The organism is Marinobacter excellens LAMA 842, from assembly GCF_001574445.1.
GTDB classification, from domain to species: Bacteria; Pseudomonadota; Gammaproteobacteria; order Pseudomonadales; family Oleiphilaceae; genus Marinobacter; species Marinobacter shengliensis.
Window position 1 is genome coordinate 145,274 of the sequence record NZ_LOCO01000006.1, and the last position, 56,324, is coordinate 201,597.

58 protein-coding genes, 4 tRNA genes and 4 pseudogenes (1 of these 66 cut by a window edge) are annotated in these 56,324 nt (G+C 53.5%); 41 read left to right on the forward strand and 25 right to left on the reverse strand.

Annotated elements, in window-relative coordinates; all coding sequences use genetic code 11:
• Positions 1-83 precede the first annotated feature (83 nt).
• The 3 genes from J122_RS07700 (at position 84) to J122_RS07710 (ending at position 372) form a co-directional block, all read left to right on the forward strand.
• Positions 84-159: transfer RNA gene (locus J122_RS07700), tRNA-Val, on the forward strand.
• 50 nt (positions 160-209) lie between these two features.
• Positions 210-286: transfer RNA gene (locus J122_RS07705), tRNA-Asp, on the forward strand.
• A 10-nt stretch (positions 287-296) separates the two neighbouring features.
• Positions 297-372: transfer RNA gene (locus tag J122_RS07710), tRNA-Val, on the forward strand.
• A gap of 136 nt (positions 373-508) precedes the next feature.
• Here J122_RS07710 and J122_RS07715 read toward each other — a convergent pair.
• Positions 509-1,915 (reverse strand): 3-oxoacyl-ACP reductase, encoded by a 1,407-nt coding sequence (locus J122_RS07715; RefSeq protein ID WP_061331735.1) that lies wholly within the window; start codon positions 1,913-1,915, stop codon positions 509-511.
• Positions 1,916-2,167: 252 nt separating this feature from the next.
• Between J122_RS07715 and J122_RS07720 the strand changes: the two genes are divergently transcribed.
• Entirely contained in the window at positions 2,168-3,442 is a 1,275-nt protein-coding gene (locus J122_RS07720) for an acetyl-CoA C-acetyltransferase (RefSeq protein WP_061331776.1), read from the forward strand.
• Between the two features lie 97 nt (positions 3,443-3,539).
• Positions 3,540-3,616, forward strand: a tRNA-Met gene (locus J122_RS07725).
• A gap of 247 nt (positions 3,617-3,863) precedes the next feature.
• On the opposite strand, the gene J122_RS07730 is transcribed toward J122_RS07725, so the two are convergent.
• Positions 3,864-4,070, reverse strand: coding sequence for a helix-turn-helix domain-containing protein (locus J122_RS07730; protein WP_058091801.1), 207 nt, complete (start codon positions 4,068-4,070; stop codon positions 3,864-3,866).
• A gap of 153 nt (positions 4,071-4,223) precedes the next feature.
• Here J122_RS07730 and J122_RS07735 point away from each other — a divergent pair, with 153 nt between their 5' ends.
• The 4 genes from J122_RS07735 to J122_RS07750 all read left to right on the forward strand — a co-directional run bounded on the left by J122_RS07735 (position 4,224) and on the right by J122_RS07750 (position 7,323).
• A complete protein-coding gene (locus J122_RS07735; RefSeq protein ID WP_058091800.1) occupies positions 4,224-4,469 on the forward strand; it encodes a hypothetical protein in 246 nt (81 codons plus the stop codon).
• Positions 4,462-5,685, forward strand: a complete 1,224-nt coding sequence (locus J122_RS07740) for a tyrosine-type recombinase/integrase (protein ID WP_058091799.1) — start codon at positions 4,462-4,464, stop codon at positions 5,683-5,685. Before J122_RS07735 ends, J122_RS07740 begins: the two co-directional genes overlap by 8 nt.
• Entirely contained in the window at positions 5,672-6,625 is a 954-nt protein-coding gene (locus tag J122_RS07745) for a TraI domain-containing protein (protein WP_058091798.1), read from the forward strand. Before J122_RS07740 ends, J122_RS07745 begins: the two co-directional genes overlap by 14 nt.
• 155 nt (positions 6,626-6,780) lie before the next feature.
• Entirely contained in the window at positions 6,781-7,323 is a 543-nt protein-coding gene (locus tag J122_RS07750; protein ID WP_058091797.1) for a YqiA/YcfP family alpha/beta fold hydrolase, read from the forward strand.
• Between the two features lie 17 nt (positions 7,324-7,340).
• Here J122_RS07750 and J122_RS22460 read toward each other — a convergent pair whose 3' ends face one another.
• Positions 7,341-7,499: a hypothetical protein gene (locus J122_RS22460; protein WP_156471732.1), complete on the reverse strand. Its 159-nt coding sequence runs from the start codon at positions 7,497-7,499 to the stop codon at positions 7,341-7,343.
• Positions 7,500-7,627: 128 nt separating this feature from the next.
• Here J122_RS22460 and umuD point away from each other — a divergent pair, with 128 nt between their 5' ends.
• Together umuD and J122_RS07760 are read left to right on the forward strand one after the other, a co-directional pair.
• Entirely contained in the window at positions 7,628-8,071 is a 444-nt protein-coding gene (gene umuD, locus J122_RS07755) for a translesion error-prone DNA polymerase V autoproteolytic subunit (protein ID WP_058091796.1), read from the forward strand.
• Complete coding sequence (locus J122_RS07760; RefSeq protein WP_058091795.1) at positions 8,068-8,817, forward strand: CLCA_X family protein; 750 nt, start codon at positions 8,068-8,070, stop codon at positions 8,815-8,817. Before umuD ends, J122_RS07760 begins: the two co-directional genes overlap by 4 nt.
• Before the next feature lie 357 nt (positions 8,818-9,174).
• Here the strand turns inward: J122_RS07760 and J122_RS21115 are convergent.
• From J122_RS21115 to J122_RS07805, 10 genes and pseudogenes are all read right to left on the reverse strand, one after another.
• Positions 9,175-9,270, reverse strand: a pseudogene (locus tag J122_RS21115) (transposase domain-containing protein); the annotation flags it as partial.
• Positions 9,271-10,281, reverse strand: coding sequence for a zinc-dependent alcohol dehydrogenase family protein (locus J122_RS07765; RefSeq protein WP_058091794.1), 1,011 nt, complete (start codon positions 10,279-10,281; stop codon positions 9,271-9,273).
• Positions 10,282-10,336: 55 nt separating this feature from the next.
• Positions 10,337-10,633: an ArsR/SmtB family transcription factor gene (locus J122_RS07770; protein WP_058091793.1), complete on the reverse strand. Its 297-nt coding sequence runs from the start codon at positions 10,631-10,633 to the stop codon at positions 10,337-10,339.
• A 330-nt stretch (positions 10,634-10,963) separates the two neighbouring features.
• Positions 10,964-11,371: a TetR family transcriptional regulator gene (locus J122_RS07775; protein ID WP_058091792.1), complete on the reverse strand. Its 408-nt coding sequence runs from the start codon at positions 11,369-11,371 to the stop codon at positions 10,964-10,966.
• A gap of 205 nt (positions 11,372-11,576) precedes the next feature.
• A pseudogene (locus tag J122_RS07780) lies at positions 11,577-12,182 on the reverse strand (cytochrome c oxidase assembly protein); the annotation flags it as partial.
• A 22-nt stretch (positions 12,183-12,204) separates the two neighbouring features.
• The gene (locus J122_RS07785) at positions 12,205-12,843 is read right to left on the reverse strand and encodes a DsbA family protein (protein ID WP_058091791.1); all 639 of its coding nucleotides are present in this window, start codon (positions 12,841-12,843) and stop codon (positions 12,205-12,207) included.
• 44 nt (positions 12,844-12,887) lie between these two features.
• Entirely contained in the window at positions 12,888-13,889 is a 1,002-nt protein-coding gene (locus tag J122_RS07790; protein ID WP_206769037.1) for an arsenic resistance protein, read from the reverse strand.
• A gap of 33 nt (positions 13,890-13,922) precedes the next feature.
• Entirely contained in the window at positions 13,923-14,831 is a 909-nt protein-coding gene (locus tag J122_RS07795; protein WP_008169406.1) for a cation diffusion facilitator family transporter, read from the reverse strand.
• 97 nt (positions 14,832-14,928) lie between these two features.
• Positions 14,929-15,444, reverse strand: coding sequence for a signal peptidase II (lspA, locus tag J122_RS07800; RefSeq protein WP_011786687.1), 516 nt, complete (start codon positions 15,442-15,444; stop codon positions 14,929-14,931).
• 4 nt (positions 15,445-15,448) lie between these two features.
• Complete coding sequence (locus tag J122_RS07805; protein ID WP_058091790.1) at positions 15,449-16,345, reverse strand: cation transporter; 897 nt, start codon at positions 16,343-16,345, stop codon at positions 15,449-15,451.
• A gap of 184 nt (positions 16,346-16,529) precedes the next feature.
• On the opposite strand from J122_RS07805, the gene J122_RS07810 reads away from it, so the two are divergent.
• Entirely contained in the window at positions 16,530-16,814 is a 285-nt protein-coding gene (locus J122_RS07810) for a KR domain-containing protein (RefSeq protein ID WP_058091789.1), read from the forward strand.
• A 30-nt stretch (positions 16,815-16,844) separates the two neighbouring features.
• Here J122_RS07810 and J122_RS07815 read toward each other — a convergent pair.
• Positions 16,845-18,007 (reverse strand): IS3 family transposase gene (locus J122_RS07815; protein ID WP_156471733.1). Its coding sequence is split into 2 segments (ribosomal slippage): positions 16,845-17,752 and positions 17,752-18,007, totalling 1,164 coding nucleotides; the frame shifts between segments, so codons are not numbered across the junction.
• A gap of 91 nt (positions 18,008-18,098) precedes the next feature.
• Here J122_RS07815 and J122_RS07825 point away from each other — a divergent pair.
• The 5 genes and pseudogenes from J122_RS07825 to J122_RS24785 form a co-directional block, all read left to right on the forward strand.
• A pseudogene (locus J122_RS07825) lies at positions 18,099-18,431 on the forward strand (porin); the annotation flags it as partial.
• Positions 18,432-18,679: 248 nt separating this feature from the next.
• The gene (locus tag J122_RS24770; protein ID WP_227510122.1) at positions 18,680-19,348 is read left to right on the forward strand and encodes a hypothetical protein; all 669 of its coding nucleotides are present in this window, start codon (positions 18,680-18,682) and stop codon (positions 19,346-19,348) included.
• Between the two features lie 270 nt (positions 19,349-19,618).
• The gene (locus J122_RS24775) at positions 19,619-20,077 is read left to right on the forward strand and encodes a hypothetical protein (protein ID WP_227510123.1); all 459 of its coding nucleotides are present in this window, start codon (positions 19,619-19,621) and stop codon (positions 20,075-20,077) included.
• Between the two features lie 73 nt (positions 20,078-20,150).
• The gene (locus J122_RS24780) at positions 20,151-20,858 is read left to right on the forward strand and encodes a hypothetical protein (RefSeq protein WP_227510124.1); all 708 of its coding nucleotides are present in this window, start codon (positions 20,151-20,153) and stop codon (positions 20,856-20,858) included.
• 38 nt (positions 20,859-20,896) lie between these two features.
• On the forward strand, positions 20,897-21,562 hold the full coding sequence (locus J122_RS24785; RefSeq protein ID WP_227510125.1) for a hypothetical protein: 666 nt from the start codon (positions 20,897-20,899) through the stop codon (positions 21,560-21,562).
• A 159-nt stretch (positions 21,563-21,721) separates the two neighbouring features.
• Here the strand turns inward: J122_RS24785 and J122_RS07840 are convergent, their stop codons facing one another.
• The gene (locus J122_RS07840) at positions 21,722-23,035 is read right to left on the reverse strand and encodes a sensor histidine kinase (protein ID WP_061331736.1); all 1,314 of its coding nucleotides are present in this window, start codon (positions 23,033-23,035) and stop codon (positions 21,722-21,724) included.
• A gap of 144 nt (positions 23,036-23,179) precedes the next feature.
• On the opposite strand from J122_RS07840, the pseudogene J122_RS21125 reads away from it, so the two are divergent.
• The 4 genes and pseudogenes from J122_RS21125 (at position 23,180) to J122_RS07865 (ending at position 30,517) form a co-directional block, all read left to right on the forward strand.
• Positions 23,180-24,479, forward strand: a pseudogene (locus J122_RS21125) (IS1380-like element ISMaq4 family transposase).
• Between the two features lie 333 nt (positions 24,480-24,812).
• A complete protein-coding gene (locus J122_RS07855; protein WP_061331738.1) occupies positions 24,813-26,030 on the forward strand; it encodes a TolC family protein in 1,218 nt (405 codons plus the stop codon).
• A 24-nt stretch (positions 26,031-26,054) separates the two neighbouring features.
• The gene (locus J122_RS07860) at positions 26,055-27,305 is read left to right on the forward strand and encodes an efflux RND transporter periplasmic adaptor subunit (protein WP_061331739.1); all 1,251 of its coding nucleotides are present in this window, start codon (positions 26,055-26,057) and stop codon (positions 27,303-27,305) included.
• 14 nt (positions 27,306-27,319) lie between these two features.
• Positions 27,320-30,517: an efflux RND transporter permease subunit gene (locus J122_RS07865; protein WP_061331740.1), complete on the forward strand. Its 3,198-nt coding sequence runs from the start codon at positions 27,320-27,322 to the stop codon at positions 30,515-30,517.
• Positions 30,518-30,605: 88 nt separating this feature from the next.
• Here the strand turns inward: J122_RS07865 and J122_RS07870 are convergent, their stop codons facing one another.
• Positions 30,606-31,973, reverse strand: coding sequence for a sensor histidine kinase (locus J122_RS07870; protein WP_227510126.1), 1,368 nt, complete (start codon positions 31,971-31,973; stop codon positions 30,606-30,608).
• A gap of 304 nt (positions 31,974-32,277) precedes the next feature.
• Here J122_RS07870 and J122_RS07875 point away from each other — a divergent pair, with 304 nt between their 5' ends.
• Together J122_RS07875 and J122_RS07880 are read left to right on the forward strand one after the other, a co-directional pair.
• Entirely contained in the window at positions 32,278-32,508 is a 231-nt protein-coding gene (locus tag J122_RS07875; protein WP_061331741.1) for a hypothetical protein, read from the forward strand.
• Positions 32,509-33,055: 547 nt separating this feature from the next.
• The gene (locus J122_RS07880; RefSeq protein ID WP_061331742.1) at positions 33,056-33,784 is read left to right on the forward strand and encodes a TorF family putative porin; all 729 of its coding nucleotides are present in this window, start codon (positions 33,056-33,058) and stop codon (positions 33,782-33,784) included.
• Between the two features lie 124 nt (positions 33,785-33,908).
• Here the strand turns inward: J122_RS07880 and J122_RS07885 are convergent, their stop codons facing one another.
• From J122_RS07885 to J122_RS07900, 4 genes are all read right to left on the reverse strand, one after another.
• Entirely contained in the window at positions 33,909-34,595 is a 687-nt protein-coding gene (locus J122_RS07885; RefSeq protein WP_061331743.1) for a response regulator transcription factor, read from the reverse strand.
• A gap of 276 nt (positions 34,596-34,871) precedes the next feature.
• Positions 34,872-35,552, reverse strand: coding sequence for a hypothetical protein (locus tag J122_RS07890; protein ID WP_061331744.1), 681 nt, complete (start codon positions 35,550-35,552; stop codon positions 34,872-34,874).
• Positions 35,553-35,567: 15 nt separating this feature from the next.
• Positions 35,568-36,233: a HupE/UreJ family protein gene (locus J122_RS07895; protein ID WP_227510136.1), complete on the reverse strand. Its 666-nt coding sequence runs from the start codon at positions 36,231-36,233 to the stop codon at positions 35,568-35,570.
• 115 nt (positions 36,234-36,348) lie between these two features.
• Positions 36,349-36,675, reverse strand: a complete 327-nt coding sequence (locus J122_RS07900) for a hypothetical protein (protein WP_227510127.1) — start codon at positions 36,673-36,675, stop codon at positions 36,349-36,351.
• A 116-nt stretch (positions 36,676-36,791) separates the two neighbouring features.
• Between J122_RS07900 and J122_RS07905 the strand changes: the two genes are divergently transcribed.
• Entirely contained in the window at positions 36,792-37,070 is a 279-nt protein-coding gene (locus J122_RS07905) for a metal-sensing transcriptional repressor (protein WP_061331746.1), read from the forward strand.
• A gap of 13 nt (positions 37,071-37,083) precedes the next feature.
• On the forward strand, positions 37,084-38,391 hold the full coding sequence (locus J122_RS07910; protein WP_061331747.1) for an MFS transporter: 1,308 nt from the start codon (positions 37,084-37,086) through the stop codon (positions 38,389-38,391).
• On the opposite strand, the gene J122_RS07915 is transcribed toward J122_RS07910, so the two are convergent.
• Complete coding sequence (locus J122_RS07915) at positions 38,385-39,740, reverse strand: ATP-binding protein (protein WP_061331748.1); 1,356 nt, start codon at positions 39,738-39,740, stop codon at positions 38,385-38,387. The two genes, J122_RS07910 and J122_RS07915, sit on opposite strands and share 7 nt — an antisense overlap.
• Complete coding sequence (locus J122_RS07920) at positions 39,727-40,392, reverse strand: response regulator transcription factor (protein WP_061331749.1); 666 nt, start codon at positions 40,390-40,392, stop codon at positions 39,727-39,729. Before J122_RS07920 ends, J122_RS07915 begins: the two co-directional genes overlap by 14 nt.
• A gap of 201 nt (positions 40,393-40,593) precedes the next feature.
• Here J122_RS07920 and J122_RS07925 point away from each other — a divergent pair, with 201 nt between their 5' ends.
• From J122_RS07925 to J122_RS07965, 9 genes are all read left to right on the forward strand, one after another.
• Positions 40,594-41,121, forward strand: coding sequence for a cupredoxin domain-containing protein (locus J122_RS07925; protein ID WP_061331750.1), 528 nt, complete (start codon positions 40,594-40,596; stop codon positions 41,119-41,121).
• Between the two features lie 87 nt (positions 41,122-41,208).
• Positions 41,209-42,966, forward strand: a complete 1,758-nt coding sequence (locus tag J122_RS07930) for a copper resistance system multicopper oxidase (RefSeq protein WP_061331780.1) — start codon at positions 41,209-41,211, stop codon at positions 42,964-42,966.
• Complete coding sequence (locus J122_RS07935) at positions 42,963-43,712, forward strand: copper resistance protein B (RefSeq protein ID WP_061331751.1); 750 nt, start codon at positions 42,963-42,965, stop codon at positions 43,710-43,712. The genes J122_RS07930 and J122_RS07935 overlap by 4 nt, the downstream gene beginning before the upstream one ends.
• Positions 43,713-43,864: 152 nt before the next feature.
• A complete protein-coding gene (locus J122_RS07940; RefSeq protein WP_061331752.1) occupies positions 43,865-44,218 on the forward strand; it encodes a hypothetical protein in 354 nt (117 codons plus the stop codon).
• A gap of 11 nt (positions 44,219-44,229) precedes the next feature.
• Positions 44,230-45,585, forward strand: a complete 1,356-nt coding sequence (locus J122_RS07945) for an APC family permease (RefSeq protein ID WP_082780531.1) — start codon at positions 44,230-44,232, stop codon at positions 45,583-45,585.
• Positions 45,586-45,612: 27 nt separating this feature from the next.
• A complete protein-coding gene (locus J122_RS07950) occupies positions 45,613-45,840 on the forward strand; it encodes a hypothetical protein (RefSeq protein ID WP_022990675.1) in 228 nt (75 codons plus the stop codon).
• Positions 45,833-48,199 (forward strand): heavy metal translocating P-type ATPase, encoded by a 2,367-nt coding sequence (locus J122_RS07955; RefSeq protein WP_061331753.1) that lies wholly within the window; start codon positions 45,833-45,835, stop codon positions 48,197-48,199. The genes J122_RS07950 and J122_RS07955 overlap by 8 nt, the downstream gene beginning before the upstream one ends.
• A 31-nt stretch (positions 48,200-48,230) precedes the next feature.
• Positions 48,231-48,617 (forward strand): DUF302 domain-containing protein, encoded by a 387-nt coding sequence (locus J122_RS07960; protein ID WP_061331754.1) that lies wholly within the window; start codon positions 48,231-48,233, stop codon positions 48,615-48,617.
• Positions 48,618-48,793: 176 nt separating this feature from the next.
• Positions 48,794-49,252 (forward strand): hypothetical protein, encoded by a 459-nt coding sequence (locus J122_RS07965; RefSeq protein ID WP_058092336.1) that lies wholly within the window; start codon positions 48,794-48,796, stop codon positions 49,250-49,252.
• Positions 49,253-49,312: 60 nt separating this feature from the next.
• Here J122_RS07965 and J122_RS07970 read toward each other — a convergent pair whose 3' ends face one another.
• Complete coding sequence (locus J122_RS07970; protein WP_061331755.1) at positions 49,313-50,605, reverse strand: hypothetical protein; 1,293 nt, start codon at positions 50,603-50,605, stop codon at positions 49,313-49,315.
• A 188-nt stretch (positions 50,606-50,793) separates the two neighbouring features.
• Here J122_RS07970 and J122_RS07975 point away from each other — a divergent pair, with 188 nt between their 5' ends.
• Genes J122_RS07975 through J122_RS07995 form a run of 5 tightly spaced genes read left to right on the forward strand, consistent with a single transcriptional unit; the run spans position 50,794 to position 53,449 of the window.
• Positions 50,794-51,864, forward strand: a complete 1,071-nt coding sequence (locus J122_RS07975) for a YncE family protein (protein ID WP_061331756.1) — start codon at positions 50,794-50,796, stop codon at positions 51,862-51,864.
• Between the two features lie 41 nt (positions 51,865-51,905).
• Positions 51,906-52,127 (forward strand): DUF2933 domain-containing protein, encoded by a 222-nt coding sequence (locus J122_RS07980; RefSeq protein WP_061331757.1) that lies wholly within the window; start codon positions 51,906-51,908, stop codon positions 52,125-52,127.
• Positions 52,120-52,785: an isoprenylcysteine carboxylmethyltransferase family protein gene (locus tag J122_RS07985; protein WP_058092341.1), complete on the forward strand. Its 666-nt coding sequence runs from the start codon at positions 52,120-52,122 to the stop codon at positions 52,783-52,785. The genes J122_RS07980 and J122_RS07985 overlap by 8 nt, the downstream gene beginning before the upstream one ends.
• Positions 52,782-53,204 (forward strand): c-type cytochrome, encoded by a 423-nt coding sequence (locus J122_RS07990; RefSeq protein ID WP_022990666.1) that lies wholly within the window; start codon positions 52,782-52,784, stop codon positions 53,202-53,204. The genes J122_RS07985 and J122_RS07990 overlap by 4 nt, the downstream gene beginning before the upstream one ends.
• Positions 53,205-53,245: 41 nt before the next feature.
• Positions 53,246-53,449: a hypothetical protein gene (locus J122_RS07995; RefSeq protein ID WP_022990665.1), complete on the forward strand. Its 204-nt coding sequence runs from the start codon at positions 53,246-53,248 to the stop codon at positions 53,447-53,449.
• Positions 53,450-53,710: 261 nt separating this feature from the next.
• On the opposite strand, the gene J122_RS23635 is transcribed toward J122_RS07995, so the two are convergent.
• Positions 53,711-53,953, reverse strand: coding sequence for a hypothetical protein (locus J122_RS23635; RefSeq protein ID WP_061331758.1), 243 nt, complete (start codon positions 53,951-53,953; stop codon positions 53,711-53,713).
• Positions 53,954-54,102: 149 nt separating this feature from the next.
• Positions 54,103-54,387 (reverse strand): hypothetical protein, encoded by a 285-nt coding sequence (locus tag J122_RS08005; RefSeq protein ID WP_061331759.1) that lies wholly within the window; start codon positions 54,385-54,387, stop codon positions 54,103-54,105.
• A 305-nt stretch (positions 54,388-54,692) separates the two neighbouring features.
• Here J122_RS08005 and J122_RS08010 point away from each other — a divergent pair, with 305 nt between their 5' ends.
• Entirely contained in the window at positions 54,693-55,922 is a 1,230-nt protein-coding gene (locus J122_RS08010) for a TolC family protein (RefSeq protein WP_227510128.1), read from the forward strand.
• A gap of 5 nt (positions 55,923-55,927) precedes the next feature.
• Positions 55,928-56,324, forward strand: the beginning of a protein-coding gene (locus J122_RS08015; RefSeq protein ID WP_061331761.1) for an efflux RND transporter periplasmic adaptor subunit. Its footprint extends 899 nt past the window's final position; 397 of the gene's 1,296 nt are visible here — the first part of the coding sequence; its start codon is at positions 55,928-55,930; its stop codon lies beyond the right edge, outside the window.

A 56,324-nucleotide genomic window follows, 5' to 3' on the forward strand; every position in this document is an offset into this window, starting at 1 on the left:
GTTGATGCAGCAATGCTGAATCAACAAGCGCCAAGCGCGACAAGTGACCGCTTTGAGCCTGAAGAACAGTAAGGCCACGAAGTGGGTGGTTAGCTCAGCTGGGAGAGCATCGCCCTTACAAGGCGAGGGTCGCAGGTTCGATCCCTGCACCACCCACCATTTTCAAGCGGTTTCAGGTTTTGCGTTTATTTGCAGCGTTGAACCGATGCGGAGCGGTAGTTCAGTTGGTTAGAATACCGGCCTGTCACGCCGGGGGTCGCGGGTTCGAGTCCCGTCCGCTCCGCCAACTTTTTCCCGGGTGGTTAGCTCAGCTGGGAGAGCATCGCCCTTACAAGGCGAGGGTCGCAGGTTCGATCCCTGCACCACCCACCAGATGTGAAGAAAAGCAGATCCAAACGGATCTGCTTTTTTTTCGCCTGAAGGAAAGTCTGACCGCTTCCCCGATACAAAAAACCGGGAGCTCGATGCCCCCGGTTTTTCGTCGTTCAGGTTGGTGCAAGGTCCGGCATCATTTGCCGATCAGCGACTGCCCGCACACCCGCACAACGTTGCCGTTAACGCCGGCAGAAGCCGGGTTGCAGTACCAGGCAATGGCTTCTGCCACGTCTACCGGTTGTCCGCCCTGAGACAGGCTGTTCATTCGCCGGCCCGCCTCGCGGATGGTGAATGGCATGGCGGCGGTCATCTGGGTTTCGATGAAACCGGGGGCAATGGCGTTGATGGTTATGCCGTTTTTCAGGTGCTTTGCCATAGATTCCACATAACCGATCACACCGCTCTTGGCGCAGGAATAGTTGGTCTGGCCGAAGTTGCCGGCAATGCCGCTGATGGAGGAAATGCAAACAATACGGCCGTTGTCGCGCATCAGCTTGCGCTCGGCCAGTTCTTCATCGATCAACTCCTCAGCAGTCAGGTTGACAGCGATCGTCATATCCCAGAAGTGCTCTGGCATGTTTCCGAGGGTTTTGTCGCGGGTAATGCCGGCGTTGTGAACCACAAAATCCACCCCGCCGGTTTCTTTTTCAATGAAATCTGCAATCAGCTTGGGTGCCTTTTCTTCGGTAATGTCGCAGGCCAGCGCCTTGCCTTTGATGGCGTCGGTTACTTTCTGCAGTTCCTCCAATGCCGGGGGGATATCCAGGCCGATAACGGTTGCGCCGTCGCGGGCCAGGGTTTCTGCAATGGCTGCGCCAATGCCCCGGGAGGCGCCAGTGACCAGGGCTACCTTGCCGGCCAGCGGAGCCACCGGGTTGGTGGCTTTGGCTTCCTCTGCTTTGCCAATACGCACCACCTGGCCGGAAACATAAGCCGAGCGTGCAGACAGGAAGAAGCGAACCGTGGAATCCAGCTGGTTCTCGGCGTTCGGAGCCATCCATGCCAGGTTGGCCGTGCAGCCCTTCTTGCCAATTTCCTTGCCAGCGGCGCGTACAAAGCCTTCAAGGGCTTGCTGGGCGGCGGCCTGGGGTGCCTTCCGGCAGGTGTGAGGGTCCAGGCCTATCACCAGCACCCGGCCATTGGAGGCCAGTTTGCGGATGGTCGGATGGAAAAAGTCGTACAGAGCACGTAGTTCCTGAGGGTTTTTGAGACCGGTCGCGTCGAATACCAGGGCTGAGAACTTTCCGTTCACTTCGCCGGACACATCCAGCGCCTTGGCTTTGTTGCCCGCCTGAGCGGAGTCCGCCAGGGTTTCGATGCCCGTGGCATGGTGCAGGCCCGCCGGGCTGGCGCCAATGATTGAGCCAAGGGTGGCGATAGCGCGGGCACCGGCGCCTGCGCCAATCAATACGTCGCCTTCAATAAATGGCTGGTCGACCCGCTTCAGGCGGCTGAGGGGCGCCGGGGAGGGCAAGCCCAGCGACTGTGCGGCGGTTTTGCCAACCGGAGTGTTAACCAGTTTCAGGTAGAGGTCAGACATGATGTTCTTCCTTGTGAGTTTGGTTGAGTATGAAATAGCCCAAAGGGTAAAGCTTCTGCCAGTTATTGGATTGACTCAACTCAGTCATGGCGTTGTCAGAGTTGCCAATGAGCAACGGGCGCCAGGCGCTAGACTCTGGGCTAACCTGAATCAAACCACTTATGATCACCACTGAAGGGACAGTTTGCTATGGCACAGGCACCAAAAACCACTCGTACTGGCACGAAATCCGGTTCTCGGGCTACCAAAAAGGTGCCCGGCATTCGCCGCGTCGCTGTTATTGGCGGTAATCGTACGCCGTTTGCCCGCTCCAACACCGCCTACAGCAAAATCAGTAATCAGGAGCTGCTGACATCCACGCTTCGGGGCCTGGTGGATCGCTACAACCTCCAGGGCATGAGGCTGGGCGAGGTGGTCGCTGGTGCGGTGATTAAACATTCCCGGGACTTCAACCTTACCCGTGAGTCGGTGTTGAGCTCGGGCCTGGCACCGGAAACGCCGGCCTATGATATCCAGCAGGCCTGTGGTACCGGGCTTGAGGCAGCCATTCTGGTGGCGAACAAAATTGCTCTTGGGCAAATTGAATGCGGCATCGCCGGCGGTACCGATACCACGTCGGATGCGCCCATCGGTGTGGGTGAGGGCTTGCGGGAGATTCTTCTGGACCTGAACCGAGCCAAAACCGCCAAGGAGCGCCTGAAGATTCTTGGCCGTTTCCGCCCTGGCCACCTGATGCCGGAGATTCCGGAGAATGGCGAGCCGCGTACCGGACTGTCCATGGGGGATCACTGTCAGGTCACGGCGAAGGAGTGGAATATTGCCCGTGAGGACCAGGATCACCTGGCCTGGGAAAGCCACCAGAAGCTGGCCAAGGCCTATGACGAGGGCTTCTTCGAGGATCTTCTGACACCGATGGCGGGTCTGGATAAAGACAACATCCTGCGCCCGGATACCACCCTTGAAAAATTGGCTACATTGAAGCCCTGTTTTGATCGTGAAAACGGCACCATGACTGCTGCCAACAGCACCGCCCTGACGGATGGCGCCTCCTGCGTGTTGCTGGCAAGTGAAGAGTGGGCAAAAGCCAATAATATGGAAGTGAAGGCCTGGCTGACGTTCTCTGAAGTGGCAGCGGTGGACTTCGTGGACAAGAAAGAGGGCCTGCTGATGGCGCCGGCCTATGCCGTGCCGCGCATGCTGGAGAAGGCAGGCCTGACCCTGCAGGATTTCGACTTCTACGAAATTCACGAAGCCTTCGCCGCCCAGGTATTGTCTACCCTGAAGGCGTGGGAAGATCCGGTCTTCTGCAAGGAGCGCCTGGGCCTGGACACGCCGCTGGGCAGTATTGACCGGGCAAAGATGAACGTGAAAGGCTCCAGTCTGGCAACCGGGCACCCGTTTGCCGCCACTGGTGGTCGTATCGTCGCAACCCTGGCCAAATTGCTGGAAGAAAAGGGCAGTGGTCGAGGCCTGATTTCCATCTGCGCGGCGGGTGGTCAGGGCGTGACGGCGATTCTGGAACGCTAAGTTACGGGAAAACCGTAATTTCCTTTGACAGGGGCAACTTCACGCCGTATTATTCGCGCCACGTTGATCGGGGTGACCCGGTAAACAGCCAGTTTGATGCGGGGTGGAGCAGTCTGGTAGCTCGTCGGGCTCATAACCCGAAGGTCGTAGGTTCGAATCCTGCCCCCGCTACCATATAAAAGAAAGGCAGATCAGTAACTTACTGGTCTGCCTTTTTTGTTTTTGCGGCGACCAAATTCCCCTGTGACGTATATGTGACACATATGTGCCAATCCCTGTGACATCCTATTTTGATGGTTGGGTGAGATTGACCGTAAGTCTTTCTATGTCACACGCCAAATAATCCCTCAGCGGACGACTCGGTCATCCCTCATTTAGCAATCCCCTCCCTGGAATTATCTTGGCTATCTTTAATTTTTACCTATTGGTCTTCCTGAAACTCCAGCAGATCGCTGACCTCACATTTGAATAATTTACAGAGTTTGTCGAGCGCATCAAGATCGATCCGTTGAGCGGTCTCTTTGTAAAGCAGAGTCACCGTGTTGCGGTTCAGGCCGGTCTCTCGCGCCACATCCACGATCTTCATTTTGTGCTCGCCCATAATGCGGGCCAGGTGGCATCGAATCATCTCTAATTTATCCTTAATGAAAAAATATCATCCAGGATGACAAAAAGCGCTTGCAAGTGTTCTTTTGTTGCATAAAATGTCATTTAGGATGGCATTCTGATATAGGGGATGTCTTTTGTTGATCTAGCGTATCGCAACGGAAGGAATTTTTCGATGGAAAACTCTTACACCTATCTGACCACTGAAGAACTGGCTGGTCGAATCAAATATGACTGTCGGACCATTCGCCAGTGTCTGAAAGACACGGTTCTCCTAGAGGGCAAGCACTACATCAAGCCGTTCGGCCGCCGCAAGATTCTTTTTCTTTGGGAGGAAGTCGAAAAGGAAATGTTAGACGGTGCCCGGGAGAATGAGTTTTTGGCAATTCCTATGGCGAACGGGGTGGTTTGTCATGGGTAAGGTGAGGGCAAGGAAAGAGACAGGAAAGCTGTATTTGGACTTTATGTACGCAGGTCACCGGTGTCGTGAACAAACGGCACTGCCGGACACGCTTGTAAACCGCAAACGTGTAAACGCACTTTTGCAGAAAGTTGAGGCCATGATTCTCTTGGGTGACTTCAACTATGCGGAGTATTTCCCTGATAGTCGTAACCTCAAGAAGGTTCAAGCCAACCAGGCAGGTGCTGGGACTGGCAGCAACTCAGAAAATGGCAAAGCATCTGATACTCCTCTGTTCGCAGACTTCGCTGACCAGTGGTTCCTCGAATCGAAAATCCAGTGGCGGAACTCCCACACTCGTAATGTGGAATCCATTCTGGCCAGCTCTCTGAAGCCAGCCTTCAAGGATAAACGGGTAGGCGAGATTTCCAAACCAGACATTTTGGCTGCGCGTAACAAGATGGCTCGGCGGAAGGGAAGGGGGGCAAGTGGTTTGATGGCGCCCAAAACCATCAACAGCCACATGACCATTCTGCGGATGATTCTGACGGAGGCGGCGGAGCGGTTTGACTTCACTAATCCCTACCTGAACATCAAGCCGCTGAAGCAGCAGAAGGTACACATCGAGCCCTTCTCCCTGAATGAGGTAGAAAAGATCCTCGAAACAGTCAGGGAAGATTACCGCAACTACTACCTGGTGCGTTTCTACACCGGCATGCGCACAGGGGAAGTTGACGGCCTCAAGTGGGAGCATGTGGATTTCGATAAACGGGAAATCCTGGTGCGAGAAACCCTCATTCATGGCCAGACCGAGTACACCAAAACAGATGGCTCTCAGCGGGAAATTCCCATGTTTGGCCCGGTGTACGATGCACTCAAGGCCCAGTACGAGGCCACCGGCAAGCTCAGCAAGTTCGTATTTTGCAACCGGCTGGGTGAGCCACTTGACCATAACAACGTGACTAAGCGTGTCTGGTACCCGCTGCTGGAGCATCTCAAGCTAAAAAAACGCCGTCCCTACCAGACGCGGCACACAGCGGCGACGTTGCTCCTCGCCTCCGGTGAGAACCCGGAGTGGGTGGCCAGAACTCTCGGCCATTCTTCAACGGAAATGCTGTTTAAAGTGTATTCCCGATACATCCCGAACCTGACTCGTATGGATGGCAGCGCCTTTGAGCGTCTGATTCAGAGTCGGGTCATCGAAAACGATAAGGAGGCAGGTGATGAAACTGAATGATCTGCGCCCGTTGACCCAGGAAACGTTCAAAGGCACCTACCGTCTGACAGGGCGTGTTGCTTGTTTTGATGATGAGGGTATCCCGTATCTGAAACTTCGCTTGAGCAGTTGTGCCAGCGACATTGTTGTATTGGCGGTGATCGGCTCTATCGTGATCCCAGAGCATCTCGGGCATATGGATCTAGTTGTAGTCAAAGGACAGGCCTGTGTTGGTACGGAGGAAAGTGAGATTTTGCTGACCGATATCCGTCGCCCGTTGCAGGCAGACGTTGCCGGCTTGCCGGCACTGCAGACTTTGCCACGAACGTTCTGCCCTAAGCCGGAGGCACTGGATCAGCTGGTGGCTGCGGTACGGTCTTTGCGGTCAGCCCCATTACAGATGTTCATTAAGCGAGTATTGGAGCGCCGTGACAGATTGGAGGTTTTCCTGAAAGCTCCGGCAAGCAGGAATTACCATCACAGTGAGCCCGGTGGTCTGCTGGCTCATTCCCTGGAGGTGGCGAAGAACGTTCTGGTCATGACGAAGGCCAATGAACCCGAGATGCCTTGGGAGCTTCAGGAGCTCGGTTTCGTCGCTGGTTTGTTGCACGATATTGGCAAGACCTACACCTATGATACGTGGGGTAAGCCGACAGCAACTGCAAGGTTGTGCGACCATGCCGACATGACTTTAGAGGCCTGCGCCTACGGCCTGGCTTATCTTGACAAGGTAGACCCTGATGCGGCTCTTGCACTCCGGCACATTTGGACCTGTGCCTCGCCCGGTGCTCGCTACGGTGTCAGCCCTGCGATGACGCTTGCCCGTTATGTTCGGGACGCCGATGCCCAGAGTGCCATGGCTGACAATCAGCGGAAGGCCTATCGAAAGCGCCAGCCAATCGGTTTTGGGCGGCTCGGAAACAACACATATTGGCGGCCATCGATAGAAGCTCACGGATGAGGCGGATGAAAACTACAGTGAGGGGTGTGAGCACGTTGCGGCCACACCCCTTTTTTATTCGATGTTGTGTGAGGACAGCAGCTGGGCCGTGAAACAGGCATTTACCCGGCAACGGTGCTAAGGTCAGGAAAAATATAGCCTCCAGAGCGAAGGATATGCTGAAGATATACTACCTCCACGGCTTCGCCAGTCACTTCGATATCACCAGCGACAAACTCAAAACGCTCGCCAGGCTTGGCCCTGTCTATGGTCACGACATCGATTACACCCAAGGCTCGGAAGACGTTATCGAAGAGAGCTTGGACAAACTGATGCAAGTAAACCCAGACCTTCTGGTTGGGACTTCGATGGGGGGATGGCTTGCGGGTATTCTGGGTGCCGAATCCGGCATTCCGTTTGTCGCCATCAACCCGGTGACGGATCCTGGTCACACTCTCAAGCCCTGGATAGGGCAGGGTGTTGATCATCAGGGGCAGGCCTATCAACTGACGGACGAAGTGGTTTCTAGCTACTATCCTTTCACCCACTATGGTAGCGGGTTGGTACTGCTGGATCAGGGGGATGAACTGCTTCCGTGGAACGACACCGTAAGGGCGCTTGGGGACTATTTTCCGGTTCATAGCTTTGAGGGCGGCAGCCATCGGTTTGAGCACATGGAAGAAGCGCTAGACCTTGTTCGGGAGCATGTGAAGGATTAATGCTACGAGGGGCGGCGTTAACGACAGTGCGACTGTTCCTCACTCGGCTTAGGTGCGACCGAATGTGTCAGAGCGCGACCTAACACGTAACCGGCTGCCACACCCACCAGCGCCGTCACCGGCCCGATCAGGCCGCCCAATAAGCCGCCAATAAACATCAGTATTACGCTTTTCATACAGACTCCTCCCACCTTCCTGGCAGCTGCACTATTCCGAGTATAAGGCATTGTGCCCAGCGATGGGTTGACCTGCTGATATTGTCTCGCCAAAATACTGTATATTCAGACAGTATCCGGTGTAAAGCATGTCCTGCATTCTGCTTGGTGACTTTGAGTCCTTCTCTCGCCTGAACATTCCGATGTTTCTGGAGCGGGTCTCCGCTGGCTTCCCATCGCCGGCGGAGGACTACGTTGAGAAAACCATTGACCTGAACGAGCTGTGCATCCAGCACCCGGCTGCCACGTTCTTTGTGCGAGTTCAGGGGGAGTCTATGGTTGAGGCGGGCATCTATCCCGGCGATGTCCTGGTGGTAGACCGATCACTGCGGGCCAGGCATGGAGATATCATCATCGCCAGCCTGGAAAGCGAGATGACGGTCAAGCAGTTGCATTTGACGCCACCGCCCGTTCGCCTCCTTCCAAGGAATTCAGCGTACCGGCCTATTACCGTCGAGGGCGATATGGTGATGGAGGTGTTTGGTGTGATCACCAATGTCATCCGGTCACTCAAGCGGGGAGGGCAGGGATGACACCTGAATCGGCAGTCTCCTTTGTCACCGTAAGACGACGGTTCGATTTTCGCAGCATCGAGGTCGGACGCTGGGTGACGCCCCAGGAGCGGGACCGGGCATCCGGCCGGTTCGATCAGGCGCTGTGTGATTTGATGACGATCCTGCGAGGACCGGAGCCATTGATCTCCCTGAGGAGCACGCTGGGCCTGCAGTATGGCATCGGCGGCCGGCTGGGCGTGGCCGCGCACTACATTCCCGCCACCCGGCAACTGGCGCTGGCCAAGAACGCTGGTGCGGGTAGCCTGGCGCATGAATGGTTTCACGCCTTTGATCACTACATGGGTGGCAAAGCTTACCGGAATGCCGGACCGTGCGGCTTCGCTTCAAGTGCCTGGCTGAACAGCGTAAGCAGTAAACCGCATCCACTGAATGAACGGCTAGCCGCCTGCTTCCAGGCCATCATGCTGACGGAGGACGGCACTGCACCCAGCACTTTGTTCCGGGCCTCCCAGGTGGCTGATCAGCACTTGAAAACGGTTTATTACGCCAAACCGGAGGAGCTGTGCGCCCGCGCCTTTGAAGCTTTTATTGAAGACAGTCAGCCGTGTAACCGATTTCTGGTAAACGGAACCGTTCACTCTGATGAAGCCAAGGCGGGTCTGTATCCGCAGGGCGAGCATCGCCAGCGGATCAATGACACCTTTCAGTGTTACTTTGCGGCGCTCGGGGCTGCGTTGTACCGGGAACAGGCCAAAGCCGGATGAGGAAGCCTGTGTTCGCCTTGGTGGATTGCAATAATTCCGGGGCTTTACTAACAGTTAGATGCGATTTTTTCTAGAGAATACAATCGGTTAGGCTAGGTAGCTTTTTTCACGTTTTTTGTTTTTGAGGTGGTCGTCGCACGTTAATCGGGCTCTGCCCATCCGCTATCCATGTGGCTCCAAAGATCAGGCATGGAAGGGCATGGCAGGACTCCACGCGGCAATCGAGTTTCTGGCTGGGTATTACACAGACTTGCCCGCCCGTTTGCATCCGACCTGACCAGTCCTTTGGGCCGGATTCGACCAGCACGCTTCTTGATCATGACCGGCAGAAGACGACCCATTGCTGCCGGTTGCGACAGGCAGCAATGGGCCAATCTCTCTCGTCCGCTGCGTCGGCAGCCGTGTCAGCACATCTTTGAGATAGGCATACGGATCATGCCCATTCATGCATGCTTAGATATCCAGGCAAATTTTGCCGAAATGCTGGTTGGTTTCCTGATACTTGAACGCTTCGACAATCTCGCTCAAAAGGAAATGACGATCAATAATCGGGCGCATGCCATTAGCATTGATGGCTCGGATCATGTCTTGCTGCTGGCTGCGGCTACCCACCAATACACCCTGCAGACGCACTTGCTTGATCAGTGCCGGTACAAAATTCATTGCACCGCTTACGCCACTCAATATCCCGATGACGGAGATGTGACCAGCAACCCGAATTGCAATCATCGATTGCTCAAGCGTCGCAGGGCCGCCGACTTCGATGATGTGGTCAACACCACGGCCACCCGTTAGAGCGCGTGCAGTTTCGCCCCAGTTAAGGTCTCTGCGGTAATTGATCACATGATCAGCGCCTAGCGCTTTCAGACGTTCAAGTTTTTCGTCGCTTGAAGAGGTAGCAATGACGGTAGCACCGGCCATTTTAGCGAACTGCAGGGCGAAAATTGAAACGCCACCAGTGCCTTGGACGAGCACGGTGTCGCCCGGCTTGAGTGAGTCATCGGCCATCAGGGCGCGCCATGCAGTAAGGCCGGCGGTGGTAAGCGTCGACGCTTCAGCATGGCTGTAGCCAGTAGGCGCGAGGGTGAACGATGTGGCTTTGGCCGTCACTTGCTCGCGAGCGTAGCCGTCAATGCCATCACCTGGCACGCTAACAAAGCCTTCAACCAGTGGCGCACCGTTGATCCACTCCGGGAAGAAGGTGCTGACGACCGAGTCACCCACCTTGAATTCAGTGACATCTGGGCCGACAGCAATGACTTCACCTGCACCATCGGCCATGGGGATGCGTTTTTCGGCAGGGCCCCATATACCGGTGACCACCGCGAAGTCGTGGTAGTTGAGCGAGTTGGCGTGAAGGCGTACGGTGATTTCGCCACGCGCTGCGGCTCGGACTTCGCTGCTGCCAACCACAACCTTTTCATAGCCGCCACCGGGTTGGACGAAGATAGCTTTGCTGCTCATAGGGGTTTCCTTATGTTTTCTAATTACGCGAAATAACGAAATGAAAGTTTAAAAATTACAATTCGATGATCAACCTACCCGCAAAGTCATCAATCGCCTGCTCATTGCGCCGGTAGTAAGTCCACTTTCCGATGCGGGTGGTTAGCACGAAGCCTGCACGTTGCAAGATAGCTAAATGTGCAGACGCGGCAGAAGGTGAAAGCCCGGCCTTGTGCTGCAAATGGGTTACGCACACTCCTATCGCAGGATCGCCATGATCCTGAGGTGGGAAATTACTGAGTGGGTCTTTGAGCCACTCCATCATTTGCATGCGAGTGTCATTGCCCAGGGCTTTGAGCTGTTCAAGTATCATGGTCGGCAATGTTACGCTTTTTTACGAAATGTTCAATAAGTAATCTATTACCCTTCGCAAGGGTTTGAAATCAAAAAAACGCATCCAGCTGAATCGCCCCTACTTTTGTAGACGCATTGAATGACTGCTTGGACTACCCCGCTCTGGTAGACATCCCCGGTCTATGCTTGAACGTCCGCTTCTGGCCGTTCTCTGTCGGTCATGGCCACTAAGCGTGCTGGTCAAATCCGATGCAATCGGTGGTCAGGTCGAATGCAAAGGTGGTCACGTGAAATGCAATTTCGCATCTGGCGGCTCGGAACAAAAATTACAGGCCGTTTGATCTGTGGGTCACGTTTTGTGGGAGGGCAGGGCTACTATTTTAAGGTCACCGCTTCTTGCTTTTAGGGCTCGCAGTTCTGCCATCAGAACTTCATTAATCGACGCGAGGTCAGCGGTTTTCAGGCGTAGCTCTTCTAGTTCTTGGCGGAGCAGTTTATTTTTCTCGCGTTCCGCTATGAGATCCTGATGCTTTACGTCGCGTTGGGCACGACTGGAGCGGCCCTGAGCCTCGCGGATTGCCTCGGCCACATTCGGGTAGTGGTTATGGATCAACGCCGTTGAGACGCCCGCCTCACGAGCTACTGCGGCAATAGTGACTTTGGTCTCACCTGTATGGGGTCGGCCACGTTGAATGCGAGCTAACGCAAGACGTAGATCTCGCTCTCGACTGTCGGATGTCTTGCGTGTTGTTTTCATTCGTCAGCGGTCTCAGGTTCAAATTCAAGCTGTTCCAGTACATTCCGACAACGATCCAAATCACGCAGAACGCGCTGTCGACCACCTTCGCCGATGTCTTTACAGTCCAACAATCCTTTTAGGTTGTTGAAGAGACCTTGGTAGACCCCAGCGTGCTGGACACCAATCACAGAGCTGTCGCAGCCGCCACAGCGCGTTCTTTCCATTGTATTGCCGACGCGGCAGCCAGAACCAACATGCGTCTGCCATACCCCAACGATGAGGTGATCGCCGGCGGTCTTGGGTCAAAGATCAACCACCAGAAGAGAAGACCATCCAGCAACATGCTCCAGTTCATGACCCAGTACAGCTCCCGGCTGAGCATGGCGTCGAAATGGATCGATGGCCACAGCCAGAAATAAATGAGCCCAACAAATAGGAAAAGGGCGATAAAGGGCTGTTGCAGAACCTGATAAACCCAACCCAGAGGCCGTAGCGCGCGCCTCCAGCCCGGGCGGATTTTTTCAAACCAGAACCGCAGGACCGGCAACGGATTGGACAGGGCGATAAGGATAGGCCCGATGTGATGAAGAATCAGATGCTGGCCCCGATGGACGAAGAACATGTATTGCGCGTAGTAATCGAAGCGCGTCTGCATCACCGCATAACAGATCAGCACCCCCAGGGTGAACGCAAAAATCCGTAGCGAGCCAGGCCGATCCTGATCCGGCATCCGAATTAGCCCGACGCCATAGAACCCCATCACGAGCATGTAGCTCAGCACGGTCAGCGGCGAGAAATCGTAGGGTAAAAGGTAGTCAAGCAGTGACATAGCGTTGCCGGTTGTTTTGTTGTTATTTCAGTGACCCTACCTTGGATGTCACCAGGTCGTACAGTTCCTGAGGCCCCAGGCGGCTCAAGGTGTCTCCGTTAACGTAGAATGTTGGGGTTCCGGAAATTCCAACCGCCTTAACGTCCGCAGCATCCTGTTGAATAATGCCGTCAATCTCGGGTGAGTTCATACCGGCCCGAGCGGCTTCGACATCAAGTCCGGCTGACTCCGCCGCATCCCATGCTGCGGCGACCTTTGGATCATCGTGCCATTTCGGTTGTGCTTCCATAACAGCGTCCAGTACCGGCTCATAGACCCCCTGTTCACGGGCGGTTTCCAGGATTCTGACGGCCTCTTCCGAGCCTTTGTGAAACAATACGTAGCGCAGTACCAGACGCACGTTGTCCGGGTAGGCAGCCTGAATCTGTTTCACATAGGGATGCATGGCGCGACAACCTTCGCAGGATGGGTCGAAGAACTCGACAATGGTTACCGGCGCGTCCTCAGGGCCAATAACGGGAGAGTAATCCCTCACCAGTGGCGTTTTTTCAACAACGGCGGGTTCATTAGTGCCCTGGGAGCGATCGTAAATAACAAAAGCACCAGCAAAGACAACCAGACAAAAAAGAAGGAGACTGATGACCAGGGTTCGGGTTTGCACGGGAGATCTTCCTATTTTAAATGAGTTTACGGGTTTCAGATTATTCAGGTGTCCGGTAGCAGCCGACTAGGCACCCACCGCAGATAAAGCATCATTCCAAACAGTTCCAACAAAGACTGGACGACAATCACCACGACGGCCACAGCCCAGGCCTCTGGCATTGACAGTGCCAAAGGTAAAACCACGAAGGAGTTGCGTGTTCCTAGGCTGAAGATGACGGTGCGACCGGTTTCTACCGGTAATCGAAAGACCCGGCGCAGAGCCTTTCCAACCAGAGCCGCAGCTAGAAGATAGGCCGGAAATAGAATCATCAAGGGCCAGATAAGTGAGCCGGTACTGTCGATCTGGCTGACCTGTGTCATTGAGATGATGAACAGTACGACTGTCAGCAGAGGGACCGGCATCAGACCCATGAAGCGAATGAACCCGATGGCTTTTCTGGAGTTTTCGGCCCATTTTTCAGTCAGAAATGCCAGGATAAGCGGGACAATAATCAGCCCGCCAAAGGCCGGCAGGAGGTGCCGCCCAAGCTCAAGATTCACGTCGAACTGATTACCCATGAAAAGCCAGAGGTAAAGTGGAAGAAGACCCAGTTGAGCAATCAGCAGAACCGGTGTTGCCGCAATGGCTCGGGTGCTGTCCCCCTTGCCTAGGTGAGTGAAGGTGACAAACCAGTCGGTACAGGGCATCAGCAATACCAGAAGCACTCCCAACTTCAGCGCGTCATTGTCCGGCAGCGCCAATATCAGCAAGGCAGTGATCGCCGGCATGACCAGAAAATTTCCGGTGAGCAAGGCACCCATGAACCGACGGTCCCGGAACATATCAGACAGGTGGGTCAACGGTGTTTGAGTAAATGTGGCGTAGAGCAGAACTCCGAGCAACCCCCAGATTAAGTAATCCGGCACACTGTCACCGAGGGATGATGTCCAATCCACAGACAGTCCGAAAACAACAGCGATGAGGTAGGCCCAGACCTGGTGGCGTTCAATTACGTCTCGCATGGCGTGCTCGTAACCGAGTGGAATGTCGGCCATTCGCAGCATATCTGCCACACGGTACCCTTTTCAGCAGCCCTGCTAGCCATGGCCATAAGTATGGGCATCTTTGTGACTGTGATCAGGATGTTCAAACTCCAATGTTGAATGAGTGATGCCGAACTCGTTTTCCAAAGTTCGTTTTATCCCACCCTTGACTTTTTCAAGTTCATTCCAGGCACTTATTTCGACCACCACATGGGCGTCGAGGGAGGCATCATGCTCACCCATCTGCCAGAAATGTACGTGGTGAAGGTCTAAAACGCCTTCTACGTTTGATAAAGCCTCGATGACAGAATCTGTGTCGATATCCAATGGACTACCCAGCATGAGTGTCCGGATGGTTCCGCCGATTTCCGTTAGACCCAGGTAGAGAATATAGCTTGCGATACCAATTGTGATCGCGGGATCAACCCAACGCATGTCGTACAGGAGAATCAGGGCGCCGCCTACAACGACTGCAATTGACGCAAACGCATCAGACAAGTTGTGTAGAAACAGCGCACGGATGTTGACGCTGTCCTTTTGCATGGAGTAAGTAAGCAGCGCGGTCAAACCATCCACTACCAATGCGATAATGCCAAGCCAAACTACCCACCACCCCTTGATTTCCGGGGGATCTATGAATCGCATGCCACCTTCGTAGATCAAATATGCCCCGATCATTATCAAAGTGGTGTAATTTATGAGTGCCGCAACAACCTCAATTCTCCCGTAGCCAAAGGTCATCTTCGAGTCGGCCGGGCGGCGTGCAATCTTCCGCGCCGCAAATGCGATAAATAGTGACGCCATATCCGAAAAGTTGTGTATAGCGTCGGCTATCAGCGCCAAGCTGCCAGCGAAGATCCCTCCAGCGATCTGAGCCAAGGTTAGGATACCGTTCGCCCAGATAGCTACTGCAACTCTCTTATCCTTAGTATCCGGTGACATGTGAGCATGCTCGTGGCCCATTGTTTTCTCCTTGGTCGTTGCTGTTCAATTAAACGTAGTCGCAACACTCGCTAAGCCTGGCTCAGAGGGCTTAGCGAGTGTTGCGACCGCGCGAAAACTAGCCATTCTGGCGATTTTCCATGTTATTCCCGGCACCTTTCTCGGCTGTGAAGCCCGTGACCAAAATCATGGCCACGCTCAGGAGGATGAACACGTCGGCAAGGTTGAACGCCGGCCAATGCCAAGATTGCCAATGGAAATCCAGGTAATCGACAACGTAGCCTCGGAAAACTCGGTCGATGACATTTCCGAATGCACCGCCAAGTACCATCGCATAGGCCAGGGCTTCTGTTCGCTTATGGCTGTCCCGCATCAATTTGACCAGAACAGCCGAGACGACAACGGCTATCGCAATAAAAAAATATCGCTGCCAGCCCCCGCCATCGGCGAAGAGACTAAAGGCAGCGCCTTTATTCCATACGTGCACCCAATTAAAGAAAGGAGTGATCTCAACCGATTGCCCGTAAGCCATGGATTGCTGGACGAGCCATTTAATAAGCTGGTCGGCCAGCGCTACCAGTGTGGAAAAGCCGAGAAAGATAAACGTAGAAAAACTAGCACGGTGTTCAGACATCGAATTATCCTTTTAGTGCAAGGATGCGCTTGGCACCAATGAATACAATGCCTCCCACAACGCCGCCAATAACCAGATCCGGATAGTTTGAACCGGTCCAGGCAACAAGAAGCCCCGCAAGGATAACTCCCAGATTGATAACCACATCATTGGCCGAAAAGATCCAGCTGGCTTTCATGTGAGCACCGCCTTCACGGTGTTTTGCGATCAGAAGAAGGCAGCTGATGTTGGCAACGAGAGCAACAGAGGCGACGGTCATCATCATTGACGACTGGGGATCACTGCCGAACAGAAAACGCCTGCCAACCTCAACCAGTACACCGACGGCAAGGATAAGCTGGAGAATGCCAGCCACATGCGCAGCTCTGACCTGCATTTTGATGCCGTGCCCAACGGCGTAAAGAGCAAGACCGTAGACGGCAGCGTCGGCAAGCATGTCTAGCGAGTCTGCAATTAGGCCAGCAGACTGCGCGATCAGGCCCATCGTCATCTCGACCAGAAACATCAGGCCGTTGATTGCCAGCAGTATCCATAAAGTGCCGGATTCCTCAGTCTCGTTGGCATGAGACGATTCAGCCGCCCTGACGGACTCAGGGCTGGCGTCTTCTGTCTTCTGCAAGGAAGCCCCCAGACCCAGGGTTTCCAGTTTGTTGGTAATAGGTCCGGTTTCGCCTTGATGGATAATTTCCAGCTTTCGATTCGATAGGTCGAATGAGAGTGACTGAATGTTGTCAAAACCCGTGAGAGCCCTTCGAATCATTAGCTCTTCTGAGGGGCAATCCATTTTTGGCACGCTGTAGGTGCTGAGCTGGCTGCCTGTTTCGGCGGTGACGGGTCTCTGAAACTCATTGTTTACGACAGAATCTTCGCTGCCACACGGTCCATCGCAGGGTTTGCTCATTTTCGCGGCTCCGGTTCTTGCACGAGTTCCGTTATTTAAAACCCTGTAGTCACTACAGGGTCAACGTTAAGTCGTTAGTTTTTGACGACACTGGTTAATCCACCGCGATTCGACGGCTTGCGGCTTGACCCTGTAGTAACTAAAGGGTTGAACTGGAGTACGTCAAAAAGGAGTTTGAGCAACGATGAGACAGAGCAACAAGAGCGTTCTTATCCTTGGTGGCTATGGAGCTGCAGGGGCGGCTATTGCAACACTCTTGGGGCAACGGATCGAAGGCAACATTGTCCTGGCAGGCCGGTCGCTGGACAAAGGGCGCAAACGGGCGGAACAGTTAGATCGCGAAGCCGGTGCCACAGGGCGTTTCAGCGCCAGTTCAATTGATGTGGCTGATGCTGCGCAAGCCAGGCAATGCTCGCATGAGCAAGAATATCGTTATTGTGGCATGCGATCTTTCCATGTCTGCTATTGAGAATCTGGTTCAAGGCTGTATCTGTAGTGGTCAACTAATCCCGGACAGTATTTTAAGGTTTTCCTCAGCTGCAACAGGCGAAATGCCGCCGTTGAATGCGTGAGGCCGCTGCCGGTTGTAGTAGTCCATCAGATAGCCACCAACATCTCTTTTTGCCTCAGGCAGATTTCGATAACCCAGGGCCGGTATCCACTCAGATTTCAGACTTCGGAACAGTCGCTCCATCGGTGCGTTGTCCCAGCAGTTGCCACGCCGGCTCATGCTTTGTGTCATTCGATAGCGCCAGAGCCTCTGACGGAACTTGCGACTGGCGTACTGACTGCCCTGATCCGAGTGGGACATGACTTTCTCTGGCTGACCACGCTGTTCCCAGGCGTGATCCAGAGCTTTTACAACCAGGTCCGCATCCGGACTGGATGACATTGCCCAGCCAACAACTCGCCGGGCATATAGGTCCAGCACCACAGCCAGATAGCTCCATCGCTGGCCGCTCCAGATGTAGGTGATGTCACCACACCAGACTTGGTTAGGCCGTTCTACTGCAAACTCCCGGTCCAGATGGTTCGGGATATCTGGTCGTTCAACGGTAGCCTGCTTGTAGGCATGAGGGCCTGGCTGCTTACAGATCAGCCCCAACTCGCTCATCAGTCGTCGAACTTTAAAGCGACCAACGACAACGCCTTCCTCGCGGAGCAAGCCTATGATTGTACGACTGCCGGCAGAGCTGCGGCTCTTGGTAAACAGGCGGTTTACCTGAGCCCTCAGGGCCAGGCGCTCCACATCTACACGGTTCCGCCGTTGGCGGTACTCGTAATAGCTGGAACGACTGATATCAAACGCTTCACAGACCAGTTCAATTGACTCCTGCTCCCCCAACCGGTCTATCAGCGCGTACCATTCATCTCGTCCGACATCAAGAGAGCTGTAGCCTTTTTTAATATTTCTTTCTCTCGCTCCAGGCGATTGCAGCGGGCTTCCAGCTCCTGAATACGTCGCTGCTCCGGGGTTAACGCCTTGCCTTTCGGAGTGACGCCCTTACGCTCGTCCGTCAGTTGTTGAACCCAACGCCGAACAGCGCTTTCACCAACTCCCAGAGACACGCTGGCCTGCGGAATCGTGTAACCTTGATCCAGCACCAAGCTGGCTGCTTCCTGTTTGAACTCAGGAGAAAAAGAACGTCGCTTTCTGGTCATCAGACACCTCGTTTATGGTGGCGATCTTACCACCTACGTTGGTGTCCGGAATCATTGAACCACTACAGATTCAAGTGGCGATAGTCGTCTCAATATCCTGCGAACCGTAGGGAAGGTCCGATTAAGCAACTTCGAAATCGGCGCAGTTTACCAGTTGGCAGAAGAAAGCGATGGCCCTGGAGAAGATACGTCTTATCTGGTTGGTGGTGCCGTTAATCTTGAGCGTTGGAAGATCAAGGCACAGTACGGACTGACCGAAGCCGAGACAACAAACGAGGAGCTAACCCTGCTGGCCTTGGGGCTCGATTATAAACTGGCGAGCAAGAGTAAGGTCTATGCGTATGTGTCTCAGGTGGAGGCGGACTTGGCCGACTCTGAGGACTCCACATTTGGTGTGGGCTTCGAGCATAAGTTTTCCATGTAGAGTCGAGCGTGATCGCTGAATACAGGGGGACCGACGTATCTGAAATCTTTTCCGGATTTCAAGCTCATTTAAGGTTCGTGTGAGAGTCTACTTGTGAGTTAACTAAGGTTATTTAATGGCGGGAATGCTTCATTCTCGCCTTTTTTTTGACCTTTAGTTCGTTGTTCTAGCTGGTTTTAAGATTTGCGCCACGATCCGTACGAATCGGATATCACAAACAATTAAGAAAGAAACTGGAGGGGAATACGTTGAAACGCAACATTCTGGCCACTGCGATTGCAGGGATGACAACACTGTCGGGAAGTTGGGCCGCGACGGCAGCGGAGGTTGAATTCCACGGTGATATGGATAACCGCTTTCAGGCCTACACCAATCAAAGAGACTGGTTTGCTGGTGGTAACTCAGGTGGCGGTACGCTGAAAGATGACGAGCCGACCGAGAGCTTCGGCGAGGTCAAATATCGCTTCTGGGCGAAGGCAACTTCCGACGACAAGAAAGTTACCGGTGTATTCGCGACGGAGATTGGTGGCATCCGCTACGGTGAGGGGTCGGGTGGCGACTATTCCGGTGATGGTGTGAACATCGAAACACGGTGGGCTTATGTGGATTTCTTGGTGCCCAACACGCTAGACCAGCGCGTCTCGCTGGGCTTGCAGCCAGTGTCAGTGAACCGACATGTCTGGACTGAAACCGCCACAGCCGCTGTTTGGAAAGGCTCACTGGGCTCTGGATTTGACTATCAGTTGTTATGGGGGCGAGGTGACTCTTCCAATGAGAGCGGCGTCGACTCAGAACAGGACGAAGGCTGGGATGGCGCGGACAACTTCGCGATCAACCTGAACAAGCGTTACTCACCGAACCTGAGCGCGGGCCTTTTCTACCTCTATCAGATGAATGATCAATTGCTGAGGGAGTAGGTACGGTAAATAGCAGGGAATATGAACTGAAGAGTATCGCTGATAACTCCAAATATTCCGTTTCCAGCGTTGGGGTGGAGCTGGATTATGATCAGGAAACGTCGCTGGGACGCATGTTCGTGAAGGGTACGGTGATTGGCCAAAGCGGCACAATAGAGGGTGTCAATTTCGTCCCTTTGAATGGTGCTACGAATCCCAATACGAACTACGACCTTTCTGGGACGCGGCGAGCTCTGGCTGCAATTTGGGCCAAACGAACTGACGTACACCGTGCTCTACGCATCGGGTGATGGCAATGAGCAAGATGCGGACTTCGACGCCTTCATCGCCACGGATGTCGACTTCAGCGACAGTATGATTTTTCAGGAAAACATGACGAGCGATGACTACTTCGCCGAAACGCCCTATATCCTCGACAAAGGGTATTTCATGAACAAGCTTCAGCTCGATCATAAACTAGCGGCCAATATTACGGTCAGCGGAATGATGGTCTACAACCGCTTGGCTGAGGATATTGCACTTGCAGATGGATCGTGCTCAAAAGATCTGGGGCTGGAATTTGGCTCCAAGGTCTCCTACTTCCCACACCCTTCGCTGGAGCTGTCGGCAGAAGCTGCATACCTTGCATCAGGTGATGCCATGGATGCGCTGGAGGAAACTGCCTTGCAGGACGGCAAAAGCGATCAGGACATTGTTCATGTTGCCGGTCGGGTAAGGTACAAGTTCTAACAAAAATGGGGTGGTGGGAGCGCCACCCCGTTTTCGTTATACGAAATGAATCCGCATTAAGTGGCTTTTTCCTATGATTACTCGTTCTGCAGTATTTGTGTTCCTGATGCTACTACTAGCTGGCGCGGTACAGGCGGTTGAGCGCGAGCATCCAGCAAAGGCAGAAGTCACTCAGGTAGATCGTGATCAAAAAGTGCTTTCCCTCAAAGTTGGCGATACTAGTGTTGAGGTGGGTGATTTATTTGTTGTGTTGCGGGAGCCTGGCGATGCAGGCATCCCGGAAAAAAACCTTGCAGTCATCGGTATCGAGAGTATCGGAAAGGATCGGGTGGTAGGGAAAGTGCTGTTTGGAGCGATGCCCTCCGTTGGCGCTGTATCGAAACGCTTCTACGGTATTCCGGCGGTGTTTACTGACAGAGTCGGCGATCCCACGCCGGTAACGCCGGCGTTGAAAGCCCGATTTCCTGATCTTTTGTGGCGGGACGAGCCAGAGGCGTCAAACGATGTGCCATTGGTGCGCTTTCAAGTTACCGGGAGAGGTCAAGCCGTTGCGACCTACAATAACACCTGGTTGGTCGGCATCGTACAGACCGATGCTGAAGCACATCGGGTAGGTTCGGTTGAGGAGGAGGCTTTAGCATCTCCATTTGCCAGACTGCCCATCAACGCAAAGTCGTTGTCCGCGCTTCGTTCTGGCAGCGATTACTATTTTGCGGCGGAGCATGGAAACAAACTCAGCTTTTTTCATGTTGATTCCAGAGGGGGGCTGTTCAGAGCCTGACGTCCATTGAGGTGCCCCGTCGGGAGAAAGTCATCCGAATGGACTGGTACGTTTCAGAAAACTCATACTACCTCATTTTGAATCAGTGGAATGGCCGTCGCGTTTCAAGTTCTTTGATCCAGTTGGCCGAGGGGAAGGCCGAAGCCATCGGTTTCATTCCCTTAATATTGGGATTGCAGGATTTGGATGCTGACGGCCGCCGGGAAACTATTCTCGGGCAGTCTTTCTACTCAGATCAGGGGTTTGGTTCAGAGGTTTATCAAATATCAATCTCACCAAACGGGCCTGATCTTGATAAGGTCGATCATGAAAAATTAAGCCGATACACGCCAGTGTTTCGGGTAATCGATGCCGTTGTTCAGAGCAAATCGGGACCTTTGAATATGGTGACCGTCTCTCAAGGGGAGGTTTCATTTTTTCCTGCTGGCACTGAGGGGCCCCGTCTGGGCTATGAGATTGGAAACCGGGTGGCGGGCACGAGTATGACTTACGACGTGTCGCCTGAGCTGGTGTTTAGTCCGAGGCAAACACTGTTTTTGCCGAACCTCCTAGTACGCTCTGGTGAGGGTGCAGTTAATATTGGGATTCCACAGGAATCCAGTGCAGCCGAAGATAGGATAGGTGTTTATGAGACGCGAGTTGATTGGTTGACACTGAGATTCGGGAAATCTCCCAAAACGCAGTCAACAAGTCTTCTAACGTAGGCTCCGGTGTCCCCCATATCAGGCAATACAGGGTTATTCTTTATGTCGCCTGATGAAAACTCAGTTCAAAGCGACAGTTTTGACGTTGAGACGTTGGTGTATCGGGGTGCTATGCCTGCTGGTCGCTGACTAAAGCTGGATAAGTTGCCCTTGTAGTCGTCAAATGCTTCTGGGAAGCTCGATTAGAACCCGAAGACCGCCTTTAGGTGATGTTGAGAAGTGCATGGCGCCACCGTAGTCATTTATGATTTCCTGAACGATTGATAGACCAAGGCCATAGCCAGGGGTTGTTTCATCCAGTCTTTTCTGGCGCCTGGTAAGATCGGCAAGCTGGTGTGAAGCCACTCCTGGGCCGTCGTCTTCAACAAGAATAGTCAAAGTGTCATCGTTAAGCTTCAAGTGTAAATGCACTTCCTGAGAGCACCATTTGCTAGCGTTATCAAGCACATTGCCCAAGATCTCATTAAAATCACGCTCATCAATTGGCCAGACAAGCTCTCTGGGTAATGTTTCTTGAAGATGGATCTGTTTGTAAGGATAAATTCGACTGACTACGTCCACCAGTGCCAGAGCTCTCTCAATGATTGGTGTCGCCTTTCCAATGTACTGACCGGACATTTCGGTTTTTCTCATTTGAGTGTCGATCAGCTCGTGCATTTCAGACAGTTGAGACTTAATTTGACTCGCGAATGTGGTGGGAATGGCTTCGTCATTGATCATGGAGTTTATGACGGAAAGGGGGGTTTTTAAGCTATGAGAAATATCTGCGGCTAGGTGGCGTGAACGGGCAAGTTTTTTGTCGTACGACTCTAATAGACGATTAAGATGTTTGACAAGTTCATCGAATTCTTCAGGTACGCTCTCATCCAGTCTATTACGCTCACCCTTTTTAAGCGAAGTTAATTGGGCGCTCATCATTTTTAAAGGTTTTAGTGCGATAGTTACCCCAATAAATATGATCATTGATATCGTAACGAGAATTATAAACGATATGATCCATATAATAACATGGATTTTGTCAAGTATGTTTGGGGAGTAGGAGCTTCTTTCAATTATAGTAACGCTTAGTTTATCTTGCCTTTTATTAAACATTTTGTAGTAGCCAAGGATTGATCGATCATCATCCGATATGTGAAAAATTCCAGGCTTTCTGAACGATTCTACCACCTGTAATTTCGGTTTAATGTTCTCGCTTGTAAAACTCCGACCTTGACTGTCTTCGATGTGGACAGAATATTGAGACAATGAAAAATTTCTGAGAGAGGATTTTGTAATTTCTTCTTTATCATTTGTTAGTATCTTTGAGAGCTGGTTAGCTGCAGCCTGTAGCTGCTGTCTGTGAAGCTCGTCATGGATATAGTCGATTAAAAGGGTGTGCGAGAAGAATATTAGCCCGGTACACGCGAAACCCGTTAGTGTCAGGAAAGTAAGCAGTTTCCGTTTTATTGAAGGGCGTTGTTGTTTTCTGGACATGTTGTCTGCCAAGCAGGTGGTTAGAATTTGTTATCGACTAAATCTAGCCCGGATTTCTCATGACGGGATAAAAGAAAGCGGCTGAAAGTGCTATAGTTTCAGGACCTTACACCGTTCACCAAGCACCAAAAGCCGCTATCCAAAATGGTACCTGAAAAACTGACCTTCTCGCCACTGTCTCGCCGTCAAATTGAAGCCGATTTCTCCGGTGGTCACATCACCTCCGATGCCGGACTGCTTTTGCTTCGGGAAGTCGACAATCAACACCAGCTCACTCAGCGCCTGGCTACGGTGCTGGACGATGCCCGTAATCCCGTGCTGGTTCGTCACAAGCTTCAAACCATGGTCCGGCAGCGGGTCTTTGGCGTGGCTGCCGGGTACGAAGACCTCAACGATCACGAAACGTTACGCTGACCAGGCACTTCAGACCGCGACTGGCGAAGAGGCCATTCTGGCGGGCAAATCAACACTGTGCCGAATGGAGCAGCGCGTAGACCGGCAGGCCGTGGTCAAGGCCCACGAACTGCTGTGGCATCACTTCATTGAACAGCACGAGACTCCACCCAAGGAAATTGTGCTGGACTTCGATGGCACTGATATTCCAGTGCATGGCGACCAGCCCGGCAAGTTCTTTAACGCCTACTACGATCACCATTGTTTCTTCCCGCTGTACGTGTTCTGCGGCCGTCACCTGTTGGTGAGCTACCTGCGCACCAGCAATCGAAGCGACAGCCGCCACAGCTGGGCCATTCTGGCCCTGCTGGTGAAGTTCATCCGGCAGTACTGGCCGGATACCCGCATCGTGTTCCGGGGTGACAGCGGCTTCTATCGCCCCCGATTGCTGAGCTGGTGCGACCGGAATAACGTGGATTACCTTGTGGGCATCAGCAAAAACAGCCGGCTGCTCAAGGAGGTGGACGTACCCTCGATGCTGGTTCGCAGGGCTCACGGGGAGTTGGGAGAAAAAGTCTCTGCCACCTACCGGTTCCAGTACCAGGCCCGAACCTGGAAACACCCCCGCTGGGTGATCGCGCGTCTGGAGGAGGGCGAACTGGGTGCCAACCCCAGGTTCATTATCAGCTCCCGTTACGACGACGGCGTTAAACTCTACTACGAGCAATACTGTGCCCGGGGTGACATGGAAAACCGGATCAAGGATCAGCAGTTGTGTCTGTTCGCAGATCGCACCTCCAGCACGCGGTGGTGGACCAATCAGTGGCGGCTGCTTCTGTCGGGCTTTGCCTACACGTTGTTCGAGCGATTACGCGCTCACCTGAAGAAAACGCCCTTCGAGCGCATGAGCGCCAGTAACCTGCGGCTGAAGCTGATCAAGGTGGGCGCGGTCATCATTCGCAACACTCGGCGCATACGGGTGTTGATGAGTGATGCCTATCCTTACAAAGACGAACTCTCTGACCTGGTACGCCGTCTGGTTCCGGGATAGAAGCCCGGGCTCCCCCGGCCCGACGCAATGGGGGAAAGGGGGCCGTGTGTCCGGACAACGGGAATTGATCACTTATTGGGCAGGCATGGCCGAAACCGACCGGCCATAGCGGTAACCAGTTCAGTCTGCGAGACTTGCCGGGGACCTATGAGAAATCCGGGTTAGCCTCATTGAGAAGCGCTACAAAGAGTTTTTAGCGACTCATATCTGAACTTTTTTTCCGAATTCAAACTCATTTCAAAGTTTGCACTTATTATCTCGATCTTTTCCTGCCTCGTCATAGGCGCCTTACACCTATGATTTTTGGCTATTAATCGCTTCGGGAGAAAGTCGATGAAGGCAAGCAAGCACTCGCCTCGGGCGTTGCTGTGTTCAGTACTATTGTCCATTCCTCTGTTCGGTCAAGCTGAGACTGTTAATTGGGCGAATTGGCTCACTGGCCAGATAAGCAAGCACCCGGAGGTACTGGCAGCGACAGAGCAGGCGGCAGCGCGGAAAGAGGACGCTGAGGCAAGCGAACAACCGCTGTATAACCCGGAGTTGTCCGTAGGAGCAGACAGAACGGGCAGTGAGAATAACTTTGAGGCAGGGCTGTCACAAACGATCGATTGGTCTGATCAACAGGGCGCATTACAGGAGAAGGCAAAGCTGATCAGGCTGTCTGCGCAAGCTGGCTTGAGCGAAGCAGTTCTGACACAAACGTCTGAATCATTGTTTGCGCTTGTCGAGTGGCGCGCCACTACGCTGTTTGAGGAAATTGCTGAATCCCAACAGCAGCGCCTGGATGCTTTGCTGGACCAGGTTGAACAGCGCCAGCAGGCAGGTGATCTGGGGCGTGCCGATGCAGAGCTTCTGTTTCTAAATCTATCCCGTCAGTTGAGCGAAGTCGCCCAGGCAAAGGCCGCAGTTGATCGGGCAGAAACTCAGGTTCAAGAACGTCTGCCGGACTGGAGGCCTCAGGATGGGGGAATCCCCGAGTATATATGGCCAGCGCTGGAGTCCCAGATTGGTGAGGCTGATCTGCTGTCACACCCGTCAATTGCAGTCGCTCGAGCCGAGTGGCAGGTGCTGAAAAGTGAGGCAGAGGTTGCGAGACGCAAAGCCACAGCATCGCCGACAGTAGGGCTGAGCGGAGGGCGTGACGGCGGCGAGAACGTGGTTGGCCTGACATTCTCGATCCCTCTGAACGTCCGTAATAACTACAGCGCTGAAATCCGGGCCGCGAATCGACGGGCTCTGGAGGCCGAAGCGCGGTTTCAGGCGCTCTACCGGAAACAACAATATGACCTGGCAGGCGCTCGCGCTTCCTGGAAGCGATACGACAAGCAACTTCGTCGATGGAAAGAACTATCCCAGGGGCGTGTGCAACGAAGTGCCGATTTGCTTGAGAGGCAGTGGCAGGTCGGCGACCTCTCCACCTCTGAGTATCTCCAGGCGCTGGGCCAGCGCGCGGAGAGCCTGAAAACCGGTATTGAACTGGAAAAGCTGGCGCAGCTGGGCCTGATTGAGCTCTTGAGCCAGTCTGGCGAACTGATCACCCCCTTCCAATAATATTCTGGAAACTGGATATTCATCATGAAAAAAGCTCTGATTTCAGTATTTGTGTTGACGCTGTTTATAGTCCCCCCTTCACTGGTACAGGCCGAGGAAGATGCTCATAGGGAGGCGGGCCATGATCATGCCGCCGGTGGCGACGATCATCGAGAAGACACCGGTGACGAGGGTGAGCATGAGGGCGGGCATGCTGAAGAACGTGAGCATGAAGAGGAAGAAGGTCATGGCCACGAAGAGGAGAGCGATGGTGGTCATGAAGAAGCAACCACCGCAAGCATCAATACCAAACAGAAAGAGCTCGCCGGCATTGAAGTAGCAACCCTCAAGAGCAAGCGCGTTGACTATGAAATCTACGCTCCCGGTGAGCTGCTGACCAACGGCTATACCAGTTATCACGTGTCCCCCAGGGTTGCCTCGGTGGTGTTGAGACGTCACGTGGAGCTGGGTGAGCACATAACCAAAGGCCAGCCGCTGGTAACCCTGTTCAGTGAGACGGTGGCACAGGCGCAGGCTGATTACAGGAAAGCTTTTCCTGAATGGGAGCGAATCAGCGGGCTGGGTCGTTCCGTGGTTGGTGATCAACGGTTTAATACCGCGAAAGCCAATATTGAAGCGGCGAGGGCGACTCTGCTTGCTTATGGGCTAAACGATGATGACATTGGTGCGTTGAAGGCCAGCGGCATGGGTAGTCTCGGTGAATACACGCTCAGGGCTCGCGTGGACGGTGCAGTGCTGACCGATGAGTTTGAGCAAGGACAAAGAGTTGAGGCAGGCCAACCGCTGGTGACTCTGGCTAATGAAAGCGAACTTTGGGTAGAGGCTCACCTGCCGGCAAACTCCGATATTGTCCTTAAGCAAGGAGCAGAAGCGGAAGTAAGAATTGCAGGCCGTGTCGCTGTGGCAACGGTATCACAGGAAGCTCATACCATTGACGCTGTGACCCGCACGCGGATTGTTCGGTTGGAGCTGGACAATCCTGAAGATCGTTTCCATCCCGGAATGTTTGCAGATGTGTATTTCCTTTTTAAAACCACGGAGCCGGTGCTTGCGGTGCCGGAGAGTGCGTTAATGCGAGGCGCCGATGGCGACTGGACGGTCTATGTGGAAGAGGCTGAAGGGGAGTATGAGCCTGTGGAAGTGGAACTGGGCCGCTCAATTGGCGGACTCCGTGAAATTTCCGGCCTGACTGCAGGCCAACGGATTGTTTCTCGGGGCGCATTTTTTGTGGCCTCTGAAATTGCCAAAGGCGGCTTTGACCCACACAACCACTGATTCCGGGAGCCATTATGTTCAACCGAGTTGTCGACTGGGCGGTTCAGAACCGCCTGTTGGTTCTTATTGCGCTTGCAGTGCTTATCGCCACGGCCGCGTTTCAGATCCCAAAACTGAATCTTGATGCCTTTCCTGACGTTACAAACGTCCAGGTCGCTGTTAATACAGAGGCGCCCGGACTTGCGGCTGAGGAAGTAGAGCAACTGATCACCTATCCCATTGAAGCGGTGATGTATGCTTTGCCGGATGTTGAGGAGGTTCGGTCCATCTCCAAAACCGGGTTGTCCGGTGTCACGGTGGTTTTTAAAGAGGGCACGGATATCTATTTCGCGCGCCAGTTGGTGTTCGAACGTTTGCAGGCCGCGCGGGAGCTGATTCCGGACGGTGTCGGGGTGCCTGAAATGGGCCCGAATACGTCCGGTCTTGGCCAGGTCTACCAGTACTTGCTGATAGCGGACCCGGATTCGGGGTACGACGCAATGGAATTGCGCAGCCTGCACGACTGGCTGGTCAAACTGTTGCTGATACCGGCAGAAGGGGTTACAGAAATCCTGTCGTTTGGCGGAGAGGTCCGCCAGTACCAGGTGAACCTGAATCCGGCTCGAATGCTGTCCTATGACTTATCACAGAACGACGTCATGGAAGCCCTGGAGAACAACAACTCCAATGTCGGTGGTTGGTACATGGGCCGCGGACAGGAACAGTTGGTTATTCGGGGTATGGGCTGGCTGGGCAATGGCGAGCAGGGCCTGGAGCAGATCCGTCAGGTGCCCGTTAAAACCAGTGACGGCATCACAGTAACCGTGGGCGATGTCGCTCAGGTGGGACTTGGCACTGAAATTCGCCAGGGTGCGGTGACCATGACCCGGAAGGACGAAGACGGTCAAGTTGAACAACTGGGTGAAGTGGTTTCTGGCATTGTACTCAAACGAATGGGGGCCAACACCAAAGCCACCATCGACGGCATCGAGGCCCGCATTGATCGCATAAACCAGGCGCTTCCGAGTGGGGTTCGTTTTGAGCCCTATTACAACCAGGCGGATCTGGTGACCAAAGCGGTAGAAACGGTGACCAATGCGCTTCTGTTGGCTTTTGTGTTTATTGCAATCGTGCTTGCACTGTTCCTGATGAATTTGCGGGCAACAACGCTCGTGCTGCTTTCAATACCGATTTCCATCGGTATTGCGCTCATGATCATGGCCTGGTTCGGCCTCTCGGCCAACCTGATGTCTCTGGGCGGTATTGCTGTGGCAATCGGCATGCTGGTGGATGGCTCTGTTGTTATGGTTGAGAATATGTTCAAGCATCTGACCCATCCCGATGCTGAGCATGACGCCCAACGGGACGAGTTGGTCGAAAACGACCCTGATCCATTGGACGCGTCACACGATGATCATGGCATTGCGCTTCGTCTCCAGGAAGCCGGTCGGGAAGTGGCCCGGCCCATCTTTTTCGCGACGGCGATTATCCTGGTTGTTTTTATGCCTCTGTTCAGTTTTGAAGGTGTGGAAGCCAAGCTTTTCCAGCCAATGGCAATCAGCATCATGCTGGCCATCGTTTCCGCTGTGATCGTCGCTCTGATCGTTGTGCCTGCGTTGGCTTCGTTTGTGTTTCGCAAGGGTATCCGGGAGCGGGAAAGCTTCGTTTTAAAACCTCTTGAGAAGCTTTATCGCCAGGGCCTTGACTGGTCGCTGAAACACACCCGATCTGTTGTCGGTGCTGCCGCTGTTCTTGTGGTGCTGGCGGCCCTGGTCGTGCCTCGACTCGGCACTGAGTTTGTCCCTGAACTGGAAGAAGGGACGATCAACCTCCGGGTGACGCTGGCCCCTTCATCAAGCCTTGATACGGCGATTGAAGTTGCGCCAAAACTGGAAGCCATGTTGATGGAATTTCCAGAAGTGACTTACGCTCTGTCCCGGGCTGGTCGAGCAGAAATAGGCGGCGATCCGGAGCCCGTAAACAACATAGAGATCTATATCGGCTTAAAACCAACTTCGGAATGGACCAGCGCCAGTAATCGCTATGAATTGCAGGCCCTGTTTGAGGAGAAGCTCGAACAGCACCCGGGGCTACTGTTTAACTTTTCTCAGCCTATCGCGACTCGGGTTGATGAATTGTTGTCAGGTGTTCGTGCGCAGTTGGCCATCAAACTCTTTGGCCCGGATCTCGATGTATTGGCGGAGAAAGGCCAACAGATCGAAGCAGCGGTCCGAACAGTTCAGGGAACACGGGACGTGGCCATGGAGCAGATTGCCGGTGAAGCGCAGTTGGTGGTTCAGCCTAACCGTCAGGCACTTTCCCGATACGGACTTGCCGTGTCTGATGTGATGAGTGTCGTCCGGGATGGGCTGGGTGGTGCCGCTGCGGGCCAGATCATCAACGGCAATGAGCGGTACGATATCTATGTGCGCCTGGCAAAACGTTTCCGGGAAGACCGGGATGCCATTGCCGATCTCAGGTTACAGGCGCCGTCCGGGGCCTGGGTGAGACTCGGTGATGTGGCTGATGTGTCTATTGAGTCCGGCCCGCCTCAGGTCCGCCGCGACGACGTCCAGCGCCGTGTGGTCATTCAGTCCAATGTGCAGGGTCGTGATATGGGCAGCGTGGTTGCCGATATTCAGGATACCATCGCGTCAGAAGTAAACCTTCCCCCCGGCTATTCGGTGGATATTGGTGGTCAGTTTGAAAACCAGCAGCGAGCTCAGAAGCGATTGACCATTGTGGTACCTGTATCTCTGGGGCTGATTGCGCTGTTGCTCTACTTTGCTTTCAGTTCGGTTGGTCAGGCGCTGTTGATTCTGGTCAACGTGCCGCTTGCCGTTATTGGTGGCGTCTTTTCACTCTGGATCTCCGGCCAGTATCTTTCAGTGCCCAGTTCCGTTGGATTCATCACACTGTTTGGTGTGGCGGTGCTTAACGGGGTCGTTATGGTCGAAAGCATCAATCAGCGAATACAGGACGGGTTGAATGTGGATACCGCGGTGTTTGAAGGTGCCGTCTCCCGTTTACGTCCTGTTTTGATGACAGCAATAACCTCGGCGCTCGGTTTGATACCGATGCTATTGTCGACGGGTGTGGGGGCGGAAATCCAGAAGCCGCTGGCCAGCGTGATTGTTGGTGGTCTCGTGACGGCAACTTTCCTAACCCTTTTTGTTTTACCGGCTCTATTCAAGCACTTCTCAAAGGCTAAACTCGAGGATATACAACGGTAGAAGGAAGGTGGAATTACAAAATTGTTGTCGCGAGCAGGGAAGGGTATTCTCGCCGTCGTAGCGGGGAGGGGGATTTATGGTTGTTGCTCTACTCTGGGAAAGGAAGCATAACTGTGATTCTGGCGCCCCCTGTGTCTGAGGATCCAATGTTCATCTGTCCGAAATTGTCTTCTAGTATTTCGGACACGATGGACAGCCCCAGTCCAAACCCAGAAACGGTTTCGTCAAGCCGGGAACCTCTATCCATCACTTTTGAGGCCGCTTCTGGATCAATCCCAGGGCCGTCGTCTGCAACTTCTATCGTTAGCCCTGAATCGGTCGGGCTAATTGAAACGTCAACCGTGGCCCGACTCCACTTCCCGCCATTTTCGAGCAGGTTACCGAATAACTCTGATAGGTCCTGACGCTCCATGGGCCAACTGAAGTTATTCGGCAAAGATGTATTAATACGAAAACTCTTGTCGGGAAAGATTTTTTCCATGACAGAGATGACGTTATTCGCTATTTCAACCGGCAAACATGTTTGCCCCATCTGCCTGCCAGATATATCTGCCTTGCTCATGCGGTAGTTCAAGGACCGGCTTAGATCCTTTAGGTTGGAGGTCATGAACTCTATGTCCTCGCGGGAGGGAGGTAACGAACCAGTGTCTGACAGGATTGCGAGATTGGCAGAGATTGAGGTCTTTACCATGTGAGAAAGATCAGAATTGAGGCGGCGATGGCGGTCAAGCCGACGACTTGCTAGTTCAAGTAGATTATTGAACTGTTTGATCAGCGGACTGAACTCCTTTGGTGCGTCAGGATTCAACCGAGGTTGTTTGCCAGATTGCAGCCGTCTCATATCGTCCTTGATGTGTTCGATCGGTTTCAAGGCCAGGTAAGTCGTGATGCCTACCAGGGCCAAGAGAACAACGAGTAACAAACCGGAGGCGGCAAGCAAGGTCATGTGAGCTCCAATGGATCGCTCAGCGAGTCCACTCTCCATTTCCAGGATGGTGATTGACGAAAGCGAATTATCAATTCCGACACCACGTTTTAATCCGAGAAGGCCATCTGCACCGTGGGATATTTCGACAAAGCCCGCCGGCTTTTCTAAAACCATACGCAACTTCGTTTGATTTACGTTGTTACTGGCAATGACGCTTCCATCTTTTATTTCAACGATGAGGGCGTGTTCCAGTAGCAATTGGAATCGATCGACCATGCCGCCGATCTCTTCGACCGTCGGCATTTCGTTTGCAATGATGGTTTGAAAACTCTCAACCTCCTTTTCAAGGCGATGTTTTCTGGACTCGTTCGAGAGCTGCTCTAACACATAGGTGTGTGAGATAAAAATAAGTAGAAAATACAAGAGGCTAAAAAAGATGCCATATTGGAGTGCAGTTTTTCGGATACTTTTCTGCGCTGTCATGAAGGTGCTTTTGTCGATTGAGCGGAAGGCTTCAGTTGAAGGCACATAGAGGTGTCCTTATCCAAAAGCATAGTTGGAATCGAAGCGTGCCGCAACGGATGCGAGCCTGAGGGAGGGCGATTCTGGTCTACAGATAGGTCTGGCCTGGTCTTATCTTCTTAGGCATTTGAATAACTCGGTTTAGTGTCATCAAAGCCGACCTGAATGGCTTTTGAGCTAGGGGTAAACGCTGAAAAAAACGTTTCATCAGCACAGATTTTCAAGTGTGTTTAAAGTTTCGATGTTCTAATAAGGATCTGAGGCCATTGAATTTCGCTGGTCTAATTGAAATAAATATCGGAGCCGTTTTATGAAGAAAGTATCCATGATTCTAGTAGCTTCTTTCCTGGCAAGTGGTGCTTCAATAGCCCTCGCAGGAGGGCAAGCGGACAGATACAACGAGGCAAGAAGCTATCCTAATAAGAGCATAGATGAACGTTCCTCCCAGTATCGTGTGGAAGAGAGCGAGACCGTCAAAAAACTGAAGGAAGAACATAGAGTGATGAAAGAGTTGATTGGAGACCTCTTGAAAAAAGATTAAATTTTATCATTATTTATCTGGGGCCAAGCTGGAAATTGCGGGGCTCCAGTATTCATTTAATAATACGTTTTACTCCAAAACCGGAGTAAGGGGCGCTTTAAGTCAATAAAACTCAAAAGCAGTGCAGAATGCAAAAAGTTAGCGATTAGCATTTTCTACTACAACCAAGAGAGTTTTTTCTTTACAGTAGTTTTTATGACCAAATAACACCCTCCTCTATATTACTCTCAGATAATCATACTCAATCTCTAATCTCCAATGTTAACGTTATAAATAATTTTATTTTAATCCCTGTTTTTTCAAAGCTTCGCTTCTACTTGGTGCATTTATTTGCAATTGCACTATCGTTGTGCAATGTAAAAATTGGGTTTTTACATTTTATCGTATGAAATAGTCAAATATTAACGAAATTGTTTTATCAGGGCCCTCATGTAGTAATGTTCGTGCATAGTGAAGTGTATTTAAAAGTTGGCACCAAAGGTGCATATTTTTAGGTGCGTTATTCATTACGCAAATAACTAAGCTGTCAAAATTGAAGGTAAACACGATGAAAAGACGTATCTCGACTAAAGATTGTTTGCTAAGTGTTGGTTTGCTCGTAACCCTCCAAGCGGTCCCGTTAATTGCCAGCGCAGATGTTAGTGCCAATTTAGGCATAACAAGCAATTACTTATTTCGCGGTGTGACACAAACAGATGGCTCAACAGCGACCCAAGGTGGGTTTGACTACGAGCATGCATCGGGGCTTTATGTTGGCGGCTGGGGCTCCAATGTGGATTTCGGCGATGGGACGAGCTACGAGCTTGATCTCTATGCTGGCTTCTCCGGTGCAATCGAGGATATCGGTTACGATGTTGGATACATTTATTACTCTTACCCTGACGCTCCTGAATCTATTGACTTTGGCGAAATATACGGAGAGTTGAGTTACAGCATTGCATCTATTGGTGTGGCTTACACAGCAAACAGCGACGTAAGCGGCGAGGGGCTGTTCGTTCAAGGCGATATCTATTATTACGCATCTGTTGATGTGCCGCTGGAAGACGATTTCAGCACAGGTGTTTTGATTGGTTATTATGATTTCACTGATGACAGCAAGGCGTCTGTGGGTGATGCGAGTTATGGGCATGCAGCTGTTAATGTCACCAAAGATGCGGGGAACTTTGGAGCTTTCAGTGTTAATCTCGAATACGCTGATATCGATTCAAGTAACGCACTTGGTTCGGTCAATTCGGACGACCCGAAGTTTTGGCTCGGCTGGACGAAATCTTTTTAATCCATTTGGTATTTTTCACCGAAATGATTAATTGTTGATAAAGCTGGCCCAGTTTATGGGCCAGCGCGTTTATCTGGCGAACCCTGTTACTTGAAGAAGAATAGTTAAATCACAGTAAAAGAAGTCAAGCTTGAGCATTTTTCTGAAGAGGATCTCTTGCAAAAAAATATCCTTGCCCTCTCAATGTTTTTATTCGTTTTTTCCCGAGTATTTTTCTGAGCCTAGCTATGTAGACTTGAACGACATTTCTGGTTGGGCACCTTTCGATATTATAGAGTGCTTCAACAAGTTCGTCCTGCGAGAAGACTCTGTCAGGAGAGCGAAGAAAGCATTGTAAAAGGCGGTACTCCGTTGCGGTTAGTCTGAACTCTTTGTGATCGGGAGTTGTTAGGGTTCTATAGGTTGCATTAAGTAGAAAGCCATCCACGATGATCTTATCAGTTGCTCGCCCGTCTTTTCTTCTTATTATGGCGCTAAGTCGAGCTTTTAGTTCATCGAATTCGAAGGGTTTTGGAAGATAATCGTCTGCCCCGGCATTTAAGCCCTCAACTCTCTCTGTCCAGTTGGAGCGGGCAGTTAAAATAAGAATAGCTTCATGTTTGCCGCTGCTTCTCCAATTCTGCAACAAGGAAAGTCCGTCCTGGTCGGGCAGTCCGATATCGAGTACGATCGCTTGGTAACTGCTTGCTTCTACGAACGAATTGGCCTCTGAGCCGTTTTTGGCTACATCAACAGTAAAGTGTTCCTTCGCAAGCCAGCCAGAAATTTTTTCTGCGAGTATCGCGTTATCCTCGACAATTAGAACTTTCATCTATGAACGCCGTTTGTGGATGTTGGGTGATTTTGGTCGCCACCTATCTCGTGCGCAAATCAAAATAGCTCAGAAAGTGGATTTCAAGCAGCCCACTATAAAAACAGACGAACCTGAATTCAGCTTGAAAAACACGTTACTTTTCGGACAGGCGTGGCAATCCACGAAGCATGGGCCGAGGCAAGTTGGTCTTCCATCGCTGATCGTAATCGATGCACCGAGTTTGTCTGTTTTCGACAGACTTGGTGCATGCGATGAATGATCAGGGGCACTCCCTTACATTGCCTTCTTCAGCTCACCATAGTCACCCCCGGTACGGAGCACCAGCGTGATGTCGTTATCGTTACGGTTGCGGAAAAACCAGCCGTGGTTGCCCGTGAATGCCGCCACCAATTCTCCCTTATCTTCTGGAACGCCACGGCCTTTCTCATAGGAAATGGATTGACCGCTGCCATCACCGTGGGTATCGAAGTTGATCGGGCCGCCCTCAGAGGTCCATGAGAATCGCGCGACGGCGTCTTCCTTCATGGTGAGTTTGAACTCGGTACCCTCTCCTGGAGCCAGGACAACGCGGACTTCGTCCTGCCATAGTGGTTCTTGGGCGGGTTCAGGAAGAGGCTCCTCCTTGATTGTCTGCTCGGCGACTGGTTCTGGGGCAGCGGTTGTTTCCGTCGCGGAGGCGTCTGGCTCCTGCGGTTTTGTTGCGCCGGCTGATTGAACGCCGACCAATTGCGCTGTCTCGTCAGCCGCGGCTTCGTTCGCGAGTTGGCCTTTGATTTCACCCATTTCCGTCAGGCCCAAAAGGCGACCCGCGCCGGTGGGGTCCAGCGCATATTCGGCCGGCATTACCACAGTCACTAGCAGCACCAATGCCACTATCGCGGCCATGATAGTGGAACGAATCAGTTTTGCGGTGCTGGGCAGATCACTGCGTGAAGGCATATCTGTGTTGTACATAAATCGTCTCCAGAATTAAGCAACAAAATAACCGGTGAGCTGGTAGCCCATGAGCAAGAAGCCCGCGCTCATCATGGCCACGTTGGCGGTGTAGGCGTGTCGAAAAAAGCCATCCGTTTTGCGCCAGAAGCTCATAAGGATCAGGATCATGGCCAGCGCAACGAGCTGACCGATTTCGACGCCTACGTTGAATGCAAGAAGGTTGGGTATCAGCCCGTCCGGTGAGATGTCGTATTCGATGATCTTGGTCGAGAGCCCAAAGCCGTGGAAGAACCCGAATATCAGAGTTGCGGCCTTGGTGTTGGGCTGGAATCCGAACCAGCGTTGGTAGGCGCCAATGTTGTCCAATGCCTTGTACACAATGGACAGGCCAATAATCGCGTCAATGAGGTAGCTGTTGATGCCGACGTTGAAGTAGACACCTAACAGCATCGTTGTGGAATGTCCCAGAGCGAACAGGCTCACGTAGATCGCGATGTGCTGCATGCGATAGAGGAAAAAGATGACGCCTAGCAGGAACAGCAGGTGGTCATAACCGGTGACCATGTGTTTGGCCCCGAGGTAAGTGAACGCAATGAGGTTTATACCGGTGATTTCCTGAATGTACCCCTTGTCTCCCTGGGCAACCGCGTGGGCGAGCACGTCAGTACTCATGCCCAACAGGCCAATGGTCAGGATCATCCATAACAGACGGTGTCCGCCGGCGCCGACATGCGCGCGCCAATGGCCGTCAAAGAGATTTGACAACATAGTGACTCCAATAGATTTGATTACAAAAGCTGCTTCGCAGCGAATATCAGAACGTCATGGAGTCTTTCGGGGGGCGATCGAGCCGGTAACGAAAACTGCGAGGGGAGTCTGCGGCAAATGGAATAATCTGCCGGAGTGACATCGACTGGCTGGCGAGCAGTCGGTTGGTCAGGTGACCCATGGTTTCATGGGTATGGTTGCCAGTGTCATGGTGAATGTGATTCTCAGAGTCTTCACCACCACTGTCATGGCTGTGTGGGTGGCTTTCTTGATCCAGTGTGGTCGGGGCAGCGAGTTCAGCAACACCATGTGAAGAGGCTTCGCCGATAACCGACAACGACATGCCTATCAATGCGAACAGCATGACGAGCATTTGAAGCAGATTTTTACCCTGGATCGCTGTGACCATAAGTGTGGCGATGTCGACTGGCAATTGGATTCGAAGACTGGTTAAGGATAGCATCCCCCTAGGGGGGATAGGAATGAAGAATGGCTAATGAATACAAACATCAGTCGCATCCAGAGATCGTGAAACGCCTTAAGCGGGCCAACGGGCACCTTCAGAGCGTGATCAACATGATCGAACAGGAAAAGCCCTGCCTGGAGCTTGCGCAACAGCTTCATGCGGTAGAGAGAGCCATCCAGCAGGCCAAACGTGTGCTGGTACAGGATCATATCGAGCATTGCCTGGACGACGCGATTGGAGCGCTGGAGCCTGAGCAGCAAAGGCGGGTTGATGAATTCAAGGCGATTGCACGTTATCTCTGAGCTAGGCTGACCAATGTTAGGGATTCTCCAGCACCGAATCTATCGCCATCTGTTTTTCGCTCAGGTGGTGGCCCTTCTGGGAACTGGATTGGCGACGGTGGCCTTGAGCCTGCTGGCGTTTGATTTGGCAGGGAAGGACGCAGGCCAGGTGTTGGGCACCGCGATGGCCATAAAAATGGTGGCCTATGTGCTGATCGCACCGCTGGCCTCAGCGCTTGCCGAGAGAATGCCCCGCCGGATGATGCTGGTGTCGCTGGATCTGGTGCGAGCGGCTACCGCCCTGGCGTTACCGTTCGTTTCGGAAATCTGGGAGGTGTATGTCCTAATTGCGGTACTTCAGTCCGCGTCTGCCGCGTTCACCCCTACATTTCAGTCCACCATTCCGGACACGCTCCCGAACGAGGACGACTACACCAAAGCCTTGTCTCTTTCTCGTCTCGCCTATGATCTTGAGAATCTGGTGAGCCCGGCTTTGGCTGGGTTAATCCTGCTGGCGACCAGTTGGCAGGCGCTGCTCTCCGGCACGGTCGTGGGTTTCATTGCGTCTGCATTCCTGGTGGTGTCTGTGGTTTTGCCATCCGGTTCTGCACCCCAAAAACGTCGTGGGGTTTTTGAGCGGGCGCGCCGGGGGTTCCGCATCTTCTTTGCTACGCCACGTCTTAGAGGCCTGATGGCATTGAACGTCGTGGTCAGCATGGCTGGCTCGATGGTGATTGTGAACACTGTCGTGATTGTGCGTGGCAGCTTCGGCCTGACGGAGCAGCACACCGCCATGGCGTTTGCCGCTTTTGGCGGCGGCTCCATGCTTGCGGCCATCGCGTTGCCCACACTGCTCAAACGATGGAAGGATCGCCCGGTCATGCTGACAGGGGCGTGGGTGTTACTCGGTGGCCTGGGAGCGGCCCTGTTTGCCGATTCGATTGAAACGTTGTTGCCAGTGTGGGTCTTCCTTGGCACAGGTTTCTCAACAGTGCAGACGCCGATTGGCCGGCTGCTTACCCAATCCTCTCACGGCGAAGATCGGCCGGCTCTTTTCGCTGCTCAGTTTTCCTTATCCCATGCAGGCTGGCTGTTCGCCTATCCACTGGCGGGGTGGTTGGGATCGAGTGCAGGCATTCAACTAACGTTGATTGTGCTGGCGACCCTGGGGCTCGCTTTCATGTTCGCTGCGATACGACTTTGGCCTGCTGATGATCCGCTCGTGATAGCACACAGTCACGCCGACCTGCCCAGAAATCATCCGCACAGAGTAGAGTCCGGGCCAGAACATTCTCATCGGTATGTGATCGATGAATTACATCCGAGGTGGCCGGGTTACTGATTGGCCACAGATATCTCAGTGGGAATGTCGATTGTCGCGCACAAACCGCTTTTCTTAGCGGCCGTAAAGTGAAGGGTTCCTCCGTAGCGTTCGACGATTTCCCGAACTATGGCGAGCCCGAGGCCATGGCCCGGTGTCTGCTCGTCCAGCCGCAATCCCCGTTGACCCAGCTTGCCGATTTCGGCGTCAGCAACGCCCGGCCCATCGTCGATAACACCTATGTGCAGTGTTCCGGAGTGTTGCGCCAATGACAGCTCCACGCACCGTTCTGACCATTTGCCAGCGTTGTCCAGAAGATTACCCATAATTTCATTCAGGTCGTGCTCCTCAATCGGCCAGCGGACGTCCTCTGGCAGAGAGCTCGACAGTTCAAAGGATTTTTCCGGGTACAGTCGCCCCAGCATCCAGAGCAGATCCCGTGCCTGTTTCAGTGGGTAGGCGCTTTTCCCGACCTGTGGTCCGGCAAAACGACTTCGTCGCATTTCGGCTTCAAGCTGTTTGTCGATGTCGTTGAGTCTCGCCGTCATCTGGAGCCGGAGTTCATTGGGAAGCGGGCGGCTCGTGTCCTCAAGTACCTGCCGGACGGCTGCAATGGGAGTCTTGACGCTGTGAGACAGGTTAGCCAGCGCATCCCTGGAACGTTCCAGGCGCTGATCCAAGGAATCGAGTAGCTGGTTGAGTTGTTGAACCAGCGGGCGAAATTCCTCGGGCGCCTGCACATGAATCCGCGAAACCTCGCCGTCCTGGAGCCTTTTTAATGTGGCCTTCAGCTCGACAACGGGCCGCATGGACAGGTTGATTCCGAACCAGATCACCGCAACCAGAAGCAGAATCAGCAATACGGAGACGATGGCGGTCCAGGCATGCAGCTCGGCCTGGCTGCGTTTTAGTGCGCCCAGATCCTCCGACACAATCACTACGATGGGGGTCTCGCCCAGGCGAAATGTTTTGCGATACGCAAGAATATCCTCCGGCGCCCCGGCACTTTCCAACCCCTGTACACGAAGGGTTCCGTCCTGCCCGGATTCGATCATCGACCTCAGTACCGGCCCCCAGGAATCTGGTGACAGGATGGTTTTGGAAGGAGCGTGGATGGCAAAGGCGTGGTGGAAGACTTCCTGAAAGTAATCACCGGTCTGGAGACTATCCAGCTTACCGCCAGAATCACGGATTTGGTGTTCCAGGAAAGCAACTTCATCCTTTAGGCGTGTTTCTACGAATTCCCGTGACATGCGGTCCAGCAGCAGACCATGAACCAGCCAGGCCAGCCCCATCAGAGCGATGCCCGCAGGCAACAGCAGTACCAGCAGGGTGCCCTTGACGGATGTGGGCTTTCTAAACAGTGTCATTGAACAGGTACCCCTGGCCGCGACGGGTTGAGATGGCGTCGTTGCCAACCAGTTTTCGTAATCTGCGAATGTAAGCTTCGATCACGTTCTCATTCGGGGTGTCGTTCAGGTTGTAGAGCTGTTCCATTAACTGCTCTTTCGAAAACACATGGCCCGGGCGGCTCATCAGGCACCGTAGAAGGCGAAATTCAGTGCCGGTCAAACTGTGTTCAGTGCCATCGTCCGACTTAAGGCTCTGGCGATTTTCGTCCAACTCATAGCGTCCGGCTTTGACCATCGAGTGAATTCGGCCTTCGCTTCGACGCACAATGGCATTCAGGCGGGCGATCAGTTCTTCGGTCTGAAAGGGTTTCGCCAAATAGTCATCGGCCCCCGCTTTGAGCCCTTCCACCTTGTCGTGCCAGTCTCCACGAGCGGTCAGGATGAGCACCGGAAAGGCGATACGATTTCTTCTCCACTTTCGCAGGATGTCCAGACCGTTGCCATCGGGGAGGCCAAGATCAAGGATAACAGCTCGATAATTCTCCTGTTCTCCCAGAACCATGGCTTCTCTGGCCGTGTAGGTCGTATCAACGCTGAATCCCGCCTTTTCGAGCTGGCCGCTCAATCCATCAGCCAGCAAACGGTCATCTTCAACGAGCAGTAATCGCATCGGTCTGTCCTTTTCGTGAGCCAAGTCGGCGAACAGTGTCGCCCATTAACCTGAATTCAGACTGAACGACAAAAGAGTTGGGTATTTTCAGCAAGAATTCAGGTTAGTGCGCGATGGTGTCACTCGTATTTTGGCATTGCTCCCAGTTCAGGGCTAACCAACGCCGGTAGTGCCGGCTAGTATCGCAAAGGAGAAGACAAGATGAACGCATCCAAATTGATTGTTGCAGCCGCTGCCATGTCGATGTCGGCAGTGACCCTCGCCGCTGGTGCCCATGGCGGTGGCCACGGCGCCAGCAGTGGCGAACCGGGCAAGGCATCAGAAGCCTCGCGCACTATTACCGTCGAAATGTATGACAACTACTACGAACCGGAAGAAATCAATGTTGAACCCGGCGAAACCGTACGCTTTGTTGTCAAGAACGAAGGCAGCCTGGTCCACGAGTTCAACATTGGTACGCCTTCCATGCATGAAGGCCATCAAAAGGAAATGATGATGATGGTCGAGCATGGCGTGATTCAGGGCGGCAAGCTCAATCAGCACATGATGAACATGGATATGGGCAACGGGCATTCCATGAAACACGACGACCCGAACAGCGTGTTGCTGGAACCGGGTAAAAGTAAGGAAGTTGTCTGGAAGTTTACGGAAAAGGGCGATATTGAGTTTGCCTGCAATGTGCCGGGCCATTACCAGGCTGGCATGTACGGTGACGTTAACTTTGAGTGACTTGGTGTGCTGAAGAGCATGCGAATGCAAGGGTTGGCGAAAGTTTCCCAGCCCAGCTTCAACGAAGTGCAGTTTGGAGTAAAACAGATGAAAACACGTCTACTGACGGGGCTTCTGAGCCTGTTGATGCCGGTAATGGTTTTGGCCGGAGAATACGACCTGACGGTCGACCGAGTTGAAATTGACACCGGTGATTTCGTTAAGGAGGGCATTGGATACAACGGAAAATCCCCTGGACCGGTGATGCGCTTCAAGGAAGGCGAAAACGTCAAGATCAATGTGACCAACAACCTGGATGAGATGACATCAATCCACTGGCACGGCCTGATCCTTCCCTTTGATCAGGACGGTGTGCCAGGCATCAGCTTTCCGGGTATCAAGCCGGGTGAAACCTTTACTTACGAGTTTCCGATCCAGCAGGCGGGCACCTACTGGTTCCACAGCCACTCTGGTTTCCAGGAGCCAGATGGCGCTTATGGTTCCATTGTGATTGAGCCTAAAGGCCGTGAGCCGTTCCGTTACAACCGCGAATACGTGGTGCAGCTCACTGACAAGCATCCGCACTCCGGCGACCGCATCATGCGCAACCTGAAGATGATGCCCGATTACTACAACCGCGAGCAGCAGACCGTGGGCGAGTTCTTCTCGGACGTGTCCGAAAACGGCCTGATGAACACCGTCAGTGACCGTATGGCCTGGGGTGACATGCGTATGATGAAAGCGGATGTTGAGGACCTCCAAGGTTTTACCGGCCTGATCAACGGCAAAGGGCCGGCCCAGAACTGGACCGGACTTTTTGAGCCCGGCGAGCGGATCCGGCTTCGGTTTATCAACTCCTCTGCGATGACCTACTTCGACATTCGGATCCCCGGTCTCGATATGACCGTTGTCCAGGCCGACGGCAACAACGTTCAGCCTGTCAATGTAGACGAGTTCCGGATTGGTGTGGCGGAAACCTACGATGTCATCGTGCGTCCGAAGGATGCACAGGCCTACACCATCTTTGCCGAATCCATGGGACGCTCAGGCTATGCGAGAGCCACATTGGCCCCTGAAGAGGGTATGGAAGCCGCCGTGCCGCAACTGCGCGAGCCTGCCCGTCTGACTATGGCGGATATGGGCGGTATGCCCGGCATGGACCACGGCAATATGGCTGGCATGGATCATGGCAACATGGATATGAATAGCTCAGAAGAGATGCCGGGCATGGATCACTCCTCAATGGAAGGAATGGACCCGTCGAATATGGAAGGCATGGATCATTCGAGCATGTCCGGCATGGACCATGGTTCCATGGCGATGGGAAAAGAAGGCCCAAGCGATCCCTTCTATGCCAAGGGAAGCGGCCTTGTGCCCACGGCAGCCAATGGCGGCAAGTTCCTGTCTTACGCAGACCTTAAGGCTCAGGACCCACTGTATGAAGACCGCGAACCGACGCGGGAAGTCGAGCTTCGTTTGACTGGCAACATGGAACGGTACACCTGGAGTATTAACGGCGTGAAGTACGAGGACGCTGACCCCATTCGCCTGAAATACGGTGAGCGCGTTCGCTTCAAGTTCGTCAATGAAACCATGATGACGCACCCCATGCACTTGCATGGCATGTGGTCCATCCTCGATGTTGGCGCTGGTCAGTGGAACCCGATCAAACACACGATCAGCGTCCAGCCGGGCACGACGGTGTATATGGAAACCGAGGTGGACGAGCCTGGCCAGTGGGCTTTCCACTGCCACCTGTCCTATCACGCGGCGGCCGGTATGTTCCGCAAAGTGATTGTTGAGGGTGGCCCCGAGTCGACTCAAGCAAAGTCGGACGCAACAACCGCGGAAGGAGGTGATGCATGAGATCTATTCGATCACTTGTTGCTGTCAGTTTTCTTGCCTCCATTGGATTCTCAGCGGCGGTGACAGCTCAGGAAATGATCTCCGACACCACCGCTCGCAAACAGCCGCTCACAACCTGGGGCGTTCAGTTCGAGGAATTTGAATACCGCTACAGCGACGACGATGAGGAGTTGGGTGTCTGGAATGCAGATGCCTTCTACGGTACCGACGATCTGAAAGTCCGGTGGCTGACAAAAGGCGAGTATGCGATTGAGGAAAAGGCCTACGAAACGCTGGAAAACCAGCTTGTAGGCCAAGTGCCCATCTCCAAGTTCTTTGATGCCAAGGCAGGTGTTCGATTCGATACCCCCGAGGGTCCGGATCGGACCTACGCGGTATTGGGCATAGCAGGGTTGGCGCCTCAGTGGTTTGAGATCGATGCGAACCTTTATGTGAGCAAAGATGGCGATACGTCAGCCCAACTTGACGCAGAGTACGAGTTGCTGTTCACGAACCACTGGATCCTGGCCGCAACGCTGGATGCCACTGTTGCGTTTAGCGAGGATGAAGAAATCGGAGTCGGAAAGGGATTGGTTTCCACCGAAACTGGCCTTCGGTTGAGGTATGACCTGATCGATCGTGCGTTCTCTCCCTACGTGGGCGTGGTGCATGAGCGCAAGTACGGCGATACAGCCGATTTTACGAAAGCTGAAGGCGGTGGGACAGAAGACTGGTTTGCCGTGATCGGCGCTCGAATCGCATTCTGATGCTGATGGGCCATGGGGAAACCCACGGCCCTTTTTCGTCTATGATTTGATGTAACTCAAATCCACCGAAAGTCTGTGTCCATTTTCAGTCGCAGTTCAGATTGAAGTGTTTTGATACAGGGAGAAGTCATCAGGAAGAGAGGTGTCACCCCATGACCAAAGCACACAAAGCAACCAATCAGGAGCAGTTTTTGTTGCGCCGAAAAATGGCCGTCGAGGGGCTTGGAGAGGATCAGTGGGATGGGCTCATCCACGATCTTAATCACCACCCCTGCGTTGATTTCGCCGAGCGTAAGCCGAATGGCACATTGCAGGTGACGTACGACGGAACCCACTGGTCCGTCGATGAATTACTGGAACTGATCAAGGCTTACGGTGGCCGATTGAAAACCGGATGGTGGACCCGGCGCAAATTGGCCTGGTACCGGGTTACCGACGACAACGTTCGGGCAAATGCCAAGCATGAGCCGTTCTGCTGTTCCAAGATTCCACCCATGAAAAAATAACAGGAGGTTGAATGAACAGGGAGGAAGATCGAACCACCCGCTACCAGGAGGGCAGTCTCACTTTACCAGGGACAGTCATGCTGGGTACCGGCGTCATGATTGGCGCCGGTATCTTTGCGTTGACCGGGCAGATGGCACAGATGACCGGCGTGCTTTTCCCGCTGGCGTTTCTGGCCGCGGCGGTAATCGTCAGCTTCAGCGCTTATTCCTACATCAAAATATCCAATGCCTACCCGTCAGCCGGGGGCATTGGCATGTACCTTCACAAAGCCTACGGCAACCGCCTGCCGACGGCGTTTAACGCTTTGCTGATGTATTTCTCGATGGTGATTGCCCAGAGCTTTCTAGCGCGTACCTTCGGTTCCTACACCATGCAGCTGTTCGGCGGTGATGACAGCGGCCGCATGGTGCCCATTCTTGGCGTCTCTCTGATCCTGGCCGCGTTTCTGATCAATCTGCTGGGTAACCGGATGATTCAGGGGGTGGCCTCGTTCATCGGCATTCTGAAAATTGGCGGCATTCTGGTCTTCGGGCTGGTGGGTGTCTGGGTTGCCGATAGTCTGTCGGTCGACTTTTCAAGCGCGGGCGAAGCCGGAGCAACGGGTAATTTCTTGGGTGCGACAGCACTTGGCATACTCGCCTTCAAGGGCTTCACCACGATCACTAACAGCGGCTCCGAAGTAATAGATCCCAAGCGAAATGTAGGGCGAGCCATCATTATTTCCATCGCGGCCTGCGTGGTGATTTACACCCTGGTTGGTTTTGCTGTGGCCAGCAACCTGTCGCTGGCTGAAATCATCGAAACGCAGGACTATTCGCTTGCTGCCGCAGCACGCCCGGCATTGGGAGAGTATGCGGTCTGGTTCACCGTCGCCATTGCCATGATGGCCACCGCGGGTGGCATCCTCGCAAGCATATTCGCCGTTTCGCGCATGTTGGCCATGCTGACCGAAATGAAGCTGGTTCCGCATCGTCATTTCGGTATGCCGGGCAGTATCCAAAAGCACACGCTGGTCTACACCGTGGTCCTGGGGCTGATTCTGACGGCCTTCTTTGACCTCTCCCGGATTGCAGCGCTAGGCATCATTTTTTACCTGATCATGGACATTGCCATCCATTGGGGCGTTTTGCGCTACCTGCGTGAGGACGTGAAGTCCAATGTGTGGGTACCGGCGACAGCCATCCTGTTGGATCTGCTGGTGCTTGGCGGCTTTGTCTGGGTAAAACTGAATACGGACCCGTTCGTCATTGGTGTGGCAGTGGTCACCATGATTGTGCTTGCAGTTTCCGAGCAGATTTTCCTGAAAAGATCGCCGGAATCCGCGCAAGCGAAACAGGAAGAGAGTCACGCGCATCGTCACCATTAACCAGAATCAGGAAGTGAGGCTATTGCCATGATGGGAGATAACATGTTCGGGAACACCATGTGGGCAGGCCACTGGCTGTGGATGCTGGTGATTGCCATTGTGGTCGTCATTCCGGCCTGGCGTATTTGCCAGCGCACGGGGTATCCGGGGTGGATGGGTGTACTGATACTGATCCCTATCGTCAATCTGGTTCTGCTGTATTTCATTGCATTTGCAGACTGGCCCGCCGATAAAACAGGAGATCAGAATGGCTGAGCATCATCACGCCCATCACCATGACAGTCATAACCACAGTCATGATCAAAAAGCTGCCGAGGAGCACGCAGTGAAGGATCCGGTTTGCGGCATGTCGGTAGATCCCCACTCGGCAGAGCACCGTAGCGAACACGGTGGCAAAACCTGGTACTTCTGCTCGTCACGCTGCCAGACCAAGTTTGACGAAGACCCGGAACAGTACCTCGGTGAGGAAAAGAAGCAGCAAGAGCCGGTAGCGCCGGGCACCATGTATACCTGCCCCATGCATCCGGAAATTCGCCAGCAAGGCCCGGGGGACTGCCCCATTTGTGGGATGGCCCTGGAGCCAGAGCAGGTGAGCCTGGACGACGGGCCGTCGGCAGAACTCAAGGACATGACCCGCCGGTTCTGGATTGGCCTGGTTCTGACATTGCCGGTCCTGGTGCTGGAAATGGGCGGGCACCTGACCGGGCTTGACCATATTGTTGCTCCTCAGATGTCCAACTGGATTCAGTTAGTGCTGGCAACGCCGGTGGTGCTCTGGTGCGGCTGGCCCTTCTTCGTCCGGGGCTGGAAATCCGTGGTCAGTCGAAATTTGAACATGTTCACGTTGATTGCCATTGGCACCGGCGTAGCGCTGATCTATAGCCTGGTAGCCACACTTGCACCCCAGGTATTCCCGGGCGCCTTCCGGCAGGACGATGGCTCGGTGGCAGTGTATTTTGAGGCGGCAGCGGTCATCGTGGTGTTGGTGCTGCTGGGGCAGGTGTTGGAGTTACGGGCCCGGGAGAAAACCTCCGGTGCCATCAAGGCTCTGCTTGACCTGGCGCCCGCCACCGCCAGAAAACTGGACGATGATGGCGGTGAGTCGGATGTATCGCTGGATCAGGTAAAGGTCGGTGACCGTCTGCGGGTGCGCCCCGGCGACAAGGTGCCGCTGGACGGCGAGGTCCTTGAAGGCAGCTCCAACGTGGATGAGTCCATGGTGACCGGTGAGCCGCTGGCGGTCAGCAAGAAATCCGGCGATCAGGTGATCGGCGGCAGCATCAACCAGCAGGGTAGTTTTATCATGCGTGCCGACAAGGTTGGCCGCGATACCATGCTGTCCCAGATCGTGCAGATGGTCGCCAGCGCCCAGCGAAGCCGCGCACCGATTCAGGGGCTGGCCGACAAAGTAGCAGGCTGGTTTGTGCCCGCTGTGATCGTAATTGCCATTATCGCCTTTATCGCCTGGTCATTCTTTGGGCCAGCACCGCCCATGGCCTTCGGGTTAATTGCCGCTGTGAGCGTACTGATTATTGCCTGTCCCTGCGCTTTGGGCCTGGCAACGCCTATGTCGATTATGGTCGGCGTTGGGCGGGGTGCGCAGAGCGGTGTGCTGATCCGTGATGCCGAGGCACTGGAGCGCATGGAGAAAGTGGACACTGTAGTGGTGGATAAGACGGGCACTCTGACTGAAGGTAAACCCCAGGTGACCAGGCTGGTGCCCGCTGAGGGGATCAGTGAGGAAGAGCTCATGCGATTCGCCGGCGGCCTGGAGAAGGGCAGTGAGCATCCGTTGGCCCACGCCATTCTCGATAAAGCCAAGACCATGGGCTTGAAACTACCGGATGCGGGAGACTTTGATTCACCTAATGGCAAGGGTGTCACTGGCAGGATCGACGGACGGCGGGTATTGCTCGGAAACCGGCTGTTGATGGAGGCGGAAAATGTGGATACGGCGGACTTTGAAAGCGAAGCCGACCAGCTCCGCCAAGATGGGGCGACTGTTATTTTCGCGGCCGTAGATGGCAAAGTGGCCGGTTTGCTTGCCATCGCCGATCCAGTAAAAGAAACCACCGAAGCCGCAATTACCGCCCTGCAAAAAGATGGCATCCGAGTGGTCATGCTGACCGGCGATAACCGCACCTCAGCCGAGGCAGTTGCCCGTAAACTGCATATTGACGAAGTGGAAGCGGAAGTCCTGCCGGAAGATAAGGGCAAGATCGTCCAGCGTCTGAAAGACGAAGGCCGTGTTGTCGTGATGGCGGGTGACGGCGTAAACGATGCGCCTGCACTGGCAACGGCGGATGTCGGTGTGGCCATGGGCACCGGCACCGATGTGGCCATTGAAAGCGCCGGCATTACCCTGCTGCGCGGCGATTTGATGGGTATTGTGGAAGCGCGCCGTTTGTCTCTGGCGACCATGCGCAATATCCGGCAGAACCTGTTTTTTGCATTTATATACAACTCTGCTGGCGTTCCTATTGCGGCAGGAGTTCTGTATCCGTTTTTCGGCATACTGCTTTCGCCGATTTTTGCAGCGGCCGCCATGTCGCTGTCCTCAGTCAGCGTGATAGTGAATGCGCTGCGTTTGAGGGTGGTGAAGCTCAATCAATAAACAATGAACTTCCGAGTCATTGGAGATAGCCATGTCATACACGATCAATCGAATTATCAAAGATGCAGATTTCGAGGGCGTAGATCAAAGAGCGCGCCAGGCCCTTACCGACCACGGTTTCGGGATACTGACGGAAATTGATGTCAAAGCCACCATGAAGAAAAAGCTGGACAAGGACATGTCGGCTTATCGGATTCTCGGGGCCTGCAATCCTGGCATGGCCTGGGAAGCCATCGGTGTGGAGCCTCGCGTGGGTGCCATGCTGCCTTGCAACGTTATTCTTCGTGAGGTTTCGGAGGGCATTGAGGTAAGTGCAGTGGATCCATTGGCTTCCATGAGCGCCATCGATAATGACGAGCTCAAGCAGGTTGCCGGGAAGGTCAGGGATATGCTCTCTGAGGTTGTGGAATCGATCTGAAGCCGGTAGAGGCGTCGATTTGCTGCAGTGCCTGCGGTTTGCAATGGATTAGCGAATTAGCCAGGCGAGCGCATAGCCCAACTGAACACTGGAAATGCAAATAGGACTCCTCATTTGACGACGGGATACCTATTTGATGTCAGTCATATTATGGAGAAGAAAAAAGGAAAAAAGATATGGATATAAAGACTTTTGGACAACTGATCGACTGGACGCGCGATCTGCACTCACATCTGGCGAGCTGTCTGTCCCATTGCGCAACAAAGCACGAGGAAGAACGGGCCCGTGCGCTTTTGGATTATCTGGCAGCTCATGAATCGGACATAGAGCGGATCGTGAACGAGTTTGAGCACCAAGGGGATAAGAAGGCACTGGAAACTCGGGTGTACGACTACCTGTCCCATAATCCGATCAAAACTCATCGAACCTGCGACGAGCCTTACGCGAAGCTTGATTTTGATGGTATCTGCCGGGAAGTGTTCGACTTTCATGATCAGATTATTGATCTCTACAAAACGCTGATTGGAAAAGCCGAAATTCCAGAAGCAAAAGAGCTGTTCGAATCTCTTTTGGCGATGGAGGAAAATGAGTCGATGAGACTGGCTCGTCAGGTTGGCCGAATGCAGGATCTATGAGATCCGAGCACTTTTGCTGACGGCTTAATCCCTTTGAATGTTTCCAATTGAGGCTCACCTTCACACCTCAAAGACGGGCGCAAAGCCACCTCCCGGCGTTCGAAAGTTGGTGGCCTGGCCCTGGTACACACGGGCAGCGGCAAGCAGATGTTGCCCGGCATAGGTGTACAAACGGATATCGACCTTTCTGGTGGTGACCGTGCCATCCACTCTCAGGGTGCGTTCTCCGGCGGGAACGAAGTTCTGCGCGATGTAATCACCCTTCAGGATCTCTTCGAAAACGCGGCGGGTTAGTTTTTCGCCCCGATAGACGCCCTTGCTGCCATGGCCCGCTACCGGTTTGAAAAACAGTTTACGCCGGTTGCTCCACAACTCCGCCTCATCACTTGCTGAAACCAGCCGGGTCTTCGGTACAGCTCTATCCAGAAATCCTGCCTCGGTTTCACTCAGGCCCCAGTCGCGCAGGGTTTGGGCATCAGATAGCAGAATCAGGTTCCGTTTGTCGGCCATCAGCGCATGGGCGCGTGGATTGGGCGTGACGACCGCCGCGCCGTCGAGGTAGGCGCGCCTCAGCGCCCCAAGAGCCGGGGCCTCCAAGGCAAAATCCACCAGGCGGTTGTACACCATGTCAATAGGCTTGCCGTGGGCGCTCAGGGCACCATCAACATACTCAAGCTCCGATGGGTCGAGGATCAAGGTCTCTATGCCTCTGGCCTGGAATAACTGCTGGGCCAGTTGGAATTCCGGGAACATAAACTGGGATTCTGGGGCATCGTCCACAATGGCCAGGCAACCGGGTGTCGAGTCGCCACCTTGCCGTTGCCACTCCTGCTGGAACATGGCAAACACCGCGTCCTCGAACCCATCCAATGCACGGTTGGTGCCAGCGGTCTGCTGGGACGGGTCACAGCATCGGTGTTGAGCCCGGGCCAATACCGTGTTCAGAAATGCGCCGCCGGCGTTGGTGTTGATTTCGATCAGCTGAGGCCCGTTCTCGCCCAGGTGAAAGTCGTAGCCCATGAACGCCCCGATGGGGCCTGGATCAAAACCGGCGATGTCCGGCGCCCAGGACAGAGCTTTTTCCTTATAGGGCGGAAGCTCGGCTGCGGATTCGATCGCCTGAACAATCCGCTCCATCGTCGCGATGTCAGCCTGGGGAACAAAAACCGGCGTGTTTGAAAAGAAATGATGGATCTCGGGAGTGGCCGGCGCCTCGTTCCCAGTGTCTGAAAACTGCTTCTGGAGGCTGTCAGTGAGCGCTTTTCGGTCAAGGGTGATGCAGTAACACTGCCGGTTGAGCTGGTCGGCGTGGGTTTTGGTTGTTCGCTGGTTTTCCTGGGGCACGTCTTGCATTGGTCGTCCATGGTCATTGTGAATCGTTCCACCTTGATTCTGGTCAAACGAATGCATGTTTCGCAACTGTTTTCAGGCCTGTTTCAGCTTGGTGTGATGGACTGCCAAGTAATGACCATGCCTGTTCGGGATCTTGCTTACCGGGCGAGGAGATCTTACTGAAACCCTCTGACCAAAAAGGGCACGCTATGAACCATTCGTTGCGCAAGCAGTGGATTGCTGGAATTACGGCCAGTGTCGCTATGAGTTTTTCGCTGATGGTGGCCGCAGACACAAACCGGGCATTTGTTCCCATGGGCACAGCGGATGCCGTCGGCGTTATTGATCTGGAAAACCGCAAGGTGACGTCGTCCATTGGCGGCACCCTGAATACCCACGGTTCGGCACTGACCCCGGATGGCCGGCATCTGGTGGTGGGTAGTTTGTCGGCGCATGATCGTCAGGAGCCGGTTAGTCGCCCCGAAGGCGTTTCAGAAGATGAACACGCCGCTCATCATGGGGGCGGGCAGTCTACTGAATTGGAAGCAGGGAGTACCGGGCTGCTCTATTTGGTGAACACGGCCACAAAGACGATTGACCGCAAACTGGAAGTGCCGGGGCCGGTGCACCATGTGCTGGTGACTTCCAACGGTCGCTATGCCGTTTCCACGCATCCTGCCCGTGGCAGTATCAGCGTTGTGGATCTGGATTCCGGTCAGTTGGTCAAAACTGTGGCGACGGGGCCGGCCCCCAACTATCTGGTGCAAACCGACGACGGCCAATCCCTTCTGGTCAGCAATACCGGTAATGGCACGGTCAGCGAAGTGGATACCGAGCACTGGTTCGTCGAGCGCAATTTGCGAGTTGGCGGCAACCCAGAGCATATGGTGCTTGCCCCCGGCAACCAGCGGCTCTACGTGAATGATGCTGCATCCGGCCAGGTTCTTGTCCTTGAGCTTGCCAAAGGCGCGGTGGCGAACCGGTACGAGGTTGGGGAGGCGCCCCATGGCGTTGGCTTGAGCGCAGATGGCCAGACCCTCTATGCCACCAGCCAGGGCGGCAACCAGGTGGTCCGGATTGAGCTAGCCAGCGGCGCCCGCCACACCAGGCCGCTGGCTCCTGCGCCCTATCATCTTGCGGTCTCTCCCTACGATGGCCAGCTACTGGTGACCAGTCGGGCAGAGAACAAGCTTTGGGTGCTCGACCCGGAATCCCTCGATGTGGTTGATGAGATCGCGCTGAGCGGCATAGGCCATCAGATATCCCTTGAGGCCCATTAGTACCCTGTTCTGACACTGGCTTTTTCGCAAAGGAACCGCTCATGGATCGACGCTTTAAAATTACCTTGGCAATGTTTGCCGTTATCGCACTGGTTTTACTCTGGGGAGAACACAAGGTTCATCTGCTTGGCGCCTTGCCCTGGCTGATACTGCTTGCTTGTCCGCTGATCCATATTTTTATGCACGGAGGGCACGGAGGACATGGAGGACATAACCACCAGGCAGAGCAACCGGGAAAGAGTGGAGAGCAGCGTGATGACTGATGGTGCATCGGATTATGGCCTTTGGAGCCTAGTGGTGCTGAATTCGGCGATTTTCATATTCTTCGCCTTCAGTTTTTTCAAACCGCAGACCCGCCGGGACTGGCGTTCGTTTGGTGCTTTCAGCGCGTTTCTGGTGGCACTGTTCACCGAGATGTACGGGTTCCCGCTGACGCTCTACTTCCTCTCCGGCTGGCTGCAGAGCCAGTATCCCGACGTGAACTGGTTGGCTCACGACAGTGGCCACTTGCTGGAAATGCTGTTTGGTTGGAAGGGTTCCCCACACTTTGGGCCGTTTCATCTCTTGAGCACAGTGTTTATTGGCCTCGGGTTTTATCTGATTGCGGCTGGCTGGCGTACCCTGTATGCCGCGCAAAAGGCAGGGCAGTTGGCCACAACCGGCCTGTATGCCCACGTTCGCCACCCCCAGTATTCCGGCTTCGTGCTCATCATGTTCGGTTTTCTGCTGCAGTGGCCAACGCTGCTGACGCTGGCCATGTTCCCGGTGCTGGTGTGGATGTACTCGCGCCTGTCTATTCACGAGGAGCGTGAAACAGAAAAAGCGTTCGGCTCCGATTGGCGGGCCTATGCAGCCAGAACTCCCCGTTTTATTCCGCAATTGAGGAATTTGAGGCGCAAGCAAATCGAGGAACAAGAATGATGCATGGGGCAACTATCTCAGTAGGCGTTCTTGCAGTCGCACTAATCAGCGGCTGCGGTAAACAGACGGTGGATGACCGCTGGTACACACAGGCTGAGGTCGAGCGCGGCGCAGTGGTGTTCGACGACAACTGCGCAAGCTGCCATGGCGGCAATGCCCAAGGCGCTTTCAATTGGAAAAAGACTCTGAAGGATGGCTCTTACCCGCCGCCACCGCTCAACGGAACAGGTCATGCCTGGCACCATTCCTTCGACACGCTGATGGGTACAATTAGTCAAGGTGGCGCCCCCATGGGTGGGAAAATGCCGGCCTTCGCAGACGAGCTCTCCAGGGACGATCAAAAAGCCGCTATCGCCTATTTCCAGAGCAAATGGGACAAGCGGATCTATGAGGCATGGTCTGAAAGGAGTGGGCTCTGATTTCTCTGGGTAATCAGACGATTAACTCAAGGAGGCAGCGTATGAAATGCTTATGGGTGGTGGCTTTTCTAAGTGTTTTTCCGGGCAGTGCGCTGGGTGGTGCGCCCTCGGCGGAATCATTGATTGAGGGGATGGAGGCCACCCTGTGGTCGGACAGCAACCACGGCCGTTTCACCATGCGTATCGAAACCGAATACTGGACCTGGGAACCGGACCTGGAGGCCTGGATGGTTCGGCAGGTTTAAGATGGAATTATAGCGAGTTAATGCCGGTAGTCACATGGACAGGCATCGGCATACTACCTCTTGCCCAATGGGTTTTCATGCCACTGATAACGGTACTGGTTGTCAAATGGATGTTTCTTGGATGGTTGACTCTGGGAGCCAAATGAAGAGGCATCGTGGAAATGAAGTAAATTATCATTTCTGAATGAGAAATATTTATTAAATAGTCGACTGTCGCTATAAGAGACAGTCGACTTCTGTTTTTACTCTGACATACTGGATTTATTCAGTATAATTGAGGTTTGTATTTCTGCCTGATTTTCTTTCCTGCTGTTTGACATTGGGCCCGTTCATATCTTTTTTAGCTTGCATGTCTTTCATACAGGTCCTCATTATGGTTTTCGTGTCGACTGTTTTGTTCGGGTAAGTGCGCGCTTCATTAATCCGATCGGCCAATCCTGAATTGGCAGTGGCCATGGTAGAAAATAAAGTGGCAGCTGCTGCAGCAATAATGATTTTATTCATGATGCTCTCCTTAATAACCTTAAACTGTTCAAGAAATTCAGTTCAGTTTCAGGTTTCTGTGGTTTACTTGAGCGTGATCAGGGCGTCGACTGCTTGAAGCCCGAGCCAGCCGACGCTTGTGTCTCCACGAGTTGACTTTACCGCAAGGATTACCTTGCGGTATTTTTTTGGCTTTGCTTCAGCGCCTTATGATAAGCCCGGCCTTCATCCGTCATCATTTGCACGCGAGCCTCAAAACCTCCTTCAGACATCGCATAACGTGTCATTTCTCTATGTAAACGCTGCATATCTTCATTCTGAAGTAGTTCTTCAACAGATGATTTATCCATCATTTGGTTGTGCATAACTTTCATGTCCTTACTGTCTGACATGTTGCCGGCAAGCACGGATGTTGAAACGGTAACTGCTGCTGCAAATATAAGTACATTTTTCATAATCACACCTCCTGATTGGTTGATGTGCTAATTAAAACATCGGTTTCTGAATTGATCCTGAAATTAAGATAAAGAATTCAAAAAAAGTAATTTTATTCAGGAATAACAGCGGTTTGATATAAATCAAATTAAACCATTTTGATCTGTAATTCAGTTTGGTTTCAGATAAGCGCTATAAGATTGCGTTTCAGAAATAATTCAATGGAGATTTAAAATTGTCCCTTCTTCTTCGCCTTATAAAGCCGGCCTTCCTCGGTGCTCTGCTTTTAACCAGTCTGCCCGGTTGGGCGGTACCCAGACTTGAATTGACGGGCGCAATTGATGCGGCTATCGAGAATGATCCCTGGCTGCGCCAAAGTGTTCAGATGCAGAGTGCTCTGTTGGAAGAATCTATTGCCGATGGCGCACTCCCGGACCCCCGGATGACGATTGGTGCCGCGAATTTGCCCACGGATACTTTTGATACCGGACAGGAGGCAATGACTCAGGCCACCATTGGATTTACCCAGCGAATTCCGCGAGGCAATAGCCGCCAGTTGGCCAGCGCAAAAAAAGAGGAAATGGCAGGCGTTCAGCCTTTTCGACGCGAAAACCGCCGGGCGCTGGTCATGGAAACGGTGACACATCTTTGGCTTGAGGTCTGGCGATCTGAGCGCAGCATCCGGTTGATTGAAGGCAACCGGGGGTTGTTTGAACAGTTAGAGGACGTCGCCGAGGCGGGGTATACCTCTGCAACCATGGGTTCCAGGCAGCAGGATGTTATCCGTGCCTCGCTGGAGCTGACGCGACTTGAGGACCGGCTGACGGCGCTGCATTCGCAGCAGGCAGCGAGTCGCGAGGCTTTGGCAGAATGGATCGGCCTGGACCAGGCCCAACTTTCAGTCACGGACGATGTACCCCATGAGCTGCTGAGAGTGTTTCCTCTGGGCTGGGCTGAAACCTCCACAGAGATTGTGATCCGTCACCCGTCAATCCGCGCCACTGATCAGTTGATTGATGCGCAGACTGTTGATGTTGACCTGGCTCGCCAGACCTATAAACCGGAGTGGTCTGTATCTGCACAATACGGCTATCGGGAGCGGGCCCCAAACGGTCAGGACAGGGCCGATCTGTTTTCTGTAGGCATTGGTTTTGATCTCCCGATTTTTACCAGCAACCGGCAGGATCGAAAACTGAATGCATCATTGGCGCGACTGGAGGCGGCAAAAACAGAGCGTATTTTGCAGATCCAGGGACTTCAGGCCAAAGCCCGTGCTGCCGTGGCCCGAATCGAACGGCTTGATGACCGCATAGAACTCTATGAACAGACACTGCTGCCGCAAATGGAAGAGCAGGCAAGCGCCGCACTGACGGCTTACAACAACGATGATGGCGACTTCGCCGAAGCGGTGCGAGCACGAATTGCAGAGCTTAATACCCAGGTTGAGTTGATACAGATGATAGCCGAGCGGGCCAAGAATCTGGCGAGTTTCCGTTATCTGACGACCGACACTTCCGACATACCTTCCTTTTCACTGAATCGTTACCAGGACTGACCATCATGGCTAATTTTGCTCGCCCTTTGGGCTTTGTATTGCTCGGCGGTCTCGCCGGTGCAGGGGCCACGTACTGGCTTGATACTGATGCTCCTTCGACGCCTGCAGCTGAAATGGCAGCTGCAGGCCCAAAGGAGCCGCTGTATTGGGTAGCCCCGATGGACCCCAATTTCAAAAGTGACAAACCCGGAAAATCACCGATGGGGATGGATCTGATCCCGGTATACGAGGAGGGTGGGTCGGCTGAGGATCCAGCCGGCACGGTCCGTATTTCACCAATGGTCGTGAACAACCTTGGGGTCCGCACGGAGCCGGTGATTCAGGGACGCCTGCCTAACAACGTCACTACAGTAGGCTACGTGCAGTACAACGAAGACGAGATGGCCCACGTGCACCCTCGTG

Bases quoted from the DNA above. Each gene is read 5' to 3' on its own strand.
- J122_RS07715 (WP_061331735.1), bottom strand. From the start codon at position 1,915: ATGTCTGACCTCTACCTGAAACTGGTTAACACTCCGGTTGGCAAAACC.
- J122_RS07730 (WP_058091801.1), bottom strand. From the start codon at position 4,070: ATGATTCGATGCCACCTGGCCCGCATTATGGGCGAGCACAAAATGAAG.
- J122_RS07735 (WP_058091800.1), top strand. From the start codon at position 4,224: ATGGAAAACTCTTACACCTATCTGACCACTGAAGAACTGGCTGGTCGA.
- J122_RS07740 (WP_058091799.1), top strand. From the start codon at position 4,462: ATGGGTAAGGTGAGGGCAAGGAAAGAGACAGGAAAGCTGTATTTGGAC.
- J122_RS07745 (WP_058091798.1), top strand. From the start codon at position 5,672: ATGAAACTGAATGATCTGCGCCCGTTGACCCAGGAAACGTTCAAAGGC.
- J122_RS07750 (WP_058091797.1), top strand. From the start codon at position 6,781: ATGCTGAAGATATACTACCTCCACGGCTTCGCCAGTCACTTCGATATC.
- J122_RS22460 (WP_156471732.1), bottom strand. From the start codon at position 7,499: ATGAAAAGCGTAATACTGATGTTTATTGGCGGCTTATTGGGCGGCCTG.
- umuD (WP_058091796.1), top strand. From the start codon at position 7,628: ATGTCCTGCATTCTGCTTGGTGACTTTGAGTCCTTCTCTCGCCTGAAC.
- J122_RS07760 (WP_058091795.1), top strand. From the start codon at position 8,068: ATGACACCTGAATCGGCAGTCTCCTTTGTCACCGTAAGACGACGGTTC.
- J122_RS07765 (WP_058091794.1), bottom strand. From the start codon at position 10,281: ATGAGCAGCAAAGCTATCTTCGTCCAACCCGGTGGCGGCTATGAAAAG.
- J122_RS07770 (WP_058091793.1), bottom strand. From the start codon at position 10,633: ATGATACTTGAACAGCTCAAAGCCCTGGGCAATGACACTCGCATGCAA.
- J122_RS07775 (WP_058091792.1), bottom strand. From the start codon at position 11,371: ATGAAAACAACACGCAAGACATCCGACAGTCGAGAGCGAGATCTACGT.
- J122_RS07790 (WP_206769037.1), bottom strand. From the start codon at position 13,889: ATGCTGCGAATGGCCGACATTCCACTCGGTTACGAGCACGCCATGCGA.
- J122_RS07795 (WP_008169406.1), bottom strand. From the start codon at position 14,831: ATGGGCCACGAGCATGCTCACATGTCACCGGATACTAAGGATAAGAGA.
- lspA (WP_011786687.1), bottom strand. From the start codon at position 15,444: ATGTCTGAACACCGTGCTAGTTTTTCTACGTTTATCTTTCTCGGCTTT.
- J122_RS07805 (WP_058091790.1), bottom strand. From the start codon at position 16,345: ATGAGCAAACCCTGCGATGGACCGTGTGGCAGCGAAGATTCTGTCGTA.
- J122_RS07810 (WP_058091789.1), top strand. From the start codon at position 16,530: ATGAGACAGAGCAACAAGAGCGTTCTTATCCTTGGTGGCTATGGAGCT.
- J122_RS24780 (WP_227510124.1), top strand. From the start codon at position 20,151: ATGATTACTCGTTCTGCAGTATTTGTGTTCCTGATGCTACTACTAGCT.
- J122_RS24785 (WP_227510125.1), top strand. From the start codon at position 20,897: ATGGACTGGTACGTTTCAGAAAACTCATACTACCTCATTTTGAATCAG.
- J122_RS07840 (WP_061331736.1), bottom strand. From the start codon at position 23,035: ATGTCCAGAAAACAACAACGCCCTTCAATAAAACGGAAACTGCTTACT.
- J122_RS07855 (WP_061331738.1), top strand. From the start codon at position 24,813: ATGAAGGCAAGCAAGCACTCGCCTCGGGCGTTGCTGTGTTCAGTACTA.
- J122_RS07860 (WP_061331739.1), top strand. From the start codon at position 26,055: ATGAAAAAAGCTCTGATTTCAGTATTTGTGTTGACGCTGTTTATAGTC.
- J122_RS07865 (WP_061331740.1), top strand. From the start codon at position 27,320: ATGTTCAACCGAGTTGTCGACTGGGCGGTTCAGAACCGCCTGTTGGTT.
- J122_RS07875 (WP_061331741.1), top strand. From the start codon at position 32,278: ATGAAGAAAGTATCCATGATTCTAGTAGCTTCTTTCCTGGCAAGTGGT.
- J122_RS07880 (WP_061331742.1), top strand. From the start codon at position 33,056: ATGAAAAGACGTATCTCGACTAAAGATTGTTTGCTAAGTGTTGGTTTG.
- J122_RS07885 (WP_061331743.1), bottom strand. From the start codon at position 34,595: ATGAAAGTTCTAATTGTCGAGGATAACGCGATACTCGCAGAAAAAATT.
- J122_RS07890 (WP_061331744.1), bottom strand. From the start codon at position 35,552: ATGTACAACACAGATATGCCTTCACGCAGTGATCTGCCCAGCACCGCA.
- J122_RS07895 (WP_227510136.1), bottom strand. From the start codon at position 36,233: ATGATCCTGACCATTGGCCTGTTGGGCATGAGTACTGACGTGCTCGCC.
- J122_RS07900 (WP_227510127.1), bottom strand. From the start codon at position 36,675: ATGCTCGTCATGCTGTTCGCATTGATAGGCATGTCGTTGTCGGTTATC.
- J122_RS07905 (WP_061331746.1), top strand. From the start codon at position 36,792: ATGGCTAATGAATACAAACATCAGTCGCATCCAGAGATCGTGAAACGC.
- J122_RS07910 (WP_061331747.1), top strand. From the start codon at position 37,084: ATGTTAGGGATTCTCCAGCACCGAATCTATCGCCATCTGTTTTTCGCT.
- J122_RS07915 (WP_061331748.1), bottom strand. From the start codon at position 39,740: ATGACACTGTTTAGAAAGCCCACATCCGTCAAGGGCACCCTGCTGGTA.
- J122_RS07920 (WP_061331749.1), bottom strand. From the start codon at position 40,392: ATGCGATTACTGCTCGTTGAAGATGACCGTTTGCTGGCTGATGGATTG.
- J122_RS07925 (WP_061331750.1), top strand. From the start codon at position 40,594: ATGAACGCATCCAAATTGATTGTTGCAGCCGCTGCCATGTCGATGTCG.
- J122_RS07930 (WP_061331780.1), top strand. From the start codon at position 41,209: ATGAAAACACGTCTACTGACGGGGCTTCTGAGCCTGTTGATGCCGGTA.
- J122_RS07935 (WP_061331751.1), top strand. From the start codon at position 42,963: ATGAGATCTATTCGATCACTTGTTGCTGTCAGTTTTCTTGCCTCCATT.
- J122_RS07940 (WP_061331752.1), top strand. From the start codon at position 43,865: ATGACCAAAGCACACAAAGCAACCAATCAGGAGCAGTTTTTGTTGCGC.
- J122_RS07945 (WP_082780531.1), top strand. From the start codon at position 44,230: ATGAACAGGGAGGAAGATCGAACCACCCGCTACCAGGAGGGCAGTCTC.
- J122_RS07950 (WP_022990675.1), top strand. From the start codon at position 45,613: ATGATGGGAGATAACATGTTCGGGAACACCATGTGGGCAGGCCACTGG.
- J122_RS07955 (WP_061331753.1), top strand. From the start codon at position 45,833: ATGGCTGAGCATCATCACGCCCATCACCATGACAGTCATAACCACAGT.
- J122_RS07960 (WP_061331754.1), top strand. From the start codon at position 48,231: ATGTCATACACGATCAATCGAATTATCAAAGATGCAGATTTCGAGGGC.
- J122_RS07965 (WP_058092336.1), top strand. From the start codon at position 48,794: ATGGATATAAAGACTTTTGGACAACTGATCGACTGGACGCGCGATCTG.
- J122_RS07970 (WP_061331755.1), bottom strand. From the start codon at position 50,605: ATGCAAGACGTGCCCCAGGAAAACCAGCGAACAACCAAAACCCACGCC.
- J122_RS07975 (WP_061331756.1), top strand. From the start codon at position 50,794: ATGAACCATTCGTTGCGCAAGCAGTGGATTGCTGGAATTACGGCCAGT.
- J122_RS07980 (WP_061331757.1), top strand. From the start codon at position 51,906: ATGGATCGACGCTTTAAAATTACCTTGGCAATGTTTGCCGTTATCGCA.
- J122_RS07985 (WP_058092341.1), top strand. From the start codon at position 52,120: ATGACTGATGGTGCATCGGATTATGGCCTTTGGAGCCTAGTGGTGCTG.
- J122_RS07990 (WP_022990666.1), top strand. From the start codon at position 52,782: ATGATGCATGGGGCAACTATCTCAGTAGGCGTTCTTGCAGTCGCACTA.
- J122_RS07995 (WP_022990665.1), top strand. From the start codon at position 53,246: ATGAAATGCTTATGGGTGGTGGCTTTTCTAAGTGTTTTTCCGGGCAGT.
- J122_RS23635 (WP_061331758.1), bottom strand. From the start codon at position 53,953: ATGAATAAAATCATTATTGCTGCAGCAGCTGCCACTTTATTTTCTACC.
- J122_RS08005 (WP_061331759.1), bottom strand. From the start codon at position 54,387: ATGAAAAATGTACTTATATTTGCAGCAGCAGTTACCGTTTCAACATCC.